Source organism: Streptomyces sp. NPDC027189, from assembly GCF_055566975.1.
The window spans coordinates 172,688-227,699 of record NZ_JBVHRI010000010.1 but is presented as its reverse complement, the minus strand read 5'-3'; the positions used below and the strand labels follow the sequence as shown (position 1 = coordinate 227,699).

Below are 55,012 nucleotides of genomic sequence, written 5' to 3'. Positions count from 1 at the left end.
CCCGGCCCTCACGGTGAATCCACGAGGAATCCACCGGTCAGGAATGCATTACGGCCCGTGATCGTTGACCATGGGAGTACCACCCGACGACTGAAGGATCGAGAGCTCGTGAGCAAGGTCCCCCCGATCACTCTGAACAACGGCGTCGAGATGCCGCAGCTGGGCTTCGGTGTCTGGCAGGTGCCGGACGACGAGGCGGAGCGGGCGGTAGCCACCGCGCTGGAGGCTGGATACCGCAGCATCGACACCGCTGCGATCTACGGCAACGAAGAGGGCACCGGCAAGGCCATCGCCGCCTCCGGCATCGCCCGCGAGGATCTCTTCGTCACCACCAAGCTCTGGAACAGCGACCAGGGGTACGACTCGACGCTGCGCGCCTTCGAAGCGTCCCTGGACAAGCTCGGCCTGGAGTACATCGACCTGTATCTGATCCACTGGCCGCTGCCGTCCCGGGGCAAGTACATCGACACGTACAAGGCCTTCGAGAAGCTCTACGCGGACGGCCGCGCCAAGGCCATCGGTGTCTCCAACTTCCTTCCGGAGCACCTGGAGAAGCTGATCGACGCGACGTCCGTCATCCCGGCCGTCAACCAGATCGAGCTGCACCCGTACCTCCAGCAGCACGCGGCGCGCGAATACCACGCGGATCAGGGCATCGCGACCGAGGCCTGGTCGCCGCTCGGCTCGGGCAAGGGCCTCCTGGAGGTCCCGGCGATCGTCGCCATCGCCCAGAAGCACGGCCGCACGCCGGCGCAGATCGTGCTGCGCTGGCACCTCCAGCTGGGGAACATCGTGATCCCCAAGTCCGTGACCCCGTCCCGGATCAAGGAGAACATCGACGTCTTCGACTTCTCGCTGGACACCGAGGACATCGCGGCGATCACCGCGCTGAACGAGGACCGTCGCCTGGGCCCGGACCCGGCGACGTTCGAAATAGGCTGAGGCCCGCGGCCGCCGTATGCGTCCGCCCCGCCGCGGGAGACCCCCCGGCGTGGCGGACGCGTACGGGAGCCGGACCGTCGCCGCCCGGCTCCCGTACGGAACACGACCCGTCGAACGACTCGTCGTCGGCCGGCCCCTGCGCGGGAGGCGTCAGCCGCCCCGTACGTCCGAGAAGACGACCTCGAACTCCTCCAGTCCGGTCACGGTCACGTGCGCCTTGGCCGCGCCCTCGTGCCGGGCCGCCGACTGGGGGCCGCGGGAGGCGGCCAGGGACTCCCGGTCGATGAACACGGTGCCGACCAGACCGCGCCCACGCTCCCGGTCGATGAGCAGTGACGTCCTGGCCAGCCCTGGAAGGCTCTCGAGCTTGGGGACCACCGTCGCCCGGAAGGTGTCGGCCAGCAGATCCGCGTCCACGGGATCGAACTCCAGCCTGCTGAGCCGCAGTCCACCTCCCGCCTGCGGCTGCCGGACCGGATGGAAGACCACCGCCTCGTAGTGGTCGACCGCGAACGTCACCGCGAACGGCTCGAGGAGCGCCGCGCGCCGCTCCCGCAGCACCTCGTCGCTGTTCCGCCTGGCCTCCTCGGACTCCCACCAGCTCACCACGAAGAGTTTGCCGAGCTTCCGGTCCACGAAGATGCTGGATCCCCGATACCCCGGGCGATCCTCGAGCAGGTCCCGGCCCTGTGTGTTCAAAGACTTGATAGCCGTGTCGATCGTCGCGGGATCGCCGGTCGCGTACACAGTCCGCACGAACATGACGCCTCGCCTTCCAGAAACCGGGCGATTACCCGGAATGTTCGATATAGCCAGTCTTCTCCCGCAAGGGGATGGCCGCAATCGACTCGGAACGCCGGAGTTCACACCAGGGGCTTGACGAGGTCACGCAAAGGGGTCCACGTTGTACGGCACCCGGTAAGGAAAGTTTCCTAACAGAAGGGTCCCCCACAGTGCGCACTCGAACACTGACCCTCGCCGCGGCTTCCGGCGCCGCGCTCCTCGCCACCGCCGTACTCCCGGCCAATGCCTCCGGCACCGTCAACCCCCGTTCCGCACAGGAGGGTTCGGTCAGCGCGGCCGACCTGCTCGCCAAGGTGACGTCCTGTTCACAGATTTCGAACGGCAAGTACAAGACCGACGACGAGACGTCGGCCACCATCCCGGTCTGCGGCAAGAACGGCGCCGTGTTCTGGAAGGCCGACATGGACATCGACTGCGACGGCCAGGTCACCAGCAAGTGCAACGGCAACACCGACCCCTGGTTCCAGGACGACACAGCCTTCCATCAGTCCGACGGCAAGCCGCTGCGCGCCGACTCGCTGCCATACGTCGTGGTGCCGAGCACCAGCAGCATCTGGAAGTACACGAGCTCCGGCATCAAGGGCGGCGGCGTGGTCGCGGTCATCTACAACAACAAGGTCGAGTACGCGGTGGTCGGTGACACCGGGCCCACGAAGATCATTGGCGAGGCCTCGTATGCCACCGCGAAGGCGCTGGGCATCGACCCCAACCCGGAGACGGGTGGGGCCGACTCCGGCGTGACGTACATCCTGTTCAAGAACTCCCAGGTGTCGCCGATCGAGAGTCACAGTGCGGCGGTGTCGCTGGGTGACTCACTGGCGAAGAAGTTCCTTCAAAACAACTGAGCATTCGGCTGAGAGGTGTTGGGGAACTGCGGGCCGTTCGTGGCCGGTCGCGCAGTTCCCCGCGCCCCGTACGGGACAACCGTCAGACGGGCTGGCCAATCGGGCGTACGACCACGGTGTTCACGTCGACACCCTCCGGCTGCCCGATCGCCCAGACGATCGACTCGGCGAGCTGGTCGGCCGTGAGCAGATGGCCCGGCGGCAGACTGCCGTAGCTGTCCCAGAACGGTGTCTCCACGCGGCCGGGAGAGATCAGGGTCACGCCGACCCCGAACTCGGTGACCTGACGGCGGGTATTCTCGGCGAGGCCTGTCACGGCCCACTTCGTCGCCCCGTAGATGTTGCCGGGGCCGTGGACGTGCCCCGCTACGCTGCCGACCAGCACGATCCGGCCGTGTGTCTCCTTCAGGGCGTCGATGGAGGCCCTGATCAGCAGTGCGGGACCCAGCACATTGGTCAGCACCATCTCGGACCAGCCCGCCGGGTCCCCCTCCGCGACAGTGTCGTGCGTGGCGAAGCCTGCGTTGGCGACGACGGTGTCGAGACGGCCGAACTCCTTGACCGTCGCCTCGACCGCCGCCTGCACCTGGTCGTACTCGGCCGCGTTCCCGACGACCGTCAACAGCCCCTCGGGGCGGCCGAGTTCCTCGGCGAAGGTGTGCAGCCGCTTCTCACCCCGTCCGGTGACGGTGACCCGGTGCCCCGCGTCGAGAAGGCGTCGCGCGACCGCGGCACCGATACCGCTTCCGCCACCCGTGATGAGTGCGACGGGCGAGTCGGTCATGGCTACCCCCATACATTTCCGGTGAACGCCTGGAGTTCATCACTTGGAGCACTCTCGAAGTCAAGCCCGGGGAGCTCGACGTCCGGGTCTCAACGCGTGAGCCGACAGGGCACGTCGGGCAGACACCGGCTCCACTCGGCACGAGTCGCCCCCTCACGCCGCAGCTGCGCACGCCCGAGAGCCGTACCGACGACGTCACCGCCGTGGCCCGGGCCGTCGCGCAAGCCGGTGCCCAGGGCGACGGCGTGCTCTACACGCCGGCGCAGCACGGCGCCGCGTGTGGTCACTGCCCGATCCCGGCTCGGTGCGCGGGCTGCGCGACCTGGCCCTGGAGCGCGGGCCCGTCGCCTCGCACACCTTGTACGGCACGGAGGTTCCGGCGCCCGTCATCCGCGCGCGTCTGCTCGCCACACCCCGCGTCGTCGCCGTACGCGATCCCGCGGGGCAGCCACTGGACCGGACACCGCAGGAGACCGTCGAACAGCGGGTCCTGGCGGAGTACTTCGAGGAGCGCGGCACGCGGCGTATGCGGGCGCGCGGGTCACCGTGTACGCGCACCCGGGCGAGTGCTGAGCGGCAGCGGGCTACTCCGGCTTCACCCCGAGGTACACGGTGTGCGCCGTCAGCAGGAACACATCCGGGCGGTGGTGCACGCTCGCCTTGTCGTCCGGGTCGAGGAGCCGGTCGAGGGTGGCGACGTCGTCCGCGTCGAGGCCCTCGGCAAGGCCGTCCCGGCGGCGGGTGAGGGCGGTGACGACGAAGGCGCGGGCCTCGTCCGACAGTGGAGCGGGGAAATCGAGGAGGAAGGTGCGGGTCGCGGTGTGGCGCAGGCCCACGGCGGTCAGCAGGGCGGGCCAGTCCTCCGTCTCGGCCACCGCTCCGGGCAGCTCGGCCCGCATCCGGGTGAACCAGTCGTCGTGGACCGCGTCGATGCGGGACTGCAGACCGGGGCGGCCGATGCCGATGTCGCGCGGCAGGAAGCGCGTGGGCAGACCGCCCTCCAGGAGGGCGAGGGTGCCGCCCGGCGCGAGGCCGCGCACGAAGCCGGAGAGCGCGGCGCGCTGGTCGCCGACGTGGTGCAGTGACTTGCTGGCCCACAGCAGGTCTGCGGGGTACTCCAAGTCGCCGAGGCCGTCGGCGAGTTCGGCCTCCACCGTGCTGAAGCGGTCGGCGACGCCGAGCCGGTCCGCTCGGGCGCGGGCCCGTTCCAGGAGGGGTTCCGCGCCGTCCACGGCGACGATCCGCGCCTGCGGGAAGGTGTCCGCGAGGAGACAGGAGATCACTCCGGGGCCGCTGCCCGCGTCCACGATCAGCTCGGGATCCGGCCGCCGCTCCCGGAGCCAGGCCGCCGCCTCGGCGTACAGCGGGGTGAACAGTTCGGCCTCCTGCTCCAGCAGGGGCAGCATCTCACTGAAGTCGATCTGTGTGTGGTCGTGGTGGTGGTGTGCCATGGTTCCGAGCCTCTCGTCCGGGATGCCGACAGCGTGCGCCGCCACTCCCGGAAACGGCCAGTCGTGTTGCGCAAACAGCAAAAATGGACGAGCACAGAGCCCGCAGAAAAACCGGATGCGCCCACGCGAGCGGGTCCCCGAGCATGGCCTCATGGACGACGAGATGGTGGAGCGTTTCCTCGAGGACGGCTTCGTGAAGATCAAGGGCGCCTTCCCGCCGCGCGTCGCCGAGGACTGCGCACGGCTGCTGTGGGACGAGACGGGGTACGACCCGCACGACCCGGCAACCTGGGCCGAACCGGTGCGCTGGGTCTCCGGCATGGCCCAGGGCCCGTTCGCCGCGGCGGCCAACTCCCCAGTCCTGCACGAAGCGTTCGACCTGCTGCTGGGCGAGGACCGCTGGGAGCCGCGCTACTCGCTGGGCAGCTTTCCGCTTCGCTTCCCGCACGAGGAGGAACCGGACGACGCCGGCTGGCACATCGAGGGCAGCTATCTGCCAGAGGGCGAGAGCTGGTACTTCACGAACCTCAGGTCCAAGGGCCGTGCCCTGCTGATGCTCTTCCTCTTCAGCGAGGTGGCTCCCGGGGACGCCCCCACCCGGATCCGCGTCGGCTCGCACCTGGACGTGCCGCCGCTCCTGGAGCCGTACGGCGAAGTGGGGGTCTCGGGCCTCGACATCGCGCCGAAGCTGGTCGAGGCCTCGGCGCACCGCCCGCTCGCGTACGCCACCGGACGCCCCGGCGACGTGTACCTGTGTCACCCCTTCCTGGTGCACGCGGCGCAGCCGCACCACGGCACCCGGCCGCGCTTCATGGCGCAGCCCCCGCTGTACCCGGCGGTGCCGTACGAGCTGGACCGGCCCGACGGCGACTACTCGGCGGTGGAGTTCGCGATCCGCCGGGGGCTGGCCCGGGAGGCCTGACCCCGGCGGATCGCCTCAGGCCGCTACAGCGGCGGGTACGCGTTCGTCATGAGCTGCTGGAACTGGGCGGAGAACCAGTGCCCGGACAGCGGAGCGTTCGGCAGGGCACCCGACAGGTTGTTGCCGTTGCGGGCGTTGCCCGTGTACGTCGGGTCGCACATCCGGTCGAAGCCCTTGCCCTCGTCGTTCGGGATGGCCGAGCTGGAGCCGTCGGACTCGCCCGGGGGCTTCATCCACACATAGGCGTCGATGCCGGCCGCCGGGGCCGCCTGCGGACGCTCGCCGAGACCGGCGCCGGACTGATTGCACCAGTTGCCGATGTGGATGCGGCGGTCGTAGCGCCCGCCGTCGACGTAGGTGTCGGCGCTGGTCGTCGCGCCGGGACCGGTGGGGCGCCCGGTGCCGCCCCACCCATTCCTTGAGGTGTCGATCAGCATGCCGATACCTGAGTTGAAGCCGACCGAGACGAGTTGGTTGCGGAAGGCCTGGGCGTAGGACAGCTCGTCGACGTAGCGGTTCCAGTCGACCCACTTGGACTGGCGCACGGAGGTGCCGTTCACCGTGTCGTTGATGGTGAAGTTGTTCTCCTTCAGGGCGCTGTAGTTCGCCGTGTTGGTGATGAACCCGTGCACGTCGTCGACCGTCGCGCCCTCGCTCGTCGCGGCCTGCTTGAACAGGGTGGCCGAGGGAGCGAAGTTGTCGTCCCAGCCGAGCCAGCCGTGGTGACCGGCGTCGATGTAGTTGTAGACGTTCGGGATCGCGCCGAGCTTGGCCAGGGCGTAGCCGACGCCCTTCACGTAGTTGCCGTTGGCGAGCATGGTGTCGCACGCGGGCGTGGCGGTGGCGCGGCTGCCGGTGTTGGTGACGAGGTTGGGCAGCGAGTCGATCTCAATGGTCGTGACGATGCGGAGCGAGGCGTACTTGCTGTCCGCGAGGATCGCCGCGATCGGGTCGATGAACTGCGTCTTGTACTTGTCGATCTCCGTCGGACCGAGCTCACCGTTGGAGGCGAGGGCGGCGCAGTCCCGTCCGGGAAGGTCGTAGACGACGAGCTGGACGACCTCTTCGCCGCTGCCCTTCTGCGCGAGCGCCGCGTCGAGGTGGGCGCGCAGGCCCATGCCACCGTTCACGCCGTTGATCGCGGCGATCCGGTCGAGCCAGACACCGGTGGGCTGGTTGGAGATCCGGCTGCCCCCGGTCTCGGCCGCGGCCTTTGCCGACCACTCGGGGTTCACGTACACCTTGGCACCGGCATAGGGGTTGTCGACCTTGCCGGACGGGTCCCCGGGATCCGGCGGATCGGTGGGCCCGCCGTCGTCGACGTTGCAGGTCACCCCGTCGAGCGTGAAGGTGGTCGGCAACGCGTTGGTCCCGCTGTACGAGGCGTTGAATCCGAAGCTGACCGAACCGCCGCTCGCCAGCGAGCCGTTGTAGGTCTCGTTGGCGGCGGTGACGGCCGTGCCGCTCTGGGTGATCTTGGCGTTCCAGCCGCTGGTCACCTTCTGGTTTCCGGCGTACGACCACTTCACCGCCCAACTGCTCTTGGCGGATCCGTTGTTGGTGACGGTGACGGCGGCGGTGAAGCCGGTGTCCCACTGGTTCTGCACCTTGTAGTCGACGGTGCAGGGGACGGCGGCGGTGCCGACGTCCGTGGGGACGGCCGCGGCGGCCGTGCCCGTGCCACCGGCGATCATCAAGAGCGTTGCGAGTAACGCTGTTCTGGTACGGCTCATGAGTGCGGGTTTCCCCTCGGTTGAGGACTGTCGGTCGAGGACTGTCGGTTGCGAACTTTCGGTCGAGGACTAGCCGTTGAGGGCGCGCAGGTGGTCGCGCAGCCCGATGCCGTACGGCGTGGGAGTTCCGTCGTAGTTGGAGATCAGGGAGGGTCCGGAGGAGCAGTCCCAGGTGTTCCAGGTCCAGCCGAGGTAGGAGAGCCCCCGGTCGTCGAACCACTTCATGACGGTGTCGACGAAGGAGTGGGAGCAGGTGTTCTCGCCGATCTCCCCCGCCACGAGCGGGACTTGGGCGGCCATCGGGGCGAGCGTCGAGTTCCAGCAGCTCTCACTGGCGCAGGTGTTGAAGTTGTAGACGTGGTATGCGGCGACGAGATTGCCCGTCGGATCACTGGGCTTGTACGTCAGCCACTGGCTCAGGTCGTTGGAGTACGCGAGCCCGCCGGCCAGGATCAGGTTCTTGGCGCCGGTGCCCCGTACCGCGTCGACCAGGTCCTGCATTCCGGCGACCTCGTAGGAGATGCCGGGGCAGGTCCCACCGTCCCGCCAGCAGGTCCACGCCTGGGTCGCCGTGGAGGTCGCGCGGTCCGGGTAGGGCTCGTTGAACAGGTCGAACGCGACGGCCGGATTGTCCTTGAAGGTGCTCGCGACCGAGGCCCAGAAGGACGGGGAGTACTGGGCGTCCGGCATCGGCTTCTGGCAGCTGGCGTGTACGTCGGAGCAGCCCGAGGAGTTGCCGGTGTACTGGCCGTACGACCAGTGCAGTTCGACGAGCGGCGTCATGCCGTGCGCCTCGACCTTGGCGACCAAGTCCTTGACGGCGGCGATGTAGTTGGCGCCTGCGTACTGGGCGTCGACGTTCGACAGGCCGAGCCAGCACTCCTCGTTCAGCGGAATGCGGACCGTGTTGGCCTTCCAGTCGGCGATGGCCTTCACCGACGCGTCGTCGACCGGGCCGTCGAAGATTCCACGGCCCTGGATACACATGAACTCGCCGCCGGAGCGGTTGACGCCGAGCAGTCGGCGGGTCGCGCCGCCGGCGTCCACGAGCTTGTTCCCGGAGACGTGCAGCGCCGGTGCCGTGCCGTCCGAGGGAGGCTCGGTCGGTGTCGGTGTCGGCGTCGGCGTCGGCTCGGAATCCACGTTGCACGTGGTCCCGTTGAGCTTGAACGCCGTCGGTACGGCGTTGCTCCCCGACCACGAGGCGAGGAACCCGGCACTGACACTGGCCCCCGCACCCAACGAGCCGTTCCAGCTCTCGTTGGACGCGGTGACCGCCGCCCCGGACTGGGACCACTTGGCGTTCCAGCCCTGGTTGATCTTCTGGCCGTTCGCGAAGTCGAAGGCGAGGCTCCAACTGTTCACCGCGGCCATGTTGTTGGTGATTTTCACGGCGCCCTGGAAGCCGGTGTCCCACTGGCTGGTGACGGAGTACTCCACCGTGCACGCGGGTGTGGCTCCTGAAGCCGTGACGAGCGGCGCGATCGCGGTGCCCACCAGGGCGACCGCGGCGCCGACCACTAAAAGACTCAAACGCGGGGGGTGTCGCATGAGCGACTCCTTGCAGCTCGGGCGCGTCGTGACGGACGCGTCGACTGATGGAATCGCTCCCACTGGTGCGGATGAAGCTAGCGCCAAGTGCCGGTAAAGGACAGAGGTGTTGCACTGTTGATCAATCGAATCATTTCGACTCTTCAAGCACCTTGACCCCTCACACCCCCCTCTCCAATATGGGAGCGCTCCCACTGGTTCAAGGCTTGTTGCTCCTCCCCCCATTCTCCGAGCCGCAAGGAGGAACCAGCACATGCACCCCAGAAGGAGACGCCGCACCGCGCGGCGGTTGTGGACCGCTGTCGTGGCGGCCCTCGCGCTCCCCCTCGCGACACTGGCGACCGGTACAACTCCCGCACAGGCGGCCACGGTTCAGTGCAGCGTCGACTACAAGACCAATGACTGGGGCACCGGCTTCACCGCGGATCTGACGATCACCAACCGCGGTACGGACGCCATCAACGGCTGGACACTGACGTACGGCTACACGGGCAACCAGACCCTCACCAACGGCTGGAACGGCACCTGGACCCAGTCCGGCAGGACGGTCACCGCGCAGAACGCCTCCTGGAACGGGACGATCGCCGCCGGGGCCGCCGTCTCCACCGGCGCGCAATTCACGTACAGCGGCACCAACACCGCACCCGCCTCCTTCGCGATCAACGGTTCGACCTGCACGGGCGCGCACCAGCCGCCGGTCACCGTACTGACGAGCCCGACCGCGGGCGCCGTCTATAGCCAGGGCGACGCGATCCCGCTGGCCGCCACCGCCGCGGCGGCCGACAGCGCGACCATCAGCAAGGTCGAGTTCTACGACGACACGACGCTACTGGGCACGGACACCAGCTCCCCCTACACGCTGTCGGCCTCTGGGTTGGCCGTGGGCAGTCATTCGTTGGTCGCCAAGGCGTACGACAGTCTCGGCGCGTCGGCGGATTCCACTCCGGTCGGCATCACGGTCGCCTCGGGTCCCGCCGTGGTGGCCTCGCCGACCCAACTCGGGGTCCCGCAGGGCAAGTCAGGCACCTTCGACGTGAAGCTGTCGACGCAGCCGAGCGCGAACGTGACCGTGTCCACCGCTCGCACGGACGGCAACACCGGCCTGTCCGTCACCGGCGGCTCCTCGCTCACCTTCACCCCGTCCAACTGGAACACGGCCCAGACCGTGACCATCACCGCCGACGCCTCCGGCACGGGATCCGCGACCTTCACGGCCTCCGCGACCGGGCACACCAAGGCCACAGTCAACGTGACGGAACTGGCCGCATCGAAGGCGTACGACGCCCGTTTCCTGGACCTGTACGGCAAGATCACCAACCCGGCGAACGGCTATTTCTCCCCCGAGGGCATCCCTTACCACTCGGTGGAGACACTGATCGTCGAGGCGCCGGACCAGGGTCATGAGACGACGTCGGAGGCGTACAGCTATCTGATCTGGCTGCAGGCCATGTACGGGAAGGTCACCGGCGACTGGTCCAAGTTCAACGCCGCGTGGACGACCATGGAGACGTACATGATCCCCACGCACGCCGACCAGCCGACGAACTCCTACTACAACGCCGCGAAGCCGGCGACCTACGCACCCGAGCTGGACACCCCCAACGAGTACCCGGCCAAGCTCGACACCGGTGTCTCGGTCGGCTCGGACCCGATCGCGGGCGAGCTGAAGAGCGCGTACGGCACGGACGACGTCTACGGCATGCACTGGCTGCAGGACGTCGACAACGTCTACGGCTACGGCGACGAGCCCGGCAAGTGCGAGGCCGGACCGACCGCGACCGGCCCTTCGTACATCAACACCTTCCAGCGCGGCGCGCAGGAGTCGGTGTGGGAGACGGTGCCGCAGCCGACCTGTGACGCCTTCAAATACGGTGGCACGAACGGGTACTTGGACCTCTTCACCGGAGACTCCTCGTACGCCAAGCAGTGGAAGTACACCGACGCTCCCGACGCCGACGCGCGTGCGGTGCAGGCCGCGTACTGGGCCGATGTCTGGGCCAAGGTGCAGGGCAAGGGAAGCGATGTGTCGGCGACGGTCGGCAAGGCCGCGAAGATGGGCGACTATCTGCGCTACGCCATGTACGACAAGTACTTCAAGAAAATCGGCAACTGCGTCGGTCCGTCGACCTGCGCGGCCGGCACCGGCAAGGACGCCTCTCACTACCTTCTGTCCTGGTACTACGCATGGGGCGGAGCCACCGACACCAGCGCGGGCTGGGCCTGGCGCATCGGCTCCAGCCACACCCACGGGGGATACCAGAACCCCCTGGCGGCGTACGCGCTCAGCAACAACGCCGATCTGAAGCCCAAGTCGGCGACAGGCCAGGCGGACTGGGCCAAGTCGCTCGACCGACAGCTGGAGTTCTACCGCTGGCTCCAGTCGAACGAGGGCGCCATCGCCGGAGGCGCGACCAACAGCGGGGCGGGCCGTTACGCGACGCCGCCCACCGGGACGCCGACCTTCTACGGCATGTACTACGACCAGCAGCCGGTGTACCACGACCCGCCGTCCAACCAGTGGTTCGGCTTCCAGGCGTGGTCCATGGAGCGGGTCGCCGAGTACTACCAGCAGACGGGGAACGCGAGCGCGAAGGCGATCCTCGACAAGTGGGTGTCCTGGGCGCTGTCCAAGACGACCATCAACCCGGACGGCACCTACCAGATCCCCTCCACCCTCCAGTGGTCCGGTGCCCCGGACACCTGGAATGCCTCAAATCCCGGCGCCAACAGCGGACTTCACGTCACCGTCGCCGACTACACCAACGACGTGGGCGTGGCGGCCGCGTACGCCAAGACCCTGTCGTACTACGCCGCGAAGTCCGGCGACACCCAGGCGAGGACGACGGCGAAGGCGCTGCTCGACGGCATGTGGAGCAACTACCAGGACAGCCTGGGCATCGCCGTCCCGGAGACCCGCGCCGACTACAACCGCTTCGACGACGGCGTGTACGTGCCGAGCGGCTGGAGCGGCAAGATGCCGAACGGCGACACGATCAACTCCTCCTCGACCTTCACCTCGCTCCGGTCCTTCTACAAGAACGACCCGGCCTGGTCGAAGATCGAGAGCTATCTGTCAGGCGGGGCCGCGCCCTCCTTCACGTACCACCGGTTCTGGGCCCAGGCGGACATCGCCCTCGCCATGGGCTCGTACGCGGAGCTCCTCGAATAGTCCCCGCCGGGTCCTGTCGCCGAACTGGCGGCGTCCGCCCGAAGGGCGGGCCGGGCGGCGTCTGGTGCGTGCGATCGCAAGGCGCCGGAATGTCCTCGTAGCGGAGCTACCAGGGCCTTCCGGCAACGCGGCGAGCGTGCGTGCCAGGCATCGCCCGGCAGGCGGTAGTTCGGCGACAGGACCCGAGCTCCGCGTACCAGGCCCTGTCGCCTTCGTGCGGCAGGGCTCGGGCCGGGCGGTCCTCACCCGCACTGAGGGCCGCCCGGCCGTCGCGCCTTTCTCTTCATGAGAGGACCCCCACGGTGCGAAGAACCCGCATCCTCACGGCCGTGCTCGCGCTCGCGGCCGGCTTACTGGCCGGCACCCCGCCCGCTGTGGCCGCGAGCACCCCCAGGCAACAACCCTCGCCGCGGACACGTACACCTGTCCCTGAAGGTCGGCAGCGACGCCACGTAATACCAGGTCGCCGCCCAGCTCATGGGCAGCGGCCAACACTGGGTGCAGTGCGCGCCCGAGCGGATGTTCCGGCCGAGGTCGATGCGCCAGAGCCGGGTGCCGTCGAGCTTGATGCCGTCGGTGATCGTTTCGCCGGTGCAGCCGGACTGGGAGTTGTCCTTGGCGTTCGTCGGCTGCCACTTGAGGACGAAGTCGAGCTGACCGTCGCCGTCGAGGTCGCCGACGGACGTGTCATTGGCCTCGTAGGTGTACGCGACTCCGTCGGGCGTCGTGCCTCCGGCGGACGGGGTGATCGGCACGTCCTTGTAGCCCGTACGGAGCTGGATCGCGTGCACCGAGTCGGCCTGCTCGACGCCGTTCACGATCGCGCGGACCGTGAAGGGAGTTGCCACCCTTTGGTAAGCGCTCTCTACCCCGCGTACGTGCGCGCCAGCGCGGTCACCGTCTGCGCGATCCGCTCCCGCAGCTCTGCCGGTTCGAGCACTTCGATGTCCGTACCGAGGCGGAGGAAGTCATGGTGGGCGTGGTCCACGGACTCGATGGGGACGGTCGCACGTGTCCAACCATCGTTGTCCGTACGGCCGTTGACCTCCACGGCGTGCGCCATTCGGCCGCTCAGTCGAGTTCCCGGTGCGAGTCGGACGACCGCCTCCGCTCGGTGCAGCCGATCGAGGAAGTCCCTCTGGTACGCCGACCAGTACGCGGCGAGATCGAAGTCCCCGGGACGGGCGAACTCCTCCTCAGCCGGGGCGATTTCGAGGATCTGGTCGACGCGGAACGTACGCGGCCCCGGACCCGCGACGACGTACCAGCGGCCCGCCTTCAGGACGAGGCCGTACGGCTCCAGGCGGCGCTCCACGTCGGTGGGTTCGCGCCAGCGGCGGTAGCGGATGCGCAGGACACGGCTGTTCCAGACGGCGTAGGCGACGGTGGGGAGGTGCGGGGTCTCGTCGGCGTCCGTGTACCAGCCGGGCGCGTCCAGGTGGAAGCGGCCGCTGATCCGGTCGGCGTGCGCGCGCAGCTCGCGCGGGAGGGCGGCGCGCACCTTCAACTGGGCTGCGGCGAGGACCGAGCCGAGGCCGAGCTCGGCGGCGGGTCCGGGGACGCCCGCGAGGAAGAGGGCCTCGGCCTCGTCGGTGGTGAGGCCGGTGAGGCGGGTGCGGTAGCCATCGAGGAGCTGGTAGCCGCCCGCGTGGCCGGCGTCCCCGTACAGCGGGACGCCGGCCGTGCTCAGCGCCTCGACATCCCGGTAGATGGTGCGTACCGAGACGTCGAGCTCCTCGGCGAGCTGGGCGGCGGTCATCCGGCCGCGGGTCTGCAGGAGCAGGAGGATCGAGACGAGCCGCGCTGATTTCACCGCTCCAGAATCCCAGACTTCACTGACAGAAGGTGTCAGGGAAGCGGGCCTAGCTTCCTCGCATGGCCTTCTTGGAAAAACTGCTGACCGTGCCGCCGCCCATCGAGGTGGCCGGGCGGCGGATCAAGCGCTACCACGTCACCGCCGATCCGGCGGGCATCGCGCCCGAGGTGGAGCAGGCGGCCTACGCGATGCTCCCGAAGCTGCTCCCGGAGCCGGACGGCACCCCGCCCGCGACCTTCGTCGTCCTGCACCGGGGCGGCGACGACGGCGCGTACCTCAACGCGTACAGCTGGGTGTGGGACAACGTCCTGCACTTCCGGGGCGCTTCGGCGGGCCAGCCGGTGCTCGGGTGCCCGGACCGGGACCCGACGCATTTCATCACGCCCGACCTGCCGTGGATCGGCTGCGTCTGGGAACTGCCGCCGATCCTGCACGAACGCGACGCCTGGGTGCGGCACATGCTCGCGCCCGATGTCCCCGACCTCGACGCCTACCTCGCGGACGCGCTTCCCGAGGGCACGACGGGAGACCGCTCATGAGCGGCGCTCACGACAGCACCAGCACTGCGCAAGACTTCGACTTCTTCCACGGCGAGTGGGACGTCCTCCACCGGCGCCGTACCGACTTCCTCGACGCCGACAGCGACTGGGAGGAGTTCCCGGCCACCAACCGCTGCTGGAGTCTGTTCGACGGGGCCGCGAACGTCGACGAGATGGACGTGCCGAGTCAGGGCTGGAAGGGGCTCACCCTGCGGCTATTCGACACCGCCGCGCGGGAGTGGTCCCTGAACTGGTCCTCCAGCCGCAGCGGCAAGCTGTTCCCGCCGGTGATCGGTCGATTCACGGATGGCCGGGGCGAGTTCTACGGGGACGACACGCACGACGGGAAGGACGTGCGGGTGCGGTTCCTGTGGTCGGGGATCTCGGCGACCACGGCGCGCTGGGAGCAGGCGTTCTCCGTGGACGGGGAGAGGACATGGTTGACCAACTGGGTCATGGAGTTCACGCGGCGGGGAGCCGCTTGAGCACGGACGCCCTCGGGAACTCCGCGGCGTGAGGGCCCGGCCGACCACCGGCCGGGTCAGGTCTTCCTGAACGCCCGCAGCGTGAACACGGGGTCCGGGCGCGGTGAGCCCGGGGCCGGGAGCGCCTCTATGTGCTCGGCGAGCGTGGTGCCGCCGGCCGCGTAGATCTCGCCGTCCCGGACGTAGCGGGCCAGGCGGCGCGGAATCCGTCCCTGGCCGTGGCCCCGGAACCGGGCCGTACCGCTCGGGAGCAGGCCGTGCTCGGCGGCGTACGCCGTGACGAGTTCGGCCTCGTCCGCGGCTCGCTCCTTGCGGTAGGGCGCGGCGAGTGCGTCGATGTCGCTGCCCACCTGGTGGGCGGCGGCCTTGTCGACGGTGGTGACGAGAACGCCGCCGGGGCGCAGGACGCGCGCGGCCTCGGCGACGACGGGCGCCGCGTCGTCCAGCAGATGCAGCAGCCAGACGACGGAGACGGCGTCGAACGAGCCCTCCGCGAAGGGGAGATGACGGGAATCGGCGAGGACTACGGCACCCGGGAGGCGCGCGGCCGCCATCCGCGCCATGCCGTGCGCGGCGTCCGCGCCCGTCACCCTCAGCCCCGGCCGTCCGGAGGCGAGGCGGCGCGTCACGATCCCGGTGCCGCACGCGACGTCGAGCAGGCGGCGCGCGCCCTCGGCGACGAGGCCGAGCACGGCGTCGGCGGCCGCGGCGGCCCGGGGCTCGCCGCCCCGCGTCGCGTCGTACTCGTCCGCTTCCCTGTCGTAGTCCAGCATGTGGATCAGTGTGCCCCGTGTCCCCGGGCGAGGTCCTCCACCCTGCGGGCGAGAGCGAAGTCGAGTTCGGTGATGGCGCCGCCGACGCTGTGCGTGTTCACGGTGAGGGAGACGGTGTTGTAGCCGAGCGTGAGGTCGGAGTGGTGGTTCAGCACCTCCTGCACCTGGGCGATGTGCACGACCATCGCGGTCGCCGCGAAGTGTGAGCCGAGCCGGTAGGAACGGGCGAGTCGGTCGCCGTCCACCGACCAGCCCGGCAGCTCCGCCAGCCGCTCCTCGATCTCCTTCTGCGACAACGGTTCGACGGCCATGACCTCGCTCCTTTCGTCCGACGGGGGTGTGGGTGAGGCTGTGCCTCAGCGTGCCACAGTCCCTCGCGGTCGGCTGGATCGCCGTGAGGTTCTCGCCCCCTCCGCCCCTGCCCATTCCCGTACCTGGGGGCTGCCGCCCCCAGACCCCCGCCAAAAGATCGCGCAGTTCCCCGCTCCCCTGATAGGGGAGCGGGGAACTGCGCGAACGGGGTCTGGGGCGGAGCCCCAGGGACGGGACGGGCAGGGGCTGAGGGGGCGAAACAAACCCCGCCTCACCGACGTACGCACTCCGTCGCGAAGTCGTCCGCGAGGGCGGCGATCTGCGCGCGCCCCTCGATCCGCTCCAGCCACCCCTGCGGGAGGCTGTGGTCGCCGTACCGGGCGCCCAGGAGGTTGCCGCAGATGGACCCAGTGGAGTCGCTGTCGCCGGAATGGTTGACGGAGAGGAGGAGGGCGTCAGTGACCTTGTCACCGGCGAGGGCGGAGTAGACGCCGATGGCCAGGGCCTCCTCGGCGATCCAGCCGGCGCCGAGGGACTCGACCTGCTCGGCACTCGGAGCGCCGAGAGCCGCCAGCTCGAGGGCGCGGTTCAGGGCGGCCGTGGTCTCCTCGTGCCCGGGATGGCGGGCGAGCAGCCGCAGCGTGCGCAGGACGGCACCCTCCAGGGAGTCCCCCGCGACCAGATGGCCGACGATCGCGGCCAGCGCCCCGGCGGCGTAGTACCCCGTGGGGTGACCATGGGTGATCTGGGCGCACCGCGCGGCCAGCTCGAATGCGTGCCGGACCGGGGTGCGCACCATGAGCCCGAACGGCGCCGAGCGCATCACCGTGCCGCACCCCTTGGACTCCGGATTGACGGGCCCGGGCGGACCGAGCTCGCCCCACGGGTCGGGGACGTGGTGCTGCGCGAGCCCGGACAGGCACGCGTTGCCGGGGGCGCGGCGCGCGTACAGCCAGGCCTGCGCGGCGAGCCCGCCGGTCGCCGTCGCGTCGGGTTCGGTCTTGTGCTGCGTCTCCAGCCACCGTTCGTACGCCTGCCGGACCAGCGCGGTCGACGCACCGCCGATCCCCTTGAGCCGGGCCCGCGCGTGGGCCTGCTGGAGTCCTTCCACGGTGAAGAGCGTCATCTGTGTGTCGTCGCTGACCCGGCCCACGACGCCGTCGCCGTCGGGTACGAGCCCGGTCACGCCCGTGGGCCCGTACGCGGCGCGGATCCGCTCCAGCGAGGCGAACTCGATGGCATAGCCGAGGGCGTCCCCGACCGCCCCGCCCAGCAGACAGCCCCGCACCCGCGCCCGGTAGACCGCCTCGGCCTCCCAGGACAGATTCCCCGACTCGTTCACGCACAACTCCTCGACTACGGTCCTTGTATGACCATTGTCCCGTCCGGAGCCGCGGCGCCCCCAACTGCCCCCATCGACAAGGGCATCGGCCCGCTCCTGCGCGGCTGGCGCGAGCAGCGGCGGGTGAGCCAGCTGGAGCTGGCGCTGCGGGCGGGTTCCTCGGCCCGGCACATCAGCTTCATCGAGACGGGCCGCTCCCGCCCCAGCGAGGAGATGGTGCTGCGGCTCGCCGAGCATCTCGACATCCCCGTCCGGGACCGCAACGCGCTCCTGCTCGCGGCCGGCTATGCGCCGCACTACCCGGAGACCCCGCTCGACGACCCGTCGATGGACGCCCTGCGCGAGGGCATGGAGCGGCTGATCCAGGGCTATGAGCCGTATCCGGCGCTGGTGGTCGACGCCACGTACAACGTGCTCGCCGCGAACCGGGGCATCGTCATGCTCCTGGAGGGCGTACCGGAGTCCCTGCTCACGCCTCCGCTGAACGCCATGCGTCTCACCCTCCACCCGGAGGGTCTGGCGCCGCGCATCCGCAACCTGCGCGCCTGGCGCGACCATCTGCTCGCCCAGATGGACCGCCAGATCGCACTGCGCCGCTCGCAGCCGCTGCGCGCCCTGTACGAGGAGGTGGCGGCGTACCCGGTCCCGGACCCGGCGGAGGAAGACGAACCGATCGATTCCGTCCCCTACTTCGCACTCCCGATGCAGATCGAGCACGAAGGCCGGGTCCTGTCGTTCATCTCGTCCATCTCGACCTTCAACACGCCGATGGACGTGACGGTCGCCGAGCTGGCCATCGAGACGTTTCTCCCGGCGGACCCGGCGACGGCCAAGTACCTCCAGTCACAGATCTCCTGACAGACGGTCAACATCCTTACTGGTTGCCGGCCCTCAGCGCTGTGTACTGGAGCGTGGCAAACCCCGCCACGGTCAGCGCCTGCAGCGGTACCCACACCGCGCCCGCGGTGCTCGGTGACAGCCACAGCGCCAGGGCGACGAAACTGAGCACGGTCCAGGCGAGGTTGGTCTCGATGACGGTCCGCACGGCCCATGCCCGCGGCTCCCGCCGTGAGGCGAGCAGACCGACTCCGGTGGCGTACACCGCGAGGACAAGACCGAGTTCGAGCAGCAGCCAGGAACCGACTCCGAGCAGCCGCCCGAGCGGCCCGGAGGCGGCGAGGTAGGCGACCGCGTTGGCGCCGGTGACCACGGCGTCCAGCACCAGGAAGCGGCGCAGCGCGGTGCGCGCTCCGGTGGTACGGCCCGGCACGGCGAACTGGGTTGCGGACATGGCGGATCACCTTCCGTCGAGGTCGGATTCCAGCAGATGGGAGACCTGGGCCCCGGGCCGGAGTGCGCCGGCCCGGGATCCAGCACGACCACCATGCCGGGCGGGTGGGGCGAGCGTCGATTACGTCCGGGGTAATGGCGGCTCGGCGGAACCTGTGAGGGTTCTGGGGGGACATGTCACACTGCTCGGGTACTTCGGCGCGTGGGGAGGCGTGGCGTGAGTGAGCGGCGGGCTGCGCCCACCGTGGGGCAGGTGGTGCTGGGGCGGCGGTTGCAGGAGTTGCGGGAGGCCGCGGGGCTCAAGCGGGAGGAGGCGGCCCGTGTGCTGCGGGTCGCCCCGGCGACCGTGCGGCGGATGGAGATGGCCGAGGTCGCCCTCAAGATCCCTTACGTACAGGTGCTGTTGACGACGTACGGCGTGGCCGACGACGAGCTGGGCGCCTTCGTCGCGCTGGCCGAGGAGGCGAACCAGCCGGGGTGGTGGCAGCGGTTTCACGATGTGCTGCCGGACTGGTTCAGCATGCACGTCAGCCTGGAGGGCGCCGCCCGGATGATCCGCTCGTACGAGCCGCACTTCGTCCCCGGGCTGCTGCAGACCGAGGACTACGCGCGGGCCGTACTGGAGGCCGGGACGGTCGGGCAGACGGGTCCAGAGGCCATCGAGCGGCATGTGGCGCTGCGCATGAACCGGCAGCAGCTGCTCACCCGGGAGAACCCGCCGCACCTCTGGGTGATCATGGACGAGACGGCGCTGCTCCGGCCCGTGAGCATCCACGCCTCCGTCATGCGCGACCAGATCGACCGGCTCCTCCAGGCGATCCAGAGCGATCGCATCACGCTCCAGGTCGCCGAGTACGCGAGCGGCCCGCACCCGGGCACGTACACGTCCTTCGCGCTGTTCCGCTTCGCGGAGCCGGAGCTGCCGGACATGGTCTACAGCGAGTACGTGACCGGTGCCCTCTACCTCGACTCGCGCGCCGAGGTGGCCACGCACCTGGAGGTCCTCGACCACATGTCCGCCCACGCGGCCTCCGCCCAGCGCACCAAGAAGATCCTCCAGGAGTTCCGCGAGAACTTCTGAGATGCCACCCGGACGAGACGCCATCCGAACCCATTGAGCACCTCGAGGAGCATCCGTATGACCGGCAGTGAATCCGCGCCCACCCGTATCGACACCAGTCGGCCCCATCCCGCCCGCGTCTACGACTGGTGGCTGGGCGGCAAGGACAACTACCCGGTGGACGAGGAGCTGGCCCGCAAGATCCTCGCCGCGGACGGCACCGCGGTGCGCGGGGCGCGCGCCAACCGCCGGTTCATGCACCGGGCGACCCGCTCCGCCGCCCGGGCCGGGATACGCCAGTTCCTGGACATCGGCACGGGCATCCCCACCCAGCCCAACCTGCACCAGGTGGCCCAGCAGGTCGCGCCGGCGTCCAAGGTCGTGTACGCGGACAACGACCCGATCGTCCTGCGGCACGCGGAGGCCCTGCTGCACGGCTCCGCCGAGGGCACCACCGACTATGTGCACGCCGACGTCCGCGACCCGGAGACGATCCTGCGCCTGGCCGGCGAGTTCCTGGACCTCGCACAGCCGGTCGCGCTGTCGCTGGTCGCGCTCACCCACTACCTGGGCGACGCGGCCGACGGCGACGACGTGTACGGCCTGCTCAAGGGGTACGTCGAGGTGCTCGCCCCCGGCAGCTGGCTGGTGCTGTCCCAGGTCACCTCCGACATCAGCCCCGAGGGCGTCGAAAAGGCCGCGGGGCTCTTCCGCCAGAGCGGCACGCCCTTCTTCCCGCGCTCGCGCGCCGAGTTCTCGCGGTTCTTCGACGGCCTGGAGCTCCAGGAGCCCGGCGTGGTCGCGGTCTCCGAGTGGCAGCCGGAGCCGGAGGACGTGGCGGCACAGGAGGAGGGCCTCGTCCCGGTGTATGCGGGGGTCGCGATCAAGGCCTGACGCGTATGGGCAGGCCCTGACCCGTACGCGCAGGCCCTGCCCCGCACGCGCACGTTCTGACCCGAACGGGTGCCGTGAACAGGTGCGCTCCCGCACTCGCCTCTGGCTTCGAAACCACGGGGCGGGTGAGGGACCGCATGTGACCGCCACGCGGATACCGCCCACGGAACCGGGCGCCACGCTGCTGCGCGCCGGGAGGTTCTTCCGGCCCGGCACGGCCGCACCCGACCTGCACAGCGTCCGGCTGACCGGAGGCCGCGAGGCGGACTCCTTCTACCGGGACCGCTGGAGCCGCGACAAGGTCGTGAACTCCACGCACGGCGTGAACTGCACCGGCTCCTGCCGTTGGAAGGTGTACGTCAAGGACGGCATCATCACCTGGGAGACCCAGGAGAGGGACTGTCCGTCGGTGGGCCCGGACCGCCCCGAGTACGAGCCGCGCGGCTGCCCTCGGGGCGCCGCCTTCTCCTGGTACACCTACTCGCCGACCCGCGTGCGCTACCCGTACGTCCGGGGCGTCCTGCTGGACATGTACCGGGAGGCGAAAGGCCGACTGCGGGACCCCGTTCTGGCCTGGGCGGACATCCAGGCCGACCCCGAGCGCCGCCACCGCTACCAGCGGGCTCGCGGCAAGGGCGGCCTGGTGCGGGCCACCTGGCACGGCGCGGCTGGGAGAAGACGGACGTCTAGGCAGCGCCGCCCTTCTCCCTGTCCTCGTCCACGATCTCGGCGTCCACCACGCCCTCCTCCTCGGCCGGGGCGTGCTCGGTGGCCGGCTCGTCCTGGGGTGTCTGCTGGGCCTGCGCATACATCGCCTGGCCCATCTTCTGGCTGACGGTGGCCAGCTTCTCGATGCCGGTCCGCAGGTCGGCCGTGTCGCCGGCGGAGTCCTCCAGGAGCCGCTTCAGGTCGGCGGCCGCCGCCTGGACCTCCGTCTTGGTGTCGGACGGGATGCGCTCGTCGTTGTCGCGGATGAACTTCTCCGTCTGGTAGACGAGTTGCTCGCCCTGGTTGCGGGTCTCCGCGGCCTCGCGGCGCTTGCGGTCCTCCTCGGCATACTGCTCGGCCTCGCGCATCATCCGGTCGATGTCGTCCTTGGGGAGCGCGGAGCCGCCGGTGACGGTCATCTTCTGTTCGCGCCCGGTGGCGAGGTCCTTCGCCGAGACATGCATGATCCCGTTGGCGTCGATGTCGAAGGCGACCTCGATCTGCGGCACCCCGCGTGGCGCGGGCGGCAGCCCGGTGAGGTCGAAGACGCCGAGCTTCTTGTTGTACGCGGCGATCTCGCGCTCGCCCTGGTAGACCTGGATGCCGACCGACGGCTGGTTGTCCGCGGCCGTGGTGAAGATCTCCGAACGCCGGGTGGGGATCGTGGTGTTGCGCTCGATGAGCTTGGTCATGATGCCGCCCTTGGTCTCGATGCCGAGGGACAGCGGGGTGACGTCGAGGAGAAGGACGTCCTTGACGTCGCCGCGGATGACACCGGCCTGAAGGGCCGCTCCGACCGCCACGACCTCGTCCGGGTTGACGCCCTTGTGCGGGTCCTTGCCGGTGAGTTCCTTCACGAGGTCGGTCACGGCGGGCATGCGGGTGGACCCGCCGACCAGGATGACGTGGTCGACCGCGGACAGCTTGACGCCCGCGTCCTTGACCGCCTGGTGGAAGGGGGTCTTGCAGCGGTCGAGCAGGTCGGCGGTCAGCTCCTGGAACTGGGCGCGTGTCAGCTTCTCGTCGAGGTGCAGCGGGCCTTCGGCGGTGGCGGTGATGTAGGGCAGGTTGATGGTCGTCTCGGAGGAGCTGGACAGCTCGATCTTGGCCTTCTCGGCGCCCTCGCGCAGCCGCTGCAACGCCATCTTGTCGTGGCCGAGGTCGATGCCGTACGACGCCTTGAAGCGCTGGGCGAGGTGCTCGACGATCCGCTGGTCCCAGTCGTCGCCGCCGAGCCGGGTGTCGCCGTTGGTGGCCTTGACCTCGATGACTCCGTCACCGATCTCCAGGAGCGAGACGTCGAAGGTGCCGCCGCCCAGGTCGAAGACGAGGACGGTCTGCTCCTCGCCGCGGTCGAGTCCGTAGGCGAGGGCGGCGGCCGTCGGCTCGTTGATGATCCGCAGGACTTTGAGGCCCGCGATCTCGCCGGCCTCCTTGGTGGCCTGGCGCTGCGCGTCGTCGAAGTAGGCGGGAACGGTGATCACGGCGTCCGTGACGTCCTCGCCGAGGTAGGCCTCCGCGTCCCGCTTCAGCTTCTGCAGCACGCGCGCGGACAGCTCCTGCGCGCGGTAGCGGGTGCCGTCGATGTCACCCTGGTCCGGGAAACGCCAGCTCGCGTCGCCCATGTGGCGCTTCACGGAACGCGCGGTGCGCTCCACGTTGGTCACCGCCTGCCGCTTGGCGACCTCGCCGACGAGCACTTCGCTGTTCTTGGCGAAGGCCACCACGGAGGGCGTGGTGCGCGCACCCTCGGCGTTGGCGACGACGGTGGGGTCGCCGCCCTCCAGGACGGCCACCACCGAGTTCGTCGTACCGAGGTCGATTCCGACCGCACGTGCCATGTCCGTCCCCTTCCGCCAGGGCTCTGCCCGATCTCCAGCACAAAACTTGAGCGCCTGGTTGTCAATGGGGCGAGTGACCCGGACGGGCCCGACACGACGGCGCCGCGGCCCTTCGCGGGGCCACGGCGCCGTACCGCTTGGGGGCGTCAGGCCAGCTTGGCCGACAGCGTGATCGTCGTGCCGGTCAGCGCCTGGCTGACCGGGCAGTTCTTCTTGGCGTCCTCGGCCGCCGCGACGAAGCCGTCGTTGTCGAGGCCCGGCACCGAACCCTCGACGGTGAGGTGGATGCCTGTGATGCCCTCGCCGGGCTGGAAGGTGACGTCGGCGTTGGTGACGAGCTTGGTGGGCGGGGTGCCGGCGCCCGCGAGGGCATGCGACAGCGCCATGGAGAAGCAGCTGGAGTGGGCGGCGGCGATCAGCTCCTCGGGGCTGGTCTTGCCGTTCGCGTCCTGGGCCCGCGACGCCCACGTCACCGGCTGCTGGCCGATGCCGGAGGAGTCGAAGGTGACGACGCCGCTGCCCTCGAGCAGGTTGCCTTCCCACACGGTGTGTGCGGTGCGCGTGGTTGCCACGATGAATCCCTTCGATGAGATCCCGTTTTCGGGGTCCGTACCCACCATCCGATCACACCTGCGCCCGGCGCACCCGGAAGACAGGTCACCGCACCCGGGACGCGTCACCGCACCGGCGAGACGCGGCGTCACACCTGCGGGACGGGTCACCGCACCCGCGAGACGGATCACCGCACCCGGAAGACCGGTCCACGCGCGGTGAACGGGAGCCGCCCGTTCTGCGGAAGCAGGTACGCGTGCTCGCGCCGCACCCGCAGCACGTCGCAGTAACCGTCCGTGATCACCAGGACGGGCGCGCCCGGCGGGAAGTCGTCGGCGCGGTGCAGCAGGTCGATGCCGGGCTGCAGCACCGTGCCGCCGCGCCCGTGCACCCGGACTCGTCCGGCGATCTCGGTGACCGGCAGGTAGCCCGCGTCGTGCGGGGCGGCGTCGCAGAAGACGACCCGGGCCGCCGGTACGTCGCGGGCCTCGGCGTACGAGGCGATGGCGCCCAGCGCCTTGCCGAGGAGGGTGCGGTCCATGGAGCCGGAGGTGTCCAGGACGACGCCGAAGGTGCAGCGGGCGATCTCCTCGGGCGGGAAGCAGCGGCCCGCGCGCGGGATGTCGGGGGTCGCCGCCTGGCGACGCGCCGGACGCGCGTACGTCCGCAGGGGCTCGGGGCGGGGCACGAACTCATCGAACCAGCGGGCGAGTTGGGCGTCCCACGGCAGCGGCGGGTGTCTGAGCGCGCGAATCTCCTCCACCAACCCGCCCGGCAGGTAGCCGCGCCCCTGCTGCTGGTGCAGGTCGAGACCGTGACCGAGGCCACGGCGGTAGAACTCGTCGAGGTCGACGTAGTCGTGCGGTGAACCGAGCGGGCCGCCGAGGATGTCGCCCACGCCCTTGCCGCGCAGCGTGGCCAGTCGGCGCATCCGGCGCAGGTCGCCGGCGATCCGGTCGTACACCTCCTCTGCCGACAGGTCCTTCAACTCCGGGTCGTACAACAGGCCTTCGGGCATCGTGCCGACCTGCATCTCGCACAGCCAGCCGTTGATGACGTAGTCGGCGGCGACGTTGAAGAGATACGGATCGCGGGTGCCGCAGCGGTCGCCGTGGCGCAGGGCGGCGTGCAGCATCTCGTGGGCGAGGACGAACCGCCACTCCTCGTCGCCGAACTGGCGGAGGGGATTGATGTAGATCTCCGCCGCCTCCGCGTCGACGGCCGCGACGGAAATGCCATGGGCACGGGCGAGTTCGGCGTCGGCCACGAGCGTGATGCCGGCCGCGATGCCGCCCAGGAGGGGGTAGGAGGAGATGAACCAGCTCAGCGCCTTCTCCCAGGGCTGCAGCCGGATGGGTCCGCCGCGCATGGACGCGCGGCGGCCGCCCGCCATATCCATCGCGGTGGCCATGGTGCGGGTCAGCGCGTGCGCGAAGGCGATCTGCCAGTCGGGCGGGGTGCCGCCGATCCAGGTGTTCCAGGGCACCAGGACCTGGTCCGGCTCGGGGCCCGCCGTACCGCAGCGGTCGTACGCGGGCGGGATGCCGTCGCGGCGCCAGCGCGCGGCGAGCTGCTCCTCGTCGCCGTCGGGGTACGACGCCGGCAGGTCCTCGGGGGTCTGCCCGATCGGGAAGCCGAGCAGGAAGCGGTTGACCACGACGCAGCGGGCGGCGGCGGCGAAGCAGTCGGGCTGCTCGCGCTCGCCGGTCGCGGCCGGTACGTGGCCGAAGCCCAGATGGATGATGGCGTGCGCGATGGCCCAGGCCCAGGCCGCGGGTTCGGCCCGGCGGGTGGGGTGCACGTGCAGGGTTCCGTCGGAGTCGACCCGCACGAGACCGTCCCGGGGCGCCATGACGCACTCCTCCTGACGGCACGTACTGAACCCGATGGCGGCGAGCGCGCGGTTGGCCCGCACCAGCCTCATCCCTTCCGCGAACGCCTCGGCGGCCGGATCCGGCTTCGGGGCGTCCGGCTTGCGGGGCCGGCTCACTGCCGGGCCTCCACGAGACGCGGCATGTCCCGGGCAGCCTCGACCAGGAACCACGCCGGCAGTACGGGATTGCCCTCGGCGTCCGAGGCGATGACGCTCTGGGCGACCTCGACGGAGATCTCGGCGAGCTGGACGAGCAGGGACTTGGCGCGGTACGCGGTCTGCCGGGCGTTCGCCGAGAGGTGCTCCTTGCTGGCGGGCAGCTCCTTGACGAGACGGCCGCGGAAGGACTCGGCGAGGTAGTAGAGCAGGTCGCGGTCCTCCAGCCGGTTCGGCCAGCGGGCGTCGCCCTTGATGATGGCCTCGATGCCGAACTGGCTGCGCACGATCTTGACGTAGCCGCAGAAGGCGACCGCGTGCGCCGGCGTCAGCGTGCCGTGCGCGATCACCTTGAGTGTCGGCTCGTCGAGAGTCGGCCCGAAGGAGCGCAGCGCGTCCGAGAGCATGTGCCAGGAGCGGGGCGTGGAGAAGGGTTCCTCGGTCTTCGGCGGCTTGGACCACAGGTGGTCGGGGCGGTCGGTGAGGTGGTCCAGGACCCACGGGTGGATGTCGTTGACGGCGGCCCAGGCGAGCCAGTCCTTCGGGGACGCCTCGAGGTGGACGTGGGTGAGGCGGTTGACCAGCGCCGAGGCGATCGGGCGCGCCAGCGCGTTGTCCGTCGCGCGGTTGCCCGCGCCGATCACGATGGAGCCCTTCGGCAGCTCGTAGTTGCCGATGCGGCGGTCCAGGATCAGCGAGTAGAAGGCCTTCTGCACATCGGGCGTCGCCGCGTTCAGCTCGTCCAGGAACAGGCAGTAGGGCTCGTCGCGGGCGATCGCCTCCGGCGGGCAGAAGACGGAGCGGCCGTCGCGGATCTGCGGGACGCCGATGAGGTCCTCGGGGGCGAGCTGGGTACCGAGCAGGCTCACGCACTCAAGACCCAGCGACTCGGCGAACTCCCGTACCAGAGAGGACTTTCCGATGCCGGGGGCGCCCCATATGAAGACCGGCCGCACGGTCGCGAGACCGAGCAGCAGCTCCGGGATCCGGGCGGGAGTGACGGTGACGGCTGCCTGCACGCAGCGGCTCCTTGAGGGTGTTCGAGCGGGGCCCGCAGGTGCGCGGTGTCCGATACGAACAGTGTGGGCACCGCCGTCCGGTCCCCGCAGCCCATTTTCCGGCGTGCGGGACTCCCCTCGTACCACCGGAGCGGCTGTCCCCCAGCGACCGGTGGGGCGCCGTGCCATTCCCGGGGCGCGGCCGCGATGGCCGGTATGCGCGCTGGGCAAACCCCCGCGCCGGTGACATTTTGAGGCCCCTCGCCCCTCTGGGACCGAGCGCGGCGAGGTGGACCATCAGGGGGTTTGACCATGCGCATGATCTACGCGGACCGTGGTCCGTCACCACTGGATTCCGGCAAGCCCGGCGCGGCCGACCGGGACTCGACATTCGGCTGGTGGGGTGCGTTCAGCATCCAGAAGTTCGTGAACCAGAACCCGCTCTCGCACACGCACGAGGACGCCACGGGGTGGCTCGCCTATCTCCAGCAGTTCTACGACCGGAACTACTGGTTCGCGGACGGCGGCGTGCAGGTGTGGGCGTACGAGGAGACGTACGACAACTGGCAGGACCGCTACGGGGTGGACGCCGTGGTCGCCGTCTACCACTCCGGGCACGGCGGCATGGACGGCAACGGGGTGTTCTTCGCGCCGCTCGGCGCGGTGTGGGACGGCCGCAGTGACGCGATCTCCAACCGGATGGGGTTCGGCAACGAGCGGGCGAACTACGTCTTCTGGTCCACCTGCAACTCGTTGCGTGTCCTGGACGGGCACTCCCCCGTGCGCACCTGGGCGGGCCCCAACCTTGGCTCCCGGATGATCTTCGGCTTCGAGACGACGAGCATCGACAGCCCGGACTACGGCAAGAAGTTCTGGGAGAAGTGGCGGGCCGGGCAGACGTACTGCGACGCCTGGCTGAACGCGTCCTGGGACATCTACCACGGGCAGGCGCCCTCGGTCTGCGCGACCGGGCCGACCCAGGCGGAGGCGACCAACCGCCTCAACTCCGAGCGGACGTTCTTCCGTGAGCACGTCTCCGACGCCTGGTACGCGTGGCGCTGGTACTACGCCCGCAGCAGCCTGCGCGAGGCGGCGACCGCCGTACCGGAGCAGACCGTTCAGCTGGCGCCGCGCGATCCGAGCGCGGAACTCGCGAAGCTCGGGCAGGCGGCGAGCTTCCCGGCCGCCGCGCTCCAGGAGGTCCAGGTCGAGCGGCAGGGTGTACTGAGCGCCAACTCCGGTGACCGGTACGTTGCCACGGCGCCGCTGGCCGCGCGCTGGGTCAAGCTCGCCGAGGCCAACCACCGCAACACCGCCCAGCTGGACACCGGCCGGGCCGTGGAGTTGGCCCGGGCCTTCGCCGATCGACACGTCGAGGCAACTGGCGGCGCCGAGTTGATCGTCGACGGCGTGCACGACCTGTGGCAGAACTCCGGCACCAAGGACGGCTCGCAGCTCGGTGAACCCGTGTCGCTGCAGACACATGTGACCTTCCGTCAGACCTTTGACGGCGTGCCTGTCATCACGCCCGGGCGCGGTGAGATCCGCGTGGCACTCGACAACGACGGAACGGTCGTGCAGGCGCACCTGTCGACGCGGGAGGCGGCGGGTTCGACCCGGACGCCGAGTTCGGTGGTCGCACCGCCGTCCGGGCAGGGGATGCGGGCCGCGGCGGCACCGCTCCCGCGCGACCCGGCCGAGGCGCTGGCCTCGGCCCAGCTGAGGCTGGTCCAGCACCTCGCCGTGGTGGGCTCCGGCGAACAGCGCTCCGCCGCCGAGATCCACGAGCAGCTGGAGATCCGGGACGTGCCGGGCACCTTGCAGGTCGGCTACGAGATCGAAGGCAACGAGGCGTTCCCGGCCGCCCGCAAGCTGATCGAGATCGGGCAGCAGAACAGCATGTACAGGACGCAGCGCTGGGTGGTCGCACCACTGGCCCGGTAGCAAGGCATCGCCGGCCCGGTGGACCGAGGGCCGGTCCGTCAGGCGGCACGCTCGTTCGGGCGTGCCGTCAGCGGCACCTGGGGGCCGTCGCACTCGCGCAGCCACCGCCGCAGTACGCGGTGCACGTGCTGCGCGCCGACGAGTTCGCCGTCGTCGTCGACCGGTGCGGACAGCGCCACGGGCGAGAGCAGAAAGGGCCGGGCCTGGGCCCCGCCGAGTCCGCCGTGCGAGCCGATCTGCTCCTCGAAGGCGAGGACTTCGCCCTCTTTGGGTTCGAACCAGGAGTTGACCATGATGTCGGCGACGTGTGGGAAGGAGTGCGTGCGCCGTACGGCGTCGGCGGCGCCCGGCCCGAAGTCTGCGAGCGGGCCCGGGTACGCGTCGTCGAGCTCGTCCACCGGTACCTCCGCACCGTTCGCGCCGAGCACGAGACCGCCGTGCTCCTCGCTGCGGACCAGCACGAAACCGACGCCGGGGTGGTTGGCGAGCGTGGACAGCAGCGCGGGATGGCGCCGGTCGATCTCCTCCCGGCTCATCCGGTGCGGCACATCGGGGAAGGAGACCAGGCCGAGGTTGCCGGAGGCCAGCACGATGGGCTCGGAGCGGCGCCGCGAGGGCCGGTGCCGCTCGCCGCCCTCCTCGACCGGCCTGCGCAGCGCGGCCCGTACGGCGGCCCGGGCCTCGGCACCGCTGTGTGTGCGCTGCGCCTTGCGCGGCACGGGCAGCCCGCAGCCCGCGCGGACCAGATTGCCGAGGGTGAGGCCGTAGCGGGTCAGGAAGGTCTCCCCGGGGCTCTGGCCGTGGTCGGACAGCAGCACGATCCGGTACGGCCGCGGCGCGTGCTCGGCGACCTTCGCGATCAGCGCGAGCGAACTGTCGAGCCGTTCCAGGACCTTCTCGGCGTCCCGGCTGCGCGGCCCGGAGTGGTGTGCCACTTCGTCGTACGCCACCAGGTCCGCGTAGACCGCGTTGCGCCCGACGAGCATGTCGCCGATCACCGCGGCGACGACGACGTCCCGCTCGACGACGGTGGCGAAGGCTCGGACGAAGGGGTACAGCCCGCCGCGCTTGACGCGCGGGCGCCGCTTCTTCAGCCGGGCCCAGGTGGACTGGCCCATCTCCCGTATGACCTCGGCGACGAAGGACATGGCGGTGCGGACGGCGTTGGCGGGGTCGCTGAAGTAGGCGAAATAGCCTGCCCTGGAGCGGTTCTCCTTGCCCCTTCGCGCCGCGATGGACAGCACGAGGGCCAACTCGTCGGCACCGCCGCTGAAGAGGTTGCCCCGGCTGGCACCGTCCACGGTGAGCAGCCCCCCGTCGCCGGTGTACTCGATCGCGCGGCGCTGGAGTTCGGCGGCGCTGCTGGGCCGGTTGCAGACCATGACCTCGCCGCTGTCCTTCTCGTACCAACGGAAGGCCGGGATGTCGTGGTTGCTGCCGTGCAGGATGCCGAGCTGGCTGGCGCCGGTCTGGCTGGACCAGTCGGTGCGCCAGGGGGTGAGCCGGTGGGTGGGCCGCCTGCCGCCGAGCCACTCCGCGACGGTCGGCATGAGCCCCTTGCCGATGGCGCTCTCCAGGACGTCGTGGCCCACGCCGTCGAGCTGGATGAAGACGGCGCCGGGGGTCGAGGGCCCGGCCTGTCCGGCGGCGCGCCTGCGGCGCCGGTCGGCGAGCCGGTACAGCCTGCGCCGGTACGCGTCGTCATCCCGTACGGCCAGGGCACCCCCCGTGGCCGAGGCGACGGCGGACATCACCGCGGCGACGACCACGGCCGTCTCGGGGGCGGCCTCACCCTGCCCGGAAGGACTGATCCGCAGCGCGATCAGCAGCAGTGATCCATTGAGGAAGAACACGAGCAGTCCGAGCACGAGGGCGGGCACCAGCAGCAACGCCCTGACCAGCAGGGGCCACACGAGCGAGGACAGCAGACCGAAGACGCCCGCGCCGGCCGCCGCGGTGACGGCGATCTGCGTGGCGCTGTCCCCGTTGTCCGACTGCAACTGGAAATCGGGCAGCAGACCGGCCAGGACGAGCATCGTGACCGTGGACACGGCCCACACCGCGATGCTCCGCCAGACTCCGCTGAGGACCCGTCGCCAACGTCCTCCACCCACGCCCCGTCCACCTCACGTCCCGGCCCGCCCGGTCGACCAGGCCTGCTCCCACCCTGTCACAACGGGCGGGTGGGGCCAGGTGTCCCCGGACGGAGGGTTCAGCGGCCGTCGTACCCCGCCGTCGGCATCGACAGACGGCGGTGGACCCGGGCCTTCATCTGGGCGTCGTACGCCGGTTCCGCGCAGCCGACCGTCTCGACCCGTACGCCGCGGCGCACGCACTCGGCGGTGAACTCGTCGACCGAGGCGAGGGCGCGCTCCAGCACACGGCGGCTGGGCGCGACGAACAGATCGACGAGGCCCGCCTCGACGTCCGTCCACAGGGTGCGGTGGTCGGGGCGCAGACCACGCACGAGGAGCTCCCGCGTGACCACGTAGCCGTGCTCGGCGGCCCAGCGGGCGCACATCGCGTGCTGGCTGCGGGAGTCGACGAGGAAGGGGTCCGCGTCGAGCTCCTCCAGGGGCGTCAGGCTCGCGATCGCCGTGACGCGAAGCGCCGCGGGGCCGCCCTGTTCGAGCGAGCACTCGAGGGCGTGCATGCCGGAGGCAGCGCGCGCGTCTCCCATGGCGTCCCCCTCACCTCCGGGTTGCGCCGCCGACCCTACTCCTGCCCGTAGGCTCGGGGGGAGTCGCGCGAAGGAGGCAAAGAGGTGCCGGTGGAGATCACCTGGTGGGGGCACGCCACCTGCACGCTGGAGGACTCCGGCATACGCGTGCTCACCGACCCGCTCTTCGCGCGCCGGCTCGCACACCTGCGCCGCAGGCGCGGGGCGCCGCCCCCGCCCCGGGCGGCGGTCGCCGACGTGGCACTCGTCTCCCATCTGCACGCCGACCATCTGCACCTGCCCTCGCTGGCGCAGCTCGCTCCCGGTACGCGGCTGCTGGTGCCGAAGGGCGCGCCGCGGGCGGTGCCCGGGCTGGGCAGGCTGGACCATCTCCGGCTTATCGAGGTGGCGCCCGGCGACCGTACCCAGGTCGGTGACCTGGTCGTACGCACCGTCTCGGCACGCCACGACGGGCGGCGGCTGCCCGTCGGGCCGCACCGCTCCCCCGCCGTCGGGTACGTGGTCGAGGGCGAGGCGCGCACGTACTTCGCCGGGGACACCGGGCTGTTCGCGTCGATGGCCGAGGAGGTCGGGCCGGTCGACGTGGCGCTGCTGCCGGTGGGCGGATGGGGGCCGTTCCTCGGGGAGGGCCACCTCGACGCGGCGCGCGCCGCGGAGGCGCTCGCCCAGTTGATGCCGCTGAGCGCCGTGCCGGTGCACTACGGCACGTACTGGCCGATCGGGATGGACGCCGTGCGCCCCCACGAATTCCACGCGCCGGGCGAGGAGTTCGTACGCCTCGCCGCCGAGCGCGCGCCCGAGGTCACGGTGCACCGCCTCGAACACGGCGAGAGCGTACGCCCGGAGGTCGCGCGGTGACGTACCTGGCGGAGCCCACCCCACACGGACTGACACCCGGCGAGGGCGCTCGGCCGGAGGTCACCAGGTGATCTTCCTGACCGCGGCTGCCACGACCGCGCCGCCGGAGTCCACGCAGCAGGCGATCGGGTATCCCTCGCTGTTTCTGCTGGTGTTGATCGGCGCGCTGGTGCCGGTGGTGCCTACGGGTGCGCTGGTGAGTTCGGCGGCTGTGGTCGCCTTTCATCAGTCAGCGCCGTTCGCGCTGCTGATGGTCTTCGCGGTGGCGGCGCTCGCGGCGTTCCTCGGCGATGTCGGGCTGTACTGGCTCGGTCAGCGCGGTATGCGGTCCAAGAACGGCTCCCGCTGGCTCGAGACCCTCCGCGACCGCGCCCCCGAGGACCGGCTCGCCCAGGCCCAGGAGAAGCTGAGCGACCACGGCATCGCCGTGCTCGTCCTCTCCCGTCTGGTCCCGGCCGGCCGTATTCCGGTCATGCTCGCCTGTCTCATGGCGAAGATGCCCCTGCGCACCTTCGCCCGCGGCGACGTCCCCGCCTGCCTCGCCTGGGCGGTGGCGTACCAGCTGATCGGCATCCTCGGCGGGTCTCTGTTCAGCGAGCCGTGGGAGGGAGTGGTCGCCGCTGTCGCGCTCACGCTGGCGATCAGCGTGGCACCGAGCGTGTGGCGAAGGGTACGGAGGCCGGCCACGTAGCCGATGGCGGGGGCACCCCCGCCGCCCCTACGCAACCCGTACCTGGGGGCTGCGCCCCTCAAAGAGGCGCGGGGAACTGCGCGACCAGCACCCACGCACCCGCAGCCGAAAGGCTGGTACGGGACAGGTAGGGGCGGAGGGGCGAAGAAACCCTCAGGCCAGCACCCGCGACGCCCCCACCGGCAGGTCCCACAGCGCCTCGCGGGCCAGCCCCGCCTTCTCCCAGGCCACCCGTACGCGTGTCAGCGGTTCCAGGACGGGCTCGGCGGAGAGGACGAAGGTGCCCCAGTGCATGGGCGCCATCCGCTCGGCGCCGAGGTCGGCAGCCGCCCGCACCGCCTCCTCAGGGTCGCAGTGGACGTCGCTGAGCCACCACCGGGGGTCGTACGCACCGATCGGCAACAAGGCCAGGTCGATGCCCGGGTAGCGCCGGCCGATGCGGGCGAACCAGTGGCCGTACCCCGTGTCGCCCGCGAAGTACACGCGCTGCCCGTCGGGCGCGGTGAGGACCCAGCCGCCCCACAGCGTGCGACAGGTGTCGGCCACGCCGCGCTTGGACCAGTGGTGGGCGGGGACGAAGTCGAGGCGGACGCCTCGCAGTTCGGCAGCCTCCCACCAGTCCAGCTCGGTGACCTGGGTGAACCGGCGGCGCCTGAACCACCGCCCCAGGCCGGCCGGTACGAACACCGGTGTGTCGCGCGGAAGTCGGCGCAGGGTCGGCGCGTCCAGGTGGTCGTAGTGGTTGTGACTGATGACGACCGCGTCGACGCGCGGCAGCGCGCTCCAGGCCACGCCGACCGGTGTGATCCGGACCGGGGTGCCGAGGATCTTGCGGGACCAGACCGGGTCGGTGAGGACGGTGAGCCCGCCGATCCGGATCACCCAACTCGCGTGCCCCGCCCAGGAGACGGCGAGCGTGCGCGCGTCGACCCAGGGCAGCGGCTCCGGTTCGAACGGCAGCAGCGGAATGTCGGCGAGCCCTTCGGCCCCCGGCCGCAACGCGCCCTCGCGGGCGAACCTGGCGAAGGCCCGCAGCCCGGGCAGCGGAGCGGTCAGCCGTTCCACGAAGGACCGCGGCCAGACACGCCGCTCGCCGAGCGGACGGGGCTCGGCGAGGGGACCGACAGGAACGGGAGGACCGGCAGGGACGAGAGGAACTGCGGGAGACACGTGCCCGGCCACCGCCGGGCCCGAAGAGGACGCCGGATCGTCGGCGTCCTGTGTGGTCGTAGTCGTGCTCGTGGTCGACTCGGACTGCTGCGTCATCGAGGAGGCTCCCATCGCTGAGCGTCGTCGCGGAGATCGTCGAAGGCCGACCCCAAGAGGGTCAACGCGCGTTGCACATGCGGCAGTTCCAAAGGCGAGGGTGACGTAAGGCATTCCGCCCGCTCCTCGTCCGTGGCGCCGAGCAGCGGCCCGGTGCCCAGGCGCACCCTCAGCGCCTCGAGGTCGTCGCCGAACCGGTGGCCGCCCGGCGCGGGCATGCCGAGCCGGGCGGTGAGGAAGTCCTCCAGGTCCTGGGCGTCGCCCACGCCGTGCGCGCCGAGCGCGGAGCGCAGCGGGCCGAGGTCCACGTACAGGTGTCTGCCGGCCTGCGGGGGCCGCACGACGGCGCCCGCGCCGACCACCGCGTGGTGCGCGGCGGCGGCCACGCGCGCGTGCAGGTGTACGGCGGCGGTGAGCCGTTCGGTGATCGCGGCGGGCTCGTCGAGCGCGTACGCAGCCGCCGCGGCGACCGGTTCGGCGACCCGTGCGCCGAGCACGGTGAGCACGTCGAGGACACGGGCGCGCAGTCCGATCCCGGACTCGGTGTCCGGGAAGCGGGCGACGGCGGCCGGCCAGCCCTGCGGCAGGAAGGCGCCCGCGAGGTCCGTGAGGACGGTGACCTCGTCGGGGAGCATCTCGGCGGGGCTGAACAGCACCGTGTCGTGCGGCCGGTGCAGCGTGTCGCGCCAGGTCTCGTCGCTGACGATGTGCAACCCCTCGCCCACCGCGGCCTCCACGGTCTCGTGGACGACCTCGGGCGGCGCGACGGTCGCGGTGGGGTCGTCGGCCACGGAGAGCACGAGCAGCCGCGGTTCGCCGCCCTCGGCGCGGACTCTGCGGACGGTCTCCAGGAGGGCGTACGGATCCGGAAGGCCCCCGCACTCCGCGGGCGTCGCCACATGGAACACGGATCTGCCCAACAGCCGTACCTGCGGCGCCCACCAGGCGGCGCACGGGCGCGGCACGAGGACATCGCCGCCGAGCGCGCCGGTCAGCGCGAGGAGCAGCGCGGGGGCACCGGGTGCGGCGACCACCCGGTCGTGCGCGGCGGGCAGTCCGCGGCGGCTCCAGTAGGCACAGGCCGCGTCGAGGAGCGCGGGCCCACCGCCGGAGGGCTCGGCGTGGGCGCGGTCCGCGGCGGCGGCCAGCGCGGAGCGGAGTTCCGGCAGCACGGGCAGGCCCTGATCGGGAAGAGGCGGGCCGTAACGGACGGGGCCGTGCCCTTCCGGATGCGTCCGCCGCATACGTTCCTCCGCGCAGTCCGTGGTGCCGTGCCCTGTCGCCGGTGTACTGCCCGTCGCCGCTGCCGTGCCCCGCTCCGGTGCTCCTGCCTCCGTACGGTCTCCGGTGTCCCTGTCCCTGTCCCTGTCCCTTCGTACAGCCTCTCGTACGGCGCCGCTCGCGCCCTCGGCCTCTCCGTACCTAGGGTTCAGTCACCTCATGGGCGGCGGTTCGGTTGTGCCGGTCACAGCATCAGCGGTCGGCGGACTTGTCCTTGTGGCGCAGTCGGTGGACGGCCGCGCCCACCGCGCCCGCGATCAGGACACCGCCGGCGACCAGCGCCGGGACGGAGTCGGTGAAGGTGCCGCCCTCCCCGGCCTGCACCCCGCCCTCAACGGTCGATGGGCGCTGCCCATCACCGCTTTCCGACGGGCGCCCTACGGCGTCGCCGTCCGACGGACGCTCCTCGGTGCCGCCGTCCGACGGCTGCTCCACGGTGCCGCCGTCCGACGGACGCTCCGCGGCGTCGCCGTCCGGCGGGCTCTGCCCGGTGTCGCGATCCGGGAGGCGCTCTACGGTGTCGCCACCCGGCAGGCTCTGTCCCGTGCCGCTTTCCGACGGGCGCTCCACGGTGCCGCTGTCCGGCGCGGGCTCCACGGTTCCGATTTCCGGCGCGGGCTCCACGACGTCGCTGTCCGGCGCGGGCTCCACGACGTCGCTGTCCGGCGCGGGCTCCACGACGTCGCTGTCCGGCGCGGGCTCCACGGCGTCGCTGTCCGGCAGGCTCTGACCGGCGTCGCTTTCCAGGGGGCGCTCCACGGTGTCGCCTCCCGGGAGGCTCTGCGCGGTACCGCTCGCCGCGGTGCGGCCACGGGCCACGGTGTACGCGGCCTTCCACTTCTTCTCCTGGCCTCCCGAGGCCCCGGGGCAGGCGCCATCGACGCCCCACTCCAAATCCGCGCCCACCGCGTCGGGGCCGTCGTCGACGTGGTCGCCCTGCGGGATACGGGCCGTGCCCCGGTAGGCCGCGGCGCCCGCCACACCCTGCTCGTCGCCCGCCACCCGGCGCAGCTGGACCTTGCCCTGCTCGAAGCCCTCCGAGGCGGCGTCGATCAAGTCGGGCGGGGATCCGTCGATCCCGTCGCAGGTGACGGAGATGGTGATGATGCCACCGGGTTCCACGGACCCCGGGCTGACCTCCGCGGCCGGGTCCGCGGACGCGGCCGACGCGGCGGCGCCCAGGGCGGCACCGGCCAGGGCGGTGGCGGACAGGGCACGGGCGGTACGGCGCATGGGATGGGCTCCTTCGGCCGGGCGGCTTTCCCGGGGGGCACGGCCGTCGTGCCCCCCGTGGCCCATCACAGCCCGCCCGGCGGCGCGGCGCGCGCGGCCGGGCACCATTCGCGGGACATGGACGCCCGAGCGGGTGACCCCAGGGGTACGAAGACTGCCGCCTGCCACGGACACGAGGCCCGCCGCCCGCCGGGGCCCGGGGCCCGCCTCCCACGACCGGTCAGTCGGACAGTGCGACGAGCTGCTTCTCCAGTCCCCGACCGCGTTTGTCCACGACGGCCGAGGCGACGTCGGACAGTTTGCGGTTGGTGCCCTGCGACATGCGGCGCAGTACCCCGAAGGCCGTGTCCGCGTCGCAGCCGAGCACATGCATGACGATGCCGCAGGCCTGGTCGACGACGGGCCGGGTGCGCAGCGCGGTGCCCAGCTGGTCGAGCTCGGTGAGCGCTGCGCGGTAGGAGCGGTCGCGGAGCAGACAGGTCGCGGCGAGGTCGCCGAGCGCACGGGCGGGGCCGCGCGGGGCGTCCTCCAGGGCGCCGGGCCGGAAGCTGTAGAGGCTGAGCGTGACGGTCAGCCCGGAGCGCCGGAAGGGGATGGTGACGCTGGAGCGCACGCCCGCGTCGAGGGCCATGGCGCGGAACTCCGGCCAGCGCTCCTCGCGCAGCAGGTCCGCCGAGTCGACGGGCTCACCGCGCTCCAGGGCGGCCGGGATCGGCCCGTCGCCGGAGCGGAGCTGCACCGAGACGAGTCCGGCGAGGTCAGGGTGGGTCACCGCGGCGGGCCGCTCGGCGCCGCCCTCGCACACCATGCCGCTGGCGCCGCAGCAGTCGGTGGTGCAGTGTGCGGCCTGCTCGACGAGTTCCGAGAGCCTCCTCCCGGGAAGGGCGGACTCGGGCGATTCCGGTCCCAGATGGCCGAGTTGATCGGTTTCCGGCATGGTTCACTCCTCCTCTCGTCGTCTCCTCGGCGCCTTCCCGGTCACCTGCGTGAAAAACACGTTCTGCGGGTTCGGCCCCCGCGGCCCCCGGAATGCGCCGCTCGGGTTACGTTCATCGCATGGCGCAGACGGACGAATTCGGTGAAGAACTTGCGGATTTCGTACGCCGCGTTGCGGAGTTGAAGGCGTCGCGGTCCGTGCCCCGAGACGACCTTGCGACGGTGCTCGACGCGGCGATCTTCGAACTCGACCATGTGGCCGACCAGTTGTGGCCGTGGTTCCAGCGTCTGTCCTCGGACGGCCCGTCCGGCGTCGCCTCGGTGGACCGTCAGGAACAGCAGCTTCTCAAGGCGCTCTTCCAGCGGGTGCCGGTGCCCGTCGCGCTGGTGGACCGCGAGACGGTGGTGCGCAGACTGAACTTCGCGGCGACCGCCTTCACCGGAGTCCGGGCGGGCTATGCGACCGGCCGGCCGCTGACCGGGTTCCTCGCGCACGCCGACCGCGCCGCGTTCCGCTCGCAAGCGGCGGCGGTGGCGCGCGGCGAGGGCGACCGCGGTCTCACCGTCCACCTCCAGCAGCAGCCGTCGGTACCGGTGCGCGCGACGCTGACCGCCCTGCGGCCCGGCGGGGAACCCCGGACCGCCGTCCTCGTCGTCCTGCAGCCCGGCGATTCCCGGGTGCCGTCGGAGGGGAACGTGCCGGGCCCGGCGGTGCCGAGTCTGTCCGAGACCACCCGGCACGCCGCGCTGATGGACCTGGTGGACGCGATGACCACGGCGTTGCTGAGCGCGCCCGGCGGGGACCGGCCCGCGGTGCTCGCACGGGCGGCCGGGGTGCTGCACGGGCGGTTCGCGGACTGGGTGGTGGCCGACGCCGGCGCCGCGCGGCTGTCCCGTACGACCGTCCTGGGACCGTCGGAACGCGCCGAGGAGGTGGCGGCCGTGGCCGGGCAGGATCCCGCCGCGTGCCCCCTCGTCGTCGAGGCGGCACGCGGCGGTTCCACGGCCCTTCAGGTGCGCCCCGAGGACCCGGACGCCTTCGGGCGCGACACCTCGGGCGCCCCCGTCCTCGTACGCGCGAATGTGACGTCGCTGCTGTGCGTGCCACTGACCACCGAATCCGGGCCCGTACGGGGGGTGTTGACGCTGTTCCGCAGCGGCGCACGGCTGGCGTTCTCGATGGCCGAGGGGCAGGCGATGGACATGATGTCCCGTCATATCGCGCTGGCCATGGCGCGGTTGAACTGACCCGCGGAACCGACCCGCGGGCCGGGCGCTACGCCACGTCGCGCATCACCTGGTCGCGCAGCCGGTTGCAGCAGCGGCTGATCAGCCGCGAGACGTGCATCTGGGAGATGCCGAGTTCGTCGGCGATGCTGCTCTGGGTCATGTCGCCGAAGAACCGCATGTAGAGGATGGCGCGTTCCCGCTCGGGCAGGGCCTGCAGGCGGGGCTTGACGGCCTCGCGGTCGATCACGGTGTCGAGGGCCGCATCGGGCGATCCGAGGGCGTCACTGAGTGAGTAGCCGTCCTCGCTGCCCGGGAGTTCGGCGTCCAGGGAGAGCGCGGTGAAGCTCTCCAGGGCCTCCAGGCCGGTCAGGACGTCCTCCTCGCTCATCCGGGCGCGCTCGGCGATCTCGGCGACGGTGGGCCTGCGGCCCGAGATGGTCTGCGACAGGTCCTGGCTGGCGAACCGTACCCGGTTGCGCAGGTCCTGGACGCGGCGCGGCACGTGCAGGGTCCACATGTGATCGCGGAAGTGGCGCTTGATCTCACCGGTGATGGTCGGCACGGCATAGCTCTCGAAGGCGTTGCCGAGCTCGGGGTCGTAGCGGTCGACGGCCTTGACCAGGCCGAGCGCCGCGACCTGGCGCAGATCGTCGTAACTCTCGCCGCGACTGCGGAACCGCCCCGCGAGCCGATCGGCCATCGGCAGCCAGGCCTCGACGATCTCCTCGCGGAGCGTGTCGCGCTGCTGGCCCGGGGGGAGCGTGGCGAGCTTGCGGAATGCCTCCGCGGTGTCGGGGGCGTCGTCGTGCGGATGATGCTTCGCGCTCGCTTGAGTTGGCATGGTGCGTCGCAACTCCCTTGGATGTGCCTTGAGTTGGGCAGTCACCGTGGGAGTACGCGGATGTGCCGGACGGACACACCCGTGGCGACGGTTCGCCGCTCCCACGGACGTGCCTCCTGTCCGAAGCACTGGGAGTGCGTCTGCCCCGAGACATGCGGAGCAAACACACACGGCTACGAAGGTGGGGCGGTTGGTGACGGTGGAGCGACGTGTCGATTCGTGGTCCACGGGTACGCGATCACCACCCCCGAACATCTGGAGGGAGTCATGCAGCGAGGCAGCGACCGGCTGAGCGTCCACCGGGACGAAGAGATGAAGCACGAACTACGAGAGCTGCTCAGGTCGGGGCACCCCACCCGGACCGACGAGTGGCACGATCCGGAGCCGACCGCCGAAGACGACCCTGAGATCGCGGGCGGCCCCGTGGCGCCGGGCCGCCCGACCGCCTCCGTCGAGAGGGTGCAGCTCGAACTGGGGCGACTGCTGGGCCGTACGCCGTTCCCCGCGGGCCCGCGTGAGCTGAGCGGCCTGCTGCGGGACAAGCACGCGCCGGACGTGCTCGTCGAGGCTCTGGAGCGACTGCCGCACAAGGCCCGCTACACCACGGCACACGAGCTGGCGGAAGCGGTCGTGCGCGTCGGGTGACCGGAAGGGAAGGCATGGGCTCCCGGCTCGGGGGTACTGCGGCCGTCGTCCCGCCGACGTACCCGCACCCCCGCAGCCGGGGAACGCAGGAAGGCCCAACAGCCATGGCAGATTTCGTCAGGGAAGTCATGACGCCGGGAGTCGTCGCGGTCAGCCCGGACGCCTCGCTCGTCGAGGCCGCGCAACTGATGCGGGCCCAGGACATCGGCGATGTCCTGGTGGCCGACCACGAGCTGATCGGGGTTCTCACCGACCGTGACATCGCACTGCGCGCCGTAGCCGACGGCGCCGATCCGCTGACCGTGAGCGCACAGGCCGTGTGCACCCCCCCATCCGGTGGTGATCGGCCCGGACGACGCCGTGGCCACCGCGATCGAACTGATGCGCGAGCACGCCGTACGCCGGCTGCCGGTCGTCGAGGACGGTCGGCCGGTGGGGATGGTGAGCCTCGGCGACCTCGCGGTGGCGCAGGACCCGGGCTCGGCACTCGCCGACATCAGCCGCGCCGCACCGGAGCGGTGGCCCGGCACACCGCGCCCGCCTCTCTGACGGCCAAGAAGGGAGATGGAGCGCCCATGCGTATCGCGTTCCTGATGGCGCCGCAGGGCGTCGAGCAGATCGAACTCACCGATCCCTGGCAGGCGGTGCGGGACGCGGGCGGAGAACCCGTCCTCGTGTCCACCAAGCCCGGGCGGATCCAGGCGTTCCGCCATCTGGACAAGGCAGACACATTCCCCGTGGACGAGGTCGTCGCCGACGTGACGGCCCAGTCCTTCGACGGCCTCGTCCTGCCGGGCGGCGTGGCCAGCCCCGACGCCCTGCGGCTGGACGGGCGGGCCGTGTCCTTCGTACGCGACTTCTTCGAGCAGGGCCGTCCGGTCGCCGCGATCTGCCACGCCCCCTGGACACTCGTCGAGGCCGACGTGGTCCGGGGCCGTGTGCTCACGTCCTGGCCGAGCCTGCGCACGGACATCCGCAACGCGGGCGGCACCTGGGTCGACGAGCGCGTGCACGTCTGTGAGCAGGGGCCCAACACGTTGATCACCAGCCGTAAGCCGGCCGATCTCAGGGCATTCCGCGAGGCGCTCCTGGAGGCGTTCACGCGTCAGGCGGCGTGACACGGGGCCGTGCGTGCGGTGCCTGCACGGGGAGGCCCCGTGCAGTGCCGGGGGGAGCGACCGGAGCTGGCCGAAGGGTCCCCGCCCCGGCGGGGTAGGTGCCGGGCCGGAGGCCGCCGGGGTCCGTCGTGGCCGCGCCCATGGATGCGGCAACGGGGGCGGGTCGCAACGGGTGTGCGGGCCGGTCGAGTTCGTCCCGGTGGCCGTGCCCGGCGGCCGGCGGCCACCCGTTCACCAGCGCTTCCTGGAGCGGCGCGGCGACCAGCGGCCGATCCAGCTGGTCCGCGGCCTCGGGCCCGGCCTCGGTGGGCGCCCGCACGAGCCGCACCCAGTCGCCGAGTTCCCCCATGCGGATGCGCACATCGGCCCCGCAGTTGAGGACACCGACGGTCACCGATCCGCAGCGTACGAAGTCGAAGCGTGCGTCGAACCGGCCCGTATCGCCCAGCACATCCATGAAGTTGGCGTAGAACTGCTCGCCGGTCATCCGGCGCGCCCGGTCGACGTCGGTGGTCCGGAAGGAAGTCGCCCCCTGACTCTCCGCTAGGGCGCACGCCCCAGCAGGCACAGCAGCGTGGTCTGCACATCGGCGCCGGGCGGCGGCTCCACCGGCGCGGCGAAGAGCCCGGTCTTCGCCAGGTCGGCGGCGTACGGGGTGACCTCGCGCACCGCGAACTCCACGAGGTCCTCCGGCAACCGCTCGTCGGCGCCGATCGCCCGGGACAGGTCCCAGGCGTGCACGGCCAGGTCGGTCACCATCTGGGCGCAGTAGAAGGCGGCCGTGGTGTCGCCGAACGAGAGGTGGACGGTGCGGTCGAGGGCGCCCGGCGCGGCGAAGGCGACACAGGAGGCGTGGGCCGACGTTTCCCAGGCGGCGACCGGATCGGAGCCGAGCACATCGCCGTCGAAGACGTCGCCGACCGCCTCCACGGTGGCGCCGTCCCGGACCATCGGGGGCACCCACAGCTGTTCGGAGACCAGATGATTGACGAGATCCCGCACCGCCCAGTCGCAGCAGGGCGTGGGGGCGTCCCACTGGTCGTCCCGGACCGTGTGGACGCGGTCGCCGAACAGCTCGAGGGCTTCCTCGTGCCGGATGAGAAGCGGGTTCGTGCCGGTCATGCCGGGGGCGCTCCCGTGCATCCCCGCTCCCGGGCCCCGTCACGCGTACGGCCTGCGCTGGCGGGGCGGCGAGGGTGGCGACGCAGGTACTCGCCCTCCAGCTGGGCCATGCGCTCGTTGTGGGTCCGCAGCGCGTCGTTCGAACCGTGCAGCAGTGTGTCGTGGCGCGTGCGGTGGATGCTTTCCAGCTCTTTCATGAGCTGCTGGTCGTCCAGCCGGCCCGGGTCGACTCCGGTCATGGTGTACCCCGCTCGTCGTGTCCTCGGTGCGGTCCGCGTACCCGCCCGGCAAGCAGTCGCCCCGAGCGGCGTCCGGGAAGGAGCCATGGAACTCACCTGTCTCCCTCCACTCTACGAACATCCGGGGTTCCGGGCCCACGTATGCGCGTGCGCTGTGCCGGAAGTGGCCCTCGGTGCGCGTGCCGGCGCGCTCCCTCGGGCCGGGCGCTAGCGAGCCCGTTCCACCCTGCGCTCGTCCCACACCGGCTCCTGGGTCTCGCGGACGCGGCCGTCGGAGCCGAAGACCAGGTAGCGGTCGAACGAGCGCGCGAACCAGCGGTCGTGGGTGACCGCGAGCACGGTGCCCTGGTAGGCCTCCAGGCCCTCCTGGAGCGCCTCCGCGGACTCCAGGTCGAGGTTGTCGGTCGGCTCGTCGAGGAGCAGGGCCGTGGATCCCTCCAGCTCCAGCAGGAGGATCTGGAAGCGGGCCTGCTGGCCGCCGGAGAGCTTCTCGAAGCGCTGCTCTGCCTGCGCGGTCAGCTCGTAGCGGCGCAGCCGGGACATGGCGGCACCGCGGTCCTGGGCGTGCTCGGTCCACAGGATGTCGAGCAGGGTCCGCCCCTCCAGCTCGGGGTGGGCGTGTGTCTGCGCGAAGTGCCCCGGGACGACCCGGGCACCGAGCTTCCACTCCCCCGTGTGCGCCACGCCGCCACCGGCGAGCAGGCGCAGGAAGTGCGACTTGCCGGAGCCGTTGGAGCCGAGCACGGCGACCCGCTCGCCGCAGAAGATCTCCAGGTCGAACGGTTTCATCAGCCCGGTGAGCTCAAGTCCCTTGCAGGTGACGGCCCTGACGCCGGTGCGTCCGCCGTGCAGCCGCATCCTGATGTCCTGCTCGCGCGGCGGCTCCGGAGGCGGTCCGGCCTCCTCGAACTTCCGCAGCCGGGTCTGGGCGGCCTGGTACCGGGACGCCAACTCATGGCTGATGGAGGCCGCCTGACGCAGATTCAGCACCAGCTTCTTCAGCTGGGCGTGCTTCTCGTCCCAGCGCCTGCGCAACTCCTCGAACCGCGCGAACCGCTCCTGCCGCGCCTCGTGATAGGTCTCGAATCCACCGCCGTGCACCCAGGCGTCCGCGCCGGTCGGACTGGGCTCGACGCTGACGATCTTCTCGGCGCCGCGAGCCAGCAGCTCCCGGTCGTGCGACACGAAGAGAACGGTCTTGCGGGTCTCCTTGAGCCGCTCCTCCAGCCAGCGCTTGCCGGGTACGTCGAGATAGTTGTCCGGCTCGTCGAGCAGCAACACCTCGTCGGTGCCGCGCAGCAGGGCCTCCAGCACGAGCCGCTTCTGCTCGCCCCCGGACAGCGTCCGCACCTGCCGCCACTGCGCCTTCTCGTACGGCACGTCCAGCGCGGCCATCGTGCAGATGTCCCAGAGTGTCTCGGACTCGTATCCGCGCACCTCGGCCCAGTCGGACAGCGCCTGCGCGTACCGCAGCTGCGCGGCCTCGTCGTCCACCGTCATGATCGCGTGCTCGGCGGCGTCCACGGCCTTGGCCGCCTCGCGGATCCTCGGCGGCGCCACGGACACGAGCAGCTCCCGTACGGTCGTCTCGTCCCGTACGGACCCCACGAACTGCCGCATCACGCCCAGCCCGCCACCCACGGTGACGGTCCCCCCGTGCGGCTTCAGCTCCCCCGAGATCAGCCGCAGCAACGTGGTCTTCCCTGCGCCGTTCGGCCCCACCAGGGCCACCACGGCCCCTTCCCCCACCCGAAACGACACGTCGCCGAGCAGCGCCCTCCCGTCGGGAAGGTAGTACTCCAGATGCGCGGCTTCGAGATGTCCCATGAGGCGGCATTCTCCGGGGAGCCGGGGGCAATGGGCAAACGCGTATTCGGTGGCCCCCTGCCAACGGTTCTTTCGCCCCCTCCGCCCCTGCCCTCCCCCACTCTCGGCTTCGCTCGAGCGGGGCACCCCCATCGTCCCTGGGGGCTGCGCCCCCAGACCCCCCTAAAAGATCGCGCAGTTCCCCGCGCCCCTTTAAGGGGCGCGGGGAACTGCGCGAACAACCCCAACCCACCCGCAGCCGAAGGGCTGGTCGGGACGGGCAGGGGCGGAGGGGGCGAGGAAACGCTCGTTCCGGGTACCCGCACCGCCATGACCCCAGACGTAGACCTCACCGTCCGCCCGCCGGGGCCGCACGTGCTCAGGGACCGGCTGCTCGCCGCGGACTGCCGCTTCTTCGAGGCGGCAGCGGCCCGGCACTGGCCGGGCTGCGACCGCCTCCTCCCCAGGCTGAGCCGCAGCGCCAACCACGGCGCACTCTGGCTCGCCGCCGCCACGGCACTCGCGGCGAGCCGCACCCCCAGGTCCCGCCGGGCCGCCGCCCGAGGCCTCGCCTCCCTCGCCCTCGCCTCCGCCACCATCAACACCATCGGGAAGCGCTCGGTCCGCCGCCCCCGCCCGACCCTGGACCCCGTCCCGCTGATCCGACAGCTCAAGCGCCAGCCGATCACCACCTCGTTCCCGTCGGGCCACGCCGCCTCCGCCGCGGCCTTCGCGACGGGTGTCGCCCTGGAGTCCCGCGGCTGGGGCGCGGCGATCGCACCGCTCGCCGCCGCGGTCGCCGTCTCCCGCGTCTACACCGGCGTCCACTTCCCGAGCGACGTCCTCGCGGGGGCCGCCCTGGGCGTGGGCGCCGCCTACGCCGTACGCGGCCTGGTCCCGACCCGCGACCAGCTCCCGTCACCCGGCCGCCCCCGCGTCGACGCGCCCGCGCTCCCGGACGGCGAGGGCCTGGTCATGGTGGCGAACACGGGCGCCGGCACCCCGGACCGGGTGAACGCGCTGCGTGAAGCCCTGCCGCACGCGGAGATCGTGGAGTGCGAACCGTCCGACATCCAGACAGAGTTGGAGAAGGCCGCGAACCGCGCCCGGGTCCTCGGCGTGTGCGGCGGCGACGGCACCGTGAACACCGCCGCCGAGGTGGCCCTGCACCACGGCCTCCCGCTCGCCGTCCTCCCGGGCGGCACCCTCAACCACTTCGCCCAGGACCTCGGCGTGGAGGGCGAACGCGACCTGATCCGGGCCCTCCAGCAGGGTGACGCGGTACGCGTGGATGTAGGCCGGTTCTCGTCGGGCGTCACGCAGGGCATCTTCCTCAACACCTGCAGCCTGGGCGTCTATCCGGAACTGGTGCGTGAACGGGAACGCTGGTCGCCGCGGATCGGCGGCTGGCCGGCCGGAGTGCTCGGCGCCCTGCGCGTCCTGCGCGCCGACCACCATCCGCTGCGCGCCGAACTGGGCGGCCGCGCGCACCCGTTGTGGCTGCTGTTCGCCGGCAACGGGACGTATCACCGCGTGGGTCTCGCCCCGGCCCGCCGCTTCGACCTCTCGGACGGACGGCTCGACGTACGGGTCGTGCACGGCGGCCGCCGCCCCGCCGTCCGTCTGCTGGCCGCCGCCTTCGCCGGCCCGCTCACCCGTTCCCCCGCCCACGCCGCCGAACGAGTGCGCCACCTGCGCCTGGACGGTGTCGCCCCCGGCACCCTCCTCGCGTACGACGGTGAAGTCACTGAGGTGGAGGGCGAGGTGACGCTCCGGAAGATGCCCGAGGCACTCACCGTCTACCGGCCGCTCCCCCTTCGCTGAACGGTCCGTACGGCAGTCGATTCAGTCGATGCGACGTCCAGGTCCACATAGCAAGACATGGGTCTCACTATTCGACATGAGTGCGTACGGTGATACGTAACCGACGAGAAGACGCGAAGGGGAACGGTCATGTCGAAGTCGCAGGAGACCGCCGTCTACACGCACGGCCACCACGAGTCCGTGCTGCGTTCGCACACCTGGCGCACCGCCGCCAACTCGGCGGCGTACCTGCTCGACTCGCTGAAGCCCCACATGAAGATCCTGGACATCGGCTGCGGCCCGGGCACCATCACCGCCGACCTGGCGGAACTGGTTCCCGACGGGCATGTCACGGGCGTCGACCACGCGTCGGCGATCCTGGACCGGGCCCGGGCCGTGGCAGCCGAACGCGGCCTGGACAACCTCGGGTTCGCGGTCGCGGACATCCACGCGCTGGACTATCCGGACGACACCTTCTGTGTGGTCCACGCCCACCAGGTACTGCAGCACGTGGGCGACCCGGTCCAGGCGCTGCGCGAGATGTACCGGGTGGCCAAGCCGGGCGGGTTCATCGCCGTCCGCGATTCGGACTACTCGGCGATGACCTGGTACCCGCAGTCGCAGGGCATGGACGACTGGAAGGACCTGTATCTGCGGGTGGCCCGCGCCAACGGGGGCGAGCCCGACGCGGGACGGCGTCTGAAGTCGTGGGCGCTGGCGGCCGGTATCCGGGACATCACGGCCACGTCGAGCACCTGGACCTTCGCCACCGAGGACGAGCGGGAGTGGTGGAGCGGCCTGTGGGCGGACCGCACGCTGGCCTCGGCGTACGCGGAACGCGCCACGAAGGGTGGCCACGCGACCACGGAACAGCTGCGGGCCGTGTCGGACGCCTGGCGGGAATGGGGGCGGCAGGAGGACGGCTGGTTCTCCGTACTGCACGGAGAAATTCTCTGCCGAAAGGAAGTCTAATCCGGCCGCTTCAGGAAACCCGGTCAGCAGGAGGTTCACATTATGATTCCCATCCTGCTGGTACTGCTTCTGGTGCTGATTCTCTTCGGCGCGGGCTTCGCAGTGAAACTTCTGTGGTGGATAGCACTGGCGGTTCTCGTCCTGTGGCTCCTCGGATTCCTGATGCGCGGTACGAGCGCCTCGGGAGGCAGGGGGCGCTGGTACCGGTGGTGAATCCGTTCCCTGGGAAGTAACGGCCAAGCGGCCCGAGGTCTGGCTTTCAGACCTCGGGCCGCATTTCATGTTCTTTGTCTTTGCAGTCGATTCTTGTACTCACCGTTCTCTTTGTGAACGGCGTTTATGGGCGGCGTTTGTGGACGGCTTTGAAAATGGCCGCCACAACCCTTTTGGGCAGGCCCGGCCGGGCCACGATAGAGGTCAGCGCACGATGGCCATCTCCACCAGCAGTCGTGCAGCCGCCGCGATCGACTCGGCGTCGATGCCCGCGGCGTGCAGCTGCTCGGCAGGCGTGGCCGAACCCGGCATCGTCCGCACGGCGAGGCGCACCAGGCGCGGCACCGGGCGGCCGTCGAGGAAGGCGTCGATGACCGCGTCGCCGATGCCGCCCTCCTCGCGATGGTCCTCGACGGTGATGAGGCACCCCGTGTCCTGGGCGGCCTCGCGCAGGGTGGTGCGGTCGACGGGCTTGACCGAGTAGAGGTCGACGACCCTCGCCCGGATGCCCTCGCGGTCGAGCGACTCGGCGGCGGCCAGGGCCTCGTGGACGGTGACACCCGCCGCGACGAGGGTCAGCCGGTCCTTGCCGGAGGCCCGCAGCACCTTGCTGCCGCCGACCGGGAACTCCTCGGTGGGGCTGTAGATGACGGGAGTGCCCCCGCGCGAGGTGCGCAGATAGCGGATGCCCTCCAGGCCCGCCATCGTGCCGACGAGTTTCGCGGTCTGGTTGGCGTCGCACGGGTACAGCACGGTCGAACCGTGCACCGCGCGGAACATCGCCAGGTCCTCCAGGCCCATCTGCGAGGGCCCGTCCTGTCCGATGGAGACGCCCGCGTGCGAGCCGACGAGGTTGATGCCGGAGCCGCTGATCGCGGCCATGCGGACGAAGTCGTATGCACGGCTGAGGAAGGCCGCGAAGGTCGAGGCGTACGGCACCCAGCCGCGCGCGGCCATGCCGACCGCGGTCGCGACCAGCTGCTGCTCGGCGATGTAGCACTCGAAGAAGCGGTCGGGGTGCTCCTTGGCGAAGAACTCGGAGCGCGTCGAGTCGCTCACCTCGCCGTCCAGGACGACGATGTCGCCGCGGGCGGTGCCGAGCGCGGCGAGCGCCTGTCCGTAGGCGTCCCGGGTGGCGGCCTTGTCGCCGAGCTCGTAGCGGGGCAGGTCGAGATGGCCCGACCGTACGGCGTGCAACATCCTTGCGGCGGGCGGCGGTTGGACCTCCACCCGGCGGTCGTGCACGCCGCCGAGCTCCGCGATCGCCTCGTCGGCGTCAGGCAGTGGCTTGCCGTGCAGGCCCTCGCGGTCCTGGACCGATGCGACGCCCTTGCCCTTGAGGGTGCGGGCGAGGATCGCGGTCGGCTGTCCGGCGGTGGACTCGGCCTCGGTGTACGCGCGGTCGACGGCGTCGACGTCGTGCCCGTCGATCTCGACGGTGTGCCAGCCGAAGGCCTGGAACCGGCGGGCGTACGCGTCCAGGTCGTGCCCGTGCCGGGTCGGCCCGCGCTGGCCGAGACGATTGACGTCGACGATCGTGATGAGGTTGTCGAGGTGCTCGTATCCGGCGTGCTCTGCGGCCTCCCATATGGAGCCCTCGGCGAGCTCGCTGTCGCCGCACAGGACCCAGACGCGGTATCCGGTATGGTCCAGCCGCTTCCCGGCCAGCGCGATGCCGACCCCGACGGGCAGCCCCTGTCCGAGCGAGCCGGTGGCCGTCTCGACCCAGGGCAGCCGCTGCGGCGTCGGGTGTCCTTCGAGCCGGCTGCCCAGCTTGCGGAAGGTGAGCAGCTCGGTCTCGCTGATGGCCCCGGCCGCCTTGTACGCGGCGTACAACAGCGGTGAGGCGTGCCCCTTGGAGAGCACGAAGCGGTCGTTGCCGGCGTGCTGGGGGCGTTCGAAGTCGTAACGCAGATGGCGGGCCATCAGCACCGCCATCAGATCCGCGGCGGACATGGAGGACGTGGGGTGCCCGGAGCCGGCGGCTGCGGAGGCGCGAACGCTGTCCACACGCAACTGCTGGGCGAGATCGATGAGTTGACGGGTGTTCATGACGACTCTCCTTCCGGTCGGCTCTCGGGCTTCCCGGGCACGCCGGGCGCCCTCGCCAGCTCCGGCGAGGCGGTGTCCAGCGGCACCGACCACGAGCGGACCAGGCCCAACTGCACGGCCTGGCGCGGCAGTACGGCGTCCAGCAGCCAGTCGGCCGCGACGCGGATACGGTTTCCGGGCATCGCGGCGAGGTGATAGCCACGGGTGACGGCTCCGGCGAGCGGCCCCGACAGCGGGACGCCGAGCGGGTTGGCGGCCGCCTTCGCGCCGCCGAGGTCGACGGTGAAGCCCAGATCGCGGTGGCGATAGGCACGGCGGCCGCCGATGCCGAGCGAGGCGGCGACATTGCGGCCCGCGACCTTCCCGTGCCGCCAGGCGTGCTGAGCGGTCATCGGCGTGTACTCGCCCGGCTTCTCCAGATCGGGTACGGCGGCCGCGTCCCCGCACGCGAACACCTCTGGCCGGCCGGGCACTTGAAGATACGGATCGACGATCAGCCGCCCACGCTCGAGGGGCTGGTCGAGCCCCTCGACCAGCGGATCGGGCCGGACGCCGACACACCACACGAGCGTCCGCGTATCGACGAACTCCCCGTCACTGAGCCGGACTCCGCTGGGCGTGGCCTCCTCGACCGAGGTCCCTGTGCGCACGTCGACGCCGCGCTGCCGCAGCACCTGGCCGGCGGTGCGCGAGAGCCGCTCGTCCAGCTCCGGCAGCACGCGCGGCGCGATGTCGAGCAGCAGCCAGCGCGGTCGTATGCCCTCGCGCAGCGGCCGTTTCCGTACCAGCGCCTCGGTGAACAACTGCCCCTGCGCCGCGACCTCCGTCCCGGTGTACCCGGCGCCGACCACCACGAAGGTGCACCGCGACGCGCAGCTCTTGGGGTCGTCGGACGCGGCGGCCAGCTCCACCTGCCGGGTCACGTGATCCCGTAGATACAGCGCTTCGGGCAGCCCCCGGAAGCCGTGCGCGTACTCGGCGACACCCGGCACCGGCAACAGCTTGTTGACACTGCCGACGGCGAGCACGAGACGGTCGTACGTCAGAGTGCCCCCGTCGCCCTCCGGATCCGTGTAGTGCACGGTGCGCGCGTCTAGGTCGACGCCGTCGGCCTCACCCAGCACCAGCCGTACGTGGGGCAGCGTGTCCGAGAGCGAGACGGTGACACGGCGTGGCTCCAGGACCCCGGCGGCGACCTGGGGCAGCAGAGGCAGATACAGAAAGTAGTCGGTCGGATTCAGAAGGGTGATGTCGGCCTTGTGCCGGGTCAGCCGCGACAGGGTGCGGGCCGTCCGATACCCGGCGAAGCCGGCACCGACGATCAGAATGCGGGGTCGACTCACGTTTCGCCTCCGGCGGTGTCGCTCGTACGAGGCTTTCCGCGTCCCCCTGGTCAGGGCACCCAAACGCGGGGGCGCTGGACGTTTCGGGGCACACTTCCCGGGCTACTCGACCGGGTGACCGGGCCCCGCCGGACACCCTGTCGCTCGGTCGCTGGGTGGGTCCCGCCGGTCGCCCGGCCGCGCGGTCTCTTGATCTCTCGGTCCAGACGGTGTCTCCTCTCCCGACCGTCTGGGCCGAGCCCCCGTCCGCGCGAAACGATCTCCTCCGCCGTCGGACCCAACTAGGCTCCTGCGCATGGAGATTCTGGGAGCCACGCTGCGTATCTGCGTCGACGACCTGGAGGCCTCGGTCCCCTTCTACGAAAGACTGGCGGGCGGGCGCGCCCTCCGCTTCGAGCGTGGCGGCGTCTCGGTCGCCGCGGTCGGCTGCTTCCTGCTGATGAGCGGGCCCGATGCCGAGCTGGACGTGTTGCGCAAGGTCGCCGCGACCATCGCCGTCAAGGACGTCGACGAGGCCCATCGCGTTCTCAGCGACTCGGGCGCCCGCATTCTGGCGGGGCCGGTCGCGACGCCGGTGGGCCGCAACCTGATCGCGATGCATCCGGACGGGGCGGTGTACGAGTACGTGGACCGCCGGACGACTGAGTAGTTTTTTCGCCCCCTCCGCCCCTGCCCGTCCCGTACCCGGGGGCTGCGCCCCCAGACCCCCCTAAAAGATTGCGCGGTTCCCCGCGCCCCTGAAGGGGCGCGGGGAACCGCGCGAACAACCCAGGCACGGGACGGGCAGGGGCGGAGGGGCGAAAACACCCCACGTTCACTCGCCGGGCGGCCGCATCCGGAACTCGTACCGCCCCGGCAGCGGCTCATCCGTCAACCGAGCCCACAGCTCCGAGATCACCTCGGCCCCCTCCCTCAGATCCGCAACGTCGAACCCCTCGTCGAAGACACCCCGAGCCGCCCCCACCTCCCCCTCCGCCAGCAGCAACTGCGCCTCGATCAACCGGAACCGCCCACGCGAGCGCGTAGCGGGCCGAAGCCGTTCCCAAACGGCCCGCGCATCCGCCACCCGCGGCACCGCGAGCAGGGCTCCCATCGCCTCACGCCCCAGCGCCGCCGTGGCCGCGGTCCAGACCTCACCGTCGTCCCGCCGCTCCCGGCACAGATCGTCGAACGCCTCGGCGTACCGGTCGGCGGCCCGCTCCCGGTTGCCCGCCTCCTGGTCGGCCACGGCCAGACAGCGGAGCAACGGCCAGAGGGACGGGGCGAGTTCGAGTGCTCGTTCCCAACTCCTCACCGCCTGCGCCAGATCACCCGCGTGCCACTGGGCGACGCCGAGGTGGTACTCGGCGAGCGGTACGGCGGGCGCGGTCTCCAGCATGTCGCGCCAGTGCGACGCGACCAGGGTCTCACCGGGCGGACCGACCCGCCGTGGCTCGGGAAACGCTCCGGACCGCAGCAGCTGCAGCCACGGCGCCTGCGCGTCACTTAGCGTGGACTCGTCGAAGGGCGTACCCGGCAACTTGTAGGCGGCCCGCCGCACTTCGAGCGCGCCCCAGCCGGATCCGACCGCGAGCACCTCGCCGGGATCGGCGTCGGCGTGCGGCAACCAGGCGTCGTACGCGGCGTCGACGTCACCCCGGGGCAGGGAGGCTTCGAGCCGGGCCTCAGCCGCTGCCCGGGACGCCTCCCAGTCCGCCCCGTGCACCGCCTCCGCGGCCACGGCCAACGGTCCGTACGCCTCCAGCCAGGACACATCGCTCTCCGCGTCGAGCCGTACGTGTTCGAGCTGCGTGCGCGCGAGCCCGGCCTGGATCTCGCAGTATCCGCCGGTCCCCGGCTCGGTGAGCCACTCCTGCCAGCGCCGCCCGCCCGGACCGGAGCCCCAGACGAACAGCTTGCGCCCGCGCAGCACGTCGGTGGAGGTCTGCACGAGTCCGTCGCCGGCGTCGTCGAGCGCGGCGATCCAGCGTCGCCGCCCGTCGGGAACCTCGTAGAAGTAGTCGGCGGGGAAGGTGCTGTTCAGCGGATACGTGCGGTCGACCTCCTCGAACTCCGGTACCGGCACCCGCCGCAGCCGCCGCTCGTATCCGAAGTGCCATGCCTCGTCGGCCGGTGCCAGCACCCTGCGCTCCTCGGGTACCGCGATGTTGGACCACCAGTACACGGGCGCGGGTTTCTCGTGCGGGTTGCGGACGCGGACGCCGACGTACAGGAAGTCGGAGCCGTCCGGCAGCCACAGGTCGACCTGGAAGGGAAGGTCGCGCAGCCGTTCCCATTCCCACAGCCGGAGCATCTCGCCGCCGTCGGGGGCGGGGACGCGCGCGGCGTGGACGGGCGAGCAGGACAGGGTGGTGTGGCCCGTCGCGCCGATGTTCCACTCGATGCCGCCGGAGAACCAGGCTCCGTTGAGGGCGAAGCAGGCGGGCTGCAATACCGGGTTGCGGTAGAGGAGTTCACGCTGGGAGGGCTTGTGGAAGAGCGAGACGACACGGCCCCCGTAGCCGGGCAGCACGGTGGCCCGCAGCCGGTCGTTCTCGATCACGATCGTGTCGACCTCGCGCGGCGCCCGCTGTCTTTCGTACCCGTCCCGGATGCGCTCGGGCAGGACGCTGCGCAGCGGCTCGTAGCCGATCTGGCGGGCCATGTCGCGCGGCAGGCCATCCTTGTCCCGTTCGTCGATGCGGTGCATCTCGTCGAGCGGCCGGAGCGGCGGCAGCGGGTTGCTCGGACCCAACTCGGCGGCGGGAATCGTCAGTACGTCACGTCGGATCGTCGTCACGATGACCATGGAACATGGTCATCGAGGAGCTGACCAGGGTCTCCGCTCGTCAGGATCCGGTCAGGATTCCGCAAAGGCGGCGACGACCAGGTCCGCGAGCAGCTCCCCCGCCCTGCCCTCCGGGTCCAGATCGGGGTCGTAGATGGTGACGTTGAGGCCGACGCAGTGCGGGGAGGTCACCAACGGGCGCAGCAGCGCGATGAGTTCGTCGGAGAGCAGTCCGTCGGGGTCCGGGCTGTCCACGGCCGGCATGACACTCGGATCGAGGCAGTCGGCATCGAGGTGCACCCAGAAGCCGTCGAGGTGCGGGAGTTCGAGGGTCTGCACGACAGCCCGCGCGATCGCGTCCGCGCCCCATTCGCGGAGTTCGCCGACGGTCACCGTCGGGATCTTCAGCGCGGCGAGCTCGTCCCGATCGGTGTCGTAGTCGCGGATGCCGAAGAGCCGTACGTCCTCGTCCTGCAGATAGGGCTTCAGCCCTTCGAGATCGGTCAGGTCGTCCTGGCCGCGGCCGGTCGCGAGGGCGAGTTCCTCGCCGCCGGCCGCACCGATCCGGTCCGAGTTCCCGGGGTGCCGCAAGTCGGCGGAGCCGTCGACAGCGGCGAGCCCGAACCGGCCGATGCGGCGCAGCGCGAGCGAGGCGCCGAGTTGGATGGAGCAGTCGCCGCCGAGGACGACGGGGAGGTCACCGGCGCGCACGTGGTGCTCGATGCGGTCGGCGAGTTTGCGGGTGTACGTGGCGATGGCAGCCGCGTTGAAGACTCCGTCGCCCTCCTGCCAGTCGCCGCGGTCGTAGCGCGGCGGTACGACGACCCCGCCCTCCAGCGCGCCGAGCCTCCCCCACTGCCTTAAAGGCGTGGGAGGTACCCCCACACGATCCGCTGCTCGCGCAGGGCACCGGCGAGCTTGTAGCAGCCGGGGACGGTTCCGGGCGCGGGCGGGCGCAGGCCCAGGTTGGACGGGGCGTCGAGCACGACGATGTTCCGCATGGAGCCCATCCTCACTCGAGAAGAGCTCAGCGGGAAGAGACCATCTCCGCCGTGATCGCCCACCGCTCGTGGTCCCGCCAGGCCCCGTCGATGTAGATGAAGTCCGGCGAGAAGCCCTCCAGCCGGAAGCC

The 55,012-nt window shown here is 71.0% G+C and carries 47 protein-coding genes and 5 pseudogenes (1 of these 52 only partly in view); 21 read left to right on the top strand and 31 right to left on the bottom strand.

Translation table 11 applies throughout. The features are described 5' to 3' along the window. The first annotated feature begins 150 nt into the window (after positions 1-150). Positions 151-942 carry an aldo/keto reductase gene (locus ACZ4RZ_RS25005; RefSeq protein WP_467747826.1) on the top strand — a complete coding sequence of 264 codons (792 nt, stop codon included), beginning with the start codon at positions 151-153 and terminating at the stop codon, positions 940-942. Positions 943-1,092: 150 nt separating this feature from the next. Here ACZ4RZ_RS25005 and ACZ4RZ_RS25000 read toward each other — a convergent pair whose 3' ends face one another. Next, complete coding sequence (locus ACZ4RZ_RS25000) at positions 1,093-1,704, bottom strand: antibiotic biosynthesis monooxygenase family protein (protein WP_467747694.1); 612 nt, start codon at positions 1,702-1,704, stop codon at positions 1,093-1,095. A 191-nt stretch (positions 1,705-1,895) separates the two neighbouring features. Between ACZ4RZ_RS25000 and ACZ4RZ_RS24995 the strand changes: the two genes are divergently transcribed. Then, entirely contained in the window at positions 1,896-2,591 is a 696-nt protein-coding gene (locus ACZ4RZ_RS24995; protein WP_467747692.1) for a glycoside hydrolase family 75 protein, read from the top strand. A gap of 82 nt (positions 2,592-2,673) precedes the next feature. Here ACZ4RZ_RS24995 and ACZ4RZ_RS24990 read toward each other — a convergent pair whose 3' ends face one another. After that, the gene (locus ACZ4RZ_RS24990; protein WP_467747691.1) at positions 2,674-3,375 is read right to left on the bottom strand and encodes an SDR family oxidoreductase; all 702 of its coding nucleotides are present in this window, start codon (positions 3,373-3,375) and stop codon (positions 2,674-2,676) included. A gap of 584 nt (positions 3,376-3,959) precedes the next feature. Next, a complete protein-coding gene (locus ACZ4RZ_RS24985; protein ID WP_467747689.1) occupies positions 3,960-4,826 on the bottom strand; it encodes a class I SAM-dependent methyltransferase in 867 nt (288 codons plus the stop codon). 151 nt (positions 4,827-4,977) lie between these two features. Between ACZ4RZ_RS24985 and ACZ4RZ_RS24980 the strand changes: the two genes are divergently transcribed. Continuing rightward, positions 4,978-5,748 carry a phytanoyl-CoA dioxygenase family protein gene (locus ACZ4RZ_RS24980; RefSeq protein ID WP_467747687.1) on the top strand — a complete coding sequence of 257 codons (771 nt, stop codon included), beginning with the start codon at positions 4,978-4,980 and terminating at the stop codon, positions 5,746-5,748. A gap of 23 nt (positions 5,749-5,771) precedes the next feature. Here the strand turns inward: ACZ4RZ_RS24980 and ACZ4RZ_RS24975 are convergent, their stop codons facing one another. Next, a complete protein-coding gene (locus tag ACZ4RZ_RS24975) occupies positions 5,772-7,481 on the bottom strand; it encodes a glycoside hydrolase family 6 protein (protein WP_467747685.1) in 1,710 nt (569 codons plus the stop codon). 69 nt (positions 7,482-7,550) lie between these two features. Further along, positions 7,551-9,032: a cellulase family glycosylhydrolase gene (locus tag ACZ4RZ_RS24970; RefSeq protein ID WP_467747684.1), complete on the bottom strand. Its 1,482-nt coding sequence runs from the start codon at positions 9,030-9,032 to the stop codon at positions 7,551-7,553. Positions 9,033-9,285: 253 nt separating this feature from the next. Between ACZ4RZ_RS24970 and ACZ4RZ_RS24965 the strand changes: the two genes are divergently transcribed. Further along, entirely contained in the window at positions 9,286-12,201 is a 2,916-nt protein-coding gene (locus ACZ4RZ_RS24965) for a glycoside hydrolase family 48 protein (protein ID WP_467747682.1), read from the top strand. 494 nt (positions 12,202-12,695) lie between these two features. On the opposite strand, the pseudogene ACZ4RZ_RS24960 reads toward ACZ4RZ_RS24965, so the two are convergent. Further along, positions 12,696-13,037: pseudogene (locus ACZ4RZ_RS24960) on the bottom strand (rhamnogalacturonan lyase family protein); the annotation flags it as partial. 29 nt (positions 13,038-13,066) lie between these two features. Beyond that, positions 13,067-14,014: a helix-turn-helix transcriptional regulator gene (locus tag ACZ4RZ_RS24955; RefSeq protein ID WP_467747681.1), complete on the bottom strand. Its 948-nt coding sequence runs from the start codon at positions 14,012-14,014 to the stop codon at positions 13,067-13,069. A 62-nt stretch (positions 14,015-14,076) separates the two neighbouring features. On the opposite strand from ACZ4RZ_RS24955, the gene ACZ4RZ_RS24950 reads away from it, so the two are divergent. Continuing rightward, positions 14,077-14,556: a hypothetical protein gene (locus tag ACZ4RZ_RS24950; RefSeq protein ID WP_467747679.1), complete on the top strand. Its 480-nt coding sequence runs from the start codon at positions 14,077-14,079 to the stop codon at positions 14,554-14,556. Further along, positions 14,553-15,041, top strand: a complete 489-nt coding sequence (locus ACZ4RZ_RS24945; RefSeq protein ID WP_467747677.1) for a hypothetical protein — start codon at positions 14,553-14,555, stop codon at positions 15,039-15,041. Before ACZ4RZ_RS24950 ends, ACZ4RZ_RS24945 begins: the two co-directional genes overlap by 4 nt. Positions 15,042-15,097: 56 nt before the next feature. Here the strand turns inward: ACZ4RZ_RS24945 and ACZ4RZ_RS24940 are convergent, their stop codons facing one another. The 3 genes from ACZ4RZ_RS24940 to ACZ4RZ_RS24930 form a co-directional block, all read right to left on the bottom strand. Continuing rightward, positions 15,098-15,814: a class I SAM-dependent methyltransferase gene (locus ACZ4RZ_RS24940; RefSeq protein ID WP_467747676.1), complete on the bottom strand. Its 717-nt coding sequence runs from the start codon at positions 15,812-15,814 to the stop codon at positions 15,098-15,100. A 5-nt stretch (positions 15,815-15,819) separates the two neighbouring features. Further along, on the bottom strand, positions 15,820-16,125 hold the full coding sequence (locus ACZ4RZ_RS24935) for a 4a-hydroxytetrahydrobiopterin dehydratase (RefSeq protein ID WP_467747674.1): 306 nt from the start codon (positions 16,123-16,125) through the stop codon (positions 15,820-15,822). 272 nt (positions 16,126-16,397) lie between these two features. Then, positions 16,398-17,468, bottom strand: coding sequence for an ADP-ribosylglycohydrolase family protein (locus ACZ4RZ_RS24930; protein ID WP_467747672.1), 1,071 nt, complete (start codon positions 17,466-17,468; stop codon positions 16,398-16,400). Between the two features lie 27 nt (positions 17,469-17,495). Between ACZ4RZ_RS24930 and ACZ4RZ_RS24925 the strand changes: the two genes are divergently transcribed. Further along, positions 17,496-18,326 (top strand): helix-turn-helix domain-containing protein, encoded by an 831-nt coding sequence (locus tag ACZ4RZ_RS24925; protein ID WP_467747671.1) that lies wholly within the window; start codon positions 17,496-17,498, stop codon positions 18,324-18,326. Between the two features lie 16 nt (positions 18,327-18,342). Here ACZ4RZ_RS24925 and ACZ4RZ_RS24920 read toward each other — a convergent pair whose 3' ends face one another. Further along, positions 18,343-18,759, bottom strand: coding sequence for a hypothetical protein (locus ACZ4RZ_RS24920; protein ID WP_467747669.1), 417 nt, complete (start codon positions 18,757-18,759; stop codon positions 18,343-18,345). 216 nt (positions 18,760-18,975) lie between these two features. Here ACZ4RZ_RS24920 and ACZ4RZ_RS24915 point away from each other — a divergent pair, with 216 nt between their 5' ends. From ACZ4RZ_RS24915 to ACZ4RZ_RS24905, 3 genes and pseudogenes are all read left to right on the top strand, one after another. Further along, a complete protein-coding gene (locus ACZ4RZ_RS24915; RefSeq protein WP_467747668.1) occupies positions 18,976-19,839 on the top strand; it encodes a helix-turn-helix domain-containing protein in 864 nt (287 codons plus the stop codon). A 57-nt stretch (positions 19,840-19,896) separates the two neighbouring features. Then, positions 19,897-20,712 (top strand): SAM-dependent methyltransferase, encoded by an 816-nt coding sequence (locus ACZ4RZ_RS24910; RefSeq protein WP_467747666.1) that lies wholly within the window; start codon positions 19,897-19,899, stop codon positions 20,710-20,712. A 139-nt stretch (positions 20,713-20,851) separates the two neighbouring features. Then, a pseudogene (locus ACZ4RZ_RS24905) lies at positions 20,852-21,379 on the top strand (nitrate reductase subunit alpha); the annotation flags it as partial. Positions 21,380-21,398: 19 nt separating this feature from the next. Here the strand turns inward: ACZ4RZ_RS24905 and dnaK are convergent. From dnaK to ACZ4RZ_RS24885, 4 genes are all read right to left on the bottom strand, one after another. After that, positions 21,399-23,261 carry a molecular chaperone DnaK gene (gene dnaK, locus ACZ4RZ_RS24900; RefSeq protein ID WP_467747664.1) on the bottom strand — a complete coding sequence of 621 codons (1,863 nt, stop codon included), beginning with the start codon at positions 23,259-23,261 and terminating at the stop codon, positions 21,399-21,401. 146 nt (positions 23,262-23,407) lie between these two features. Beyond that, positions 23,408-23,833, bottom strand: coding sequence for an OsmC family protein (locus ACZ4RZ_RS24895; RefSeq protein ID WP_399078967.1), 426 nt, complete (start codon positions 23,831-23,833; stop codon positions 23,408-23,410). A 167-nt stretch (positions 23,834-24,000) separates the two neighbouring features. Beyond that, positions 24,001-25,737, bottom strand: coding sequence for a vWA domain-containing protein (locus ACZ4RZ_RS24890; RefSeq protein WP_467747824.1), 1,737 nt, complete (start codon positions 25,735-25,737; stop codon positions 24,001-24,003). A 62-nt stretch (positions 25,738-25,799) separates the two neighbouring features. Further along, a complete protein-coding gene (locus tag ACZ4RZ_RS24885; RefSeq protein ID WP_467747662.1) occupies positions 25,800-26,861 on the bottom strand; it encodes an ATP-binding protein in 1,062 nt (353 codons plus the stop codon). 291 nt (positions 26,862-27,152) lie between these two features. On the opposite strand from ACZ4RZ_RS24885, the gene ACZ4RZ_RS24880 reads away from it, so the two are divergent. Further along, positions 27,153-28,784: a DUF6345 domain-containing protein gene (locus ACZ4RZ_RS24880; protein WP_467747661.1), complete on the top strand. Its 1,632-nt coding sequence runs from the start codon at positions 27,153-27,155 to the stop codon at positions 28,782-28,784. Positions 28,785-28,822: 38 nt separating this feature from the next. Here ACZ4RZ_RS24880 and ACZ4RZ_RS24875 read toward each other — a convergent pair whose 3' ends face one another. Together ACZ4RZ_RS24875 and ACZ4RZ_RS24870 are read right to left on the bottom strand one after the other, a co-directional pair. Next, on the bottom strand, positions 28,823-30,898 hold the full coding sequence (locus ACZ4RZ_RS24875) for a phage holin family protein (protein WP_467747660.1): 2,076 nt from the start codon (positions 30,896-30,898) through the stop codon (positions 28,823-28,825). Positions 30,899-30,996: 98 nt separating this feature from the next. Continuing rightward, complete coding sequence (locus ACZ4RZ_RS24870) at positions 30,997-31,464, bottom strand: recombinase family protein (protein ID WP_467747659.1); 468 nt, start codon at positions 31,462-31,464, stop codon at positions 30,997-30,999. 84 nt (positions 31,465-31,548) lie between these two features. On the opposite strand from ACZ4RZ_RS24870, the gene ACZ4RZ_RS24865 reads away from it, so the two are divergent. Next, complete coding sequence (locus tag ACZ4RZ_RS24865) at positions 31,549-32,322, top strand: MBL fold metallo-hydrolase (protein ID WP_467747657.1); 774 nt, start codon at positions 31,549-31,551, stop codon at positions 32,320-32,322. Positions 32,323-32,389: 67 nt separating this feature from the next. Continuing rightward, a complete protein-coding gene (locus ACZ4RZ_RS24860) occupies positions 32,390-33,013 on the top strand; it encodes a DedA family protein (RefSeq protein ID WP_467747655.1) in 624 nt (207 codons plus the stop codon). A gap of 153 nt (positions 33,014-33,166) precedes the next feature. Here ACZ4RZ_RS24860 and ACZ4RZ_RS24855 read toward each other — a convergent pair whose 3' ends face one another. From ACZ4RZ_RS24855 to ACZ4RZ_RS24840, 4 genes are all read right to left on the bottom strand, one after another. After that, positions 33,167-34,279, bottom strand: coding sequence for an MBL fold metallo-hydrolase (locus ACZ4RZ_RS24855; RefSeq protein WP_467747653.1), 1,113 nt, complete (start codon positions 34,277-34,279; stop codon positions 33,167-33,169). Beyond that, entirely contained in the window at positions 34,276-35,523 is a 1,248-nt protein-coding gene (locus ACZ4RZ_RS24850; RefSeq protein ID WP_467747651.1) for an aminotransferase class I/II-fold pyridoxal phosphate-dependent enzyme, read from the bottom strand. The genes ACZ4RZ_RS24855 and ACZ4RZ_RS24850 overlap by 4 nt, the downstream gene beginning before the upstream one ends. A gap of 229 nt (positions 35,524-35,752) precedes the next feature. Beyond that, a complete protein-coding gene (locus ACZ4RZ_RS24845; protein WP_467747649.1) occupies positions 35,753-36,793 on the bottom strand; it encodes a hypothetical protein in 1,041 nt (346 codons plus the stop codon). A 220-nt stretch (positions 36,794-37,013) separates the two neighbouring features. Then, on the bottom strand, positions 37,014-37,730 hold the full coding sequence (locus ACZ4RZ_RS24840) for an ANTAR domain-containing response regulator (RefSeq protein WP_467747647.1): 717 nt from the start codon (positions 37,728-37,730) through the stop codon (positions 37,014-37,016). A 119-nt stretch (positions 37,731-37,849) separates the two neighbouring features. Here ACZ4RZ_RS24840 and ACZ4RZ_RS24835 point away from each other — a divergent pair, with 119 nt between their 5' ends. Then, entirely contained in the window at positions 37,850-38,977 is a 1,128-nt protein-coding gene (locus ACZ4RZ_RS24835) for a PAS domain-containing protein (RefSeq protein ID WP_467747646.1), read from the top strand. Positions 38,978-39,005: 28 nt separating this feature from the next. Here the strand turns inward: ACZ4RZ_RS24835 and ACZ4RZ_RS24830 are convergent, their stop codons facing one another. Next, positions 39,006-39,800 carry an RNA polymerase sigma factor SigF gene (locus ACZ4RZ_RS24830; RefSeq protein WP_467747644.1) on the bottom strand — a complete coding sequence of 265 codons (795 nt, stop codon included), beginning with the start codon at positions 39,798-39,800 and terminating at the stop codon, positions 39,006-39,008. Positions 39,801-40,067: 267 nt separating this feature from the next. Here ACZ4RZ_RS24830 and ACZ4RZ_RS24825 point away from each other — a divergent pair, with 267 nt between their 5' ends. From ACZ4RZ_RS24825 to ACZ4RZ_RS24815, 3 genes and pseudogenes are all read left to right on the top strand, one after another. Further along, positions 40,068-40,445 (top strand): DUF2795 domain-containing protein, encoded by a 378-nt coding sequence (locus tag ACZ4RZ_RS24825; RefSeq protein ID WP_467747643.1) that lies wholly within the window; start codon positions 40,068-40,070, stop codon positions 40,443-40,445. A 104-nt stretch (positions 40,446-40,549) separates the two neighbouring features. Beyond that, positions 40,550-40,994, top strand: a pseudogene (locus ACZ4RZ_RS24820) (CBS domain-containing protein). Positions 40,995-41,020: 26 nt separating this feature from the next. Continuing rightward, on the top strand, positions 41,021-41,563 hold the full coding sequence (locus tag ACZ4RZ_RS24815; protein ID WP_467747641.1) for a type 1 glutamine amidotransferase domain-containing protein: 543 nt from the start codon (positions 41,021-41,023) through the stop codon (positions 41,561-41,563). Here ACZ4RZ_RS24815 and ACZ4RZ_RS24810 read toward each other — a convergent pair. From ACZ4RZ_RS24810 to ACZ4RZ_RS24795, 4 genes and pseudogenes are all read right to left on the bottom strand, one after another. After that, on the bottom strand, positions 41,544-42,050 hold the full coding sequence (locus ACZ4RZ_RS24810) for an AraC-like ligand-binding domain-containing protein (protein ID WP_467747640.1): 507 nt from the start codon (positions 42,048-42,050) through the stop codon (positions 41,544-41,546). The two genes, ACZ4RZ_RS24815 and ACZ4RZ_RS24810, sit on opposite strands and share 20 nt — an antisense overlap. Positions 42,051-42,106: 56 nt before the next feature. Then, positions 42,107-42,685 (bottom strand): TIGR03086 family metal-binding protein, encoded by a 579-nt coding sequence (locus ACZ4RZ_RS24805; protein WP_467747639.1) that lies wholly within the window; start codon positions 42,683-42,685, stop codon positions 42,107-42,109. Next, positions 42,682-42,980, bottom strand: a pseudogene (locus ACZ4RZ_RS24800) (DUF6158 family protein). The gene ACZ4RZ_RS24805 and the pseudogene ACZ4RZ_RS24800 overlap by 4 nt, the downstream one beginning before the upstream one ends. Before the next feature lie 151 nt (positions 42,981-43,131). Next, positions 43,132-44,751, bottom strand: a complete 1,620-nt coding sequence (locus tag ACZ4RZ_RS24795; protein ID WP_467747637.1) for an ATP-binding cassette domain-containing protein — start codon at positions 44,749-44,751, stop codon at positions 43,132-43,134. Between the two features lie 309 nt (positions 44,752-45,060). On the opposite strand from ACZ4RZ_RS24795, the gene ACZ4RZ_RS24790 reads away from it, so the two are divergent. The 3 genes from ACZ4RZ_RS24790 to ACZ4RZ_RS24780 all read left to right on the top strand — a co-directional run bounded on the left by ACZ4RZ_RS24790 (position 45,061) and on the right by ACZ4RZ_RS24780 (position 47,718). Then, positions 45,061-46,554 carry a bifunctional phosphatase PAP2/diacylglycerol kinase family protein gene (locus ACZ4RZ_RS24790; RefSeq protein ID WP_467747635.1) on the top strand — a complete coding sequence of 498 codons (1,494 nt, stop codon included), beginning with the start codon at positions 45,061-45,063 and terminating at the stop codon, positions 46,552-46,554. Positions 46,555-46,683: 129 nt separating this feature from the next. Beyond that, entirely contained in the window at positions 46,684-47,505 is an 822-nt protein-coding gene (locus tag ACZ4RZ_RS24785; protein ID WP_467747633.1) for a class I SAM-dependent methyltransferase, read from the top strand. A gap of 42 nt (positions 47,506-47,547) precedes the next feature. Further along, positions 47,548-47,718 (top strand): hydrophobic protein, encoded by a 171-nt coding sequence (locus ACZ4RZ_RS24780; RefSeq protein ID WP_467747631.1) that lies wholly within the window; start codon positions 47,548-47,550, stop codon positions 47,716-47,718. Between the two features lie 204 nt (positions 47,719-47,922). Here ACZ4RZ_RS24780 and ACZ4RZ_RS24775 read toward each other — a convergent pair whose 3' ends face one another. Continuing rightward, positions 47,923-49,770 (bottom strand): transketolase, encoded by a 1,848-nt coding sequence (locus tag ACZ4RZ_RS24775; RefSeq protein WP_467747630.1) that lies wholly within the window; start codon positions 49,768-49,770, stop codon positions 47,923-47,925. After that, the gene (locus ACZ4RZ_RS24770) at positions 49,767-51,113 is read right to left on the bottom strand and encodes an NAD(P)/FAD-dependent oxidoreductase (protein WP_467747628.1); all 1,347 of its coding nucleotides are present in this window, start codon (positions 51,111-51,113) and stop codon (positions 49,767-49,769) included. Before ACZ4RZ_RS24770 ends, ACZ4RZ_RS24775 begins: the two co-directional genes overlap by 4 nt. A gap of 295 nt (positions 51,114-51,408) precedes the next feature. Between ACZ4RZ_RS24770 and ACZ4RZ_RS24765 the strand changes: the two genes are divergently transcribed. Further along, positions 51,409-51,762 (top strand): VOC family protein, encoded by a 354-nt coding sequence (locus tag ACZ4RZ_RS24765; protein ID WP_467747626.1) that lies wholly within the window; start codon positions 51,409-51,411, stop codon positions 51,760-51,762. A 165-nt stretch (positions 51,763-51,927) separates the two neighbouring features. Here the strand turns inward: ACZ4RZ_RS24765 and ACZ4RZ_RS24760 are convergent, their stop codons facing one another. From ACZ4RZ_RS24760 to ACZ4RZ_RS24750, 3 genes and pseudogenes are all read right to left on the bottom strand, one after another. Continuing rightward, a complete protein-coding gene (locus ACZ4RZ_RS24760) occupies positions 51,928-53,901 on the bottom strand; it encodes a DUF5107 domain-containing protein (RefSeq protein WP_467747625.1) in 1,974 nt (657 codons plus the stop codon). Positions 53,902-53,952: 51 nt separating this feature from the next. After that, a pseudogene (locus ACZ4RZ_RS24755) lies at positions 53,953-54,881 on the bottom strand (arginase family protein). A 26-nt stretch (positions 54,882-54,907) separates the two neighbouring features. Continuing rightward, positions 54,908-55,012, bottom strand: partial view of a GNAT family N-acetyltransferase gene (locus ACZ4RZ_RS24750; protein ID WP_467747623.1) — the 3' portion only. Its footprint extends 444 nt past the window's final position; the window shows 105 of its 549 coding nt (coding positions 445-549); the start codon falls outside the window, past its right edge — the gene reads right to left on this strand; its stop codon occupies positions 54,908-54,910.

Coding starts and splice junctions, on each gene's coding strand:
- ACZ4RZ_RS25005 (WP_467747826.1), top strand. CDS start 151: ATGCCGCAGCTGGGCTTCGGTGTCTGGCAGGTGCCGGACGACGAGGCG.
- ACZ4RZ_RS25000 (WP_467747694.1), bottom strand. CDS start 1,704: ATGTTCGTGCGGACTGTGTACGCGACCGGCGATCCCGCGACGATCGAC.
- ACZ4RZ_RS24990 (WP_467747691.1), bottom strand. CDS start 3,375: ATGACCGACTCGCCCGTCGCACTCATCACGGGTGGCGGAAGCGGTATC.
- ACZ4RZ_RS24985 (WP_467747689.1), bottom strand. CDS start 4,826: ATGGCACACCACCACCACGACCACACACAGATCGACTTCAGTGAGATG.
- ACZ4RZ_RS24980 (WP_467747687.1), top strand. CDS start 4,978: ATGGACGACGAGATGGTGGAGCGTTTCCTCGAGGACGGCTTCGTGAAG.
- ACZ4RZ_RS24975 (WP_467747685.1), bottom strand. CDS start 7,481: ATGAGCCGTACCAGAACAGCGTTACTCGCAACGCTCTTGATGATCGCC.
- ACZ4RZ_RS24970 (WP_467747684.1), bottom strand. CDS start 9,032: ATGCGACACCCCCCGCGTTTGAGTCTTTTAGTGGTCGGCGCCGCGGTC.
- ACZ4RZ_RS24965 (WP_467747682.1), top strand. CDS start 9,286: ATGCACCCCAGAAGGAGACGCCGCACCGCGCGGCGGTTGTGGACCGCT.
- ACZ4RZ_RS24950 (WP_467747679.1), top strand. CDS start 14,077: ATGGCCTTCTTGGAAAAACTGCTGACCGTGCCGCCGCCCATCGAGGTG.
- ACZ4RZ_RS24945 (WP_467747677.1), top strand. CDS start 14,553: ATGAGCGGCGCTCACGACAGCACCAGCACTGCGCAAGACTTCGACTTC.
- ACZ4RZ_RS24940 (WP_467747676.1), bottom strand. CDS start 15,814: ATGCTGGACTACGACAGGGAAGCGGACGAGTACGACGCGACGCGGGGC.
- ACZ4RZ_RS24935 (WP_467747674.1), bottom strand. CDS start 16,125: ATGGCCGTCGAACCGTTGTCGCAGAAGGAGATCGAGGAGCGGCTGGCG.
- ACZ4RZ_RS24925 (WP_467747671.1), top strand. CDS start 17,496: ATGACCATTGTCCCGTCCGGAGCCGCGGCGCCCCCAACTGCCCCCATC.
- ACZ4RZ_RS24920 (WP_467747669.1), bottom strand. CDS start 18,759: ATGTCCGCAACCCAGTTCGCCGTGCCGGGCCGTACCACCGGAGCGCGC.
- ACZ4RZ_RS24910 (WP_467747666.1), top strand. CDS start 19,897: ATGACCGGCAGTGAATCCGCGCCCACCCGTATCGACACCAGTCGGCCC.
- dnaK (WP_467747664.1), bottom strand. CDS start 23,261: ATGGCACGTGCGGTCGGAATCGACCTCGGTACGACGAACTCGGTGGTG.
- ACZ4RZ_RS24890 (WP_467747824.1), bottom strand. CDS start 25,737: ATGAGGCTGGTGCGGGCCAACCGCGCGCTCGCCGCCATCGGGTTCAGT.
- ACZ4RZ_RS24880 (WP_467747661.1), top strand. CDS start 27,153: ATGCGCATGATCTACGCGGACCGTGGTCCGTCACCACTGGATTCCGGC.
- ACZ4RZ_RS24870 (WP_467747659.1), bottom strand. CDS start 31,464: ATGGGAGACGCGCGCGCTGCCTCCGGCATGCACGCCCTCGAGTGCTCG.
- ACZ4RZ_RS24855 (WP_467747653.1), bottom strand. CDS start 34,279: ATGACGCAGCAGTCCGAGTCGACCACGAGCACGACTACGACCACACAG.
- ACZ4RZ_RS24850 (WP_467747651.1), bottom strand. CDS start 35,523: ATGCGGCGGACGCATCCGGAAGGGCACGGCCCCGTCCGTTACGGCCCG.
- ACZ4RZ_RS24845 (WP_467747649.1), bottom strand. CDS start 36,793: ATGCGCCGTACCGCCCGTGCCCTGTCCGCCACCGCCCTGGCCGGTGCC.
- ACZ4RZ_RS24840 (WP_467747647.1), bottom strand. CDS start 37,730: ATGCCGGAAACCGATCAACTCGGCCATCTGGGACCGGAATCGCCCGAG.
- ACZ4RZ_RS24835 (WP_467747646.1), top strand. CDS start 37,850: ATGGCGCAGACGGACGAATTCGGTGAAGAACTTGCGGATTTCGTACGC.
- ACZ4RZ_RS24830 (WP_467747644.1), bottom strand. CDS start 39,800: ATGCCAACTCAAGCGAGCGCGAAGCATCATCCGCACGACGACGCCCCC.
- ACZ4RZ_RS24825 (WP_467747643.1), top strand. CDS start 40,068: ATGCAGCGAGGCAGCGACCGGCTGAGCGTCCACCGGGACGAAGAGATG.
- ACZ4RZ_RS24815 (WP_467747641.1), top strand. CDS start 41,021: ATGCGTATCGCGTTCCTGATGGCGCCGCAGGGCGTCGAGCAGATCGAA.
- ACZ4RZ_RS24810 (WP_467747640.1), bottom strand. CDS start 42,050: ATGACCGGCGAGCAGTTCTACGCCAACTTCATGGATGTGCTGGGCGAT.
- ACZ4RZ_RS24805 (WP_467747639.1), bottom strand. CDS start 42,685: ATGACCGGCACGAACCCGCTTCTCATCCGGCACGAGGAAGCCCTCGAG.
- ACZ4RZ_RS24795 (WP_467747637.1), bottom strand. CDS start 44,751: ATGGGACATCTCGAAGCCGCGCATCTGGAGTACTACCTTCCCGACGGG.
- ACZ4RZ_RS24790 (WP_467747635.1), top strand. CDS start 45,061: ATGACCCCAGACGTAGACCTCACCGTCCGCCCGCCGGGGCCGCACGTG.
- ACZ4RZ_RS24785 (WP_467747633.1), top strand. CDS start 46,684: ATGTCGAAGTCGCAGGAGACCGCCGTCTACACGCACGGCCACCACGAG.
- ACZ4RZ_RS24780 (WP_467747631.1), top strand. CDS start 47,548: ATGATTCCCATCCTGCTGGTACTGCTTCTGGTGCTGATTCTCTTCGGC.
- ACZ4RZ_RS24775 (WP_467747630.1), bottom strand. CDS start 49,770: ATGAACACCCGTCAACTCATCGATCTCGCCCAGCAGTTGCGTGTGGAC.
- ACZ4RZ_RS24765 (WP_467747626.1), top strand. CDS start 51,409: ATGGAGATTCTGGGAGCCACGCTGCGTATCTGCGTCGACGACCTGGAG.
- ACZ4RZ_RS24760 (WP_467747625.1), bottom strand. CDS start 53,901: ATGGTCATCGTGACGACGATCCGACGTGACGTACTGACGATTCCCGCC.